This window comes from Halobacteriovorax sp. RT-2-3 (genome assembly GCF_047085075.1).
Taxonomy (GTDB): Bacteria; Bdellovibrionota; Bacteriovoracia; order Bacteriovoracales; family Bacteriovoracaceae; genus Halobacteriovorax_A.
The window spans coordinates 57672-102755 of record NZ_JBKIYF010000004.1; the positions used below are offsets into that span (position 1 = coordinate 57672).

The 45084-nt window shown below is 36.8% G+C and carries 39 protein-coding genes (1 of these 39 cut by a window edge); 20 read left to right on the forward strand and 19 right to left on the reverse strand.

Going from position 1 to position 45084, the window contains the following annotated elements; translation table 11 throughout:
• The 3 genes from ACMAYX_RS15360 to fbaA all read right to left on the reverse strand — a co-directional run.
• Positions 1-674 carry the 5' portion of a sulfite exporter TauE/SafE family protein gene (locus ACMAYX_RS15360; protein WP_103219048.1) on the reverse strand. The gene continues 97 nt to the left of window position 1, outside the view, so 674 of the gene's 771 nt are visible here — the first part of the coding sequence; it begins with the start codon at positions 672-674; its stop codon lies beyond the left edge, outside the window.
• A 49-nt stretch (positions 675-723) separates the two neighbouring features.
• Positions 724-1656, reverse strand: a complete 933-nt coding sequence (locus ACMAYX_RS15365) for a TIGR01777 family oxidoreductase (protein ID WP_103219047.1) — start codon at positions 1654-1656, stop codon at positions 724-726.
• Between the two features lie 94 nt (positions 1657-1750).
• Positions 1751-2776 carry a class II fructose-bisphosphate aldolase gene (gene fbaA / locus ACMAYX_RS15370; protein ID WP_103219046.1) on the reverse strand — a complete coding sequence of 342 codons (1026 nt, stop codon included), beginning with the start codon at positions 2774-2776 and terminating at the stop codon, positions 1751-1753.
• A 58-nt stretch (positions 2777-2834) separates the two neighbouring features.
• Between fbaA and adeD the strand changes: the two genes are divergently transcribed.
• The 4 genes from adeD to ACMAYX_RS15390 all read left to right on the forward strand — a co-directional run bounded on the left by adeD (position 2835) and on the right by ACMAYX_RS15390 (position 10581).
• Complete coding sequence (gene adeD / locus ACMAYX_RS15375) at positions 2835-4598, forward strand: adenine deaminase (protein WP_103219045.1); 1764 nt, start codon at positions 2835-2837, stop codon at positions 4596-4598.
• Entirely contained in the window at positions 4585-5091 is a 507-nt protein-coding gene (locus ACMAYX_RS15380) for a hypothetical protein (protein WP_103219044.1), read from the forward strand. Before adeD ends, ACMAYX_RS15380 begins: the two co-directional genes overlap by 14 nt.
• A gap of 97 nt (positions 5092-5188) precedes the next feature.
• Positions 5189-7240, forward strand: coding sequence for a thiamine pyrophosphate-dependent enzyme (locus tag ACMAYX_RS15385; RefSeq protein ID WP_103219043.1), 2052 nt, complete (start codon positions 5189-5191; stop codon positions 7238-7240).
• A gap of 179 nt (positions 7241-7419) precedes the next feature.
• On the forward strand, positions 7420-10581 hold the full coding sequence (locus tag ACMAYX_RS15390) for a coiled-coil domain-containing protein (protein WP_412472135.1): 3162 nt from the start codon (positions 7420-7422) through the stop codon (positions 10579-10581).
• A gap of 28 nt (positions 10582-10609) precedes the next feature.
• On the opposite strand, the gene ACMAYX_RS15395 is transcribed toward ACMAYX_RS15390, so the two are convergent.
• From ACMAYX_RS15395 to ACMAYX_RS15410, 4 genes are all read right to left on the reverse strand, one after another.
• A complete protein-coding gene (locus ACMAYX_RS15395; protein WP_412472136.1) occupies positions 10610-12883 on the reverse strand; it encodes a CHASE2 domain-containing protein in 2274 nt (757 codons plus the stop codon).
• A 22-nt stretch (positions 12884-12905) separates the two neighbouring features.
• Positions 12906-14486, reverse strand: a complete 1581-nt coding sequence (locus ACMAYX_RS15400) for a hypothetical protein (RefSeq protein WP_103219040.1) — start codon at positions 14484-14486, stop codon at positions 12906-12908.
• 135 nt (positions 14487-14621) lie between these two features.
• Positions 14622-15965: a FecR domain-containing protein gene (locus tag ACMAYX_RS15405; protein ID WP_412470053.1), complete on the reverse strand. Its 1344-nt coding sequence runs from the start codon at positions 15963-15965 to the stop codon at positions 14622-14624.
• 172 nt (positions 15966-16137) lie between these two features.
• Positions 16138-16497 (reverse strand): ArsC/Spx/MgsR family protein, encoded by a 360-nt coding sequence (locus ACMAYX_RS15410; RefSeq protein ID WP_103219038.1) that lies wholly within the window; start codon positions 16495-16497, stop codon positions 16138-16140.
• Positions 16498-16579: 82 nt separating this feature from the next.
• On the opposite strand from ACMAYX_RS15410, the gene hemF reads away from it, so the two are divergent.
• On the forward strand, positions 16580-17479 hold the full coding sequence (gene hemF, locus ACMAYX_RS15415) for an oxygen-dependent coproporphyrinogen oxidase (protein WP_103219037.1): 900 nt from the start codon (positions 16580-16582) through the stop codon (positions 17477-17479).
• A gap of 3 nt (positions 17480-17482) precedes the next feature.
• On the opposite strand, the gene ACMAYX_RS15420 is transcribed toward hemF, so the two are convergent.
• A complete protein-coding gene (locus tag ACMAYX_RS15420) occupies positions 17483-17632 on the reverse strand; it encodes a hypothetical protein (protein WP_158246941.1) in 150 nt (49 codons plus the stop codon).
• Between the two features lie 197 nt (positions 17633-17829).
• Here ACMAYX_RS15420 and ACMAYX_RS15425 point away from each other — a divergent pair, with 197 nt between their 5' ends.
• Both ACMAYX_RS15425 and trhA read left to right on the forward strand, forming a co-directional pair.
• Positions 17830-18063 (forward strand): hypothetical protein, encoded by a 234-nt coding sequence (locus ACMAYX_RS15425; protein WP_103219036.1) that lies wholly within the window; start codon positions 17830-17832, stop codon positions 18061-18063.
• A 96-nt stretch (positions 18064-18159) separates the two neighbouring features.
• Positions 18160-18798, forward strand: a complete 639-nt coding sequence (gene trhA / locus ACMAYX_RS15430) for a PAQR family membrane homeostasis protein TrhA (RefSeq protein WP_103219035.1) — start codon at positions 18160-18162, stop codon at positions 18796-18798.
• A gap of 199 nt (positions 18799-18997) precedes the next feature.
• Here trhA and ACMAYX_RS15435 read toward each other — a convergent pair whose 3' ends face one another.
• The 6 genes from ACMAYX_RS15435 to ACMAYX_RS15460 are packed head-to-tail and all read right to left on the reverse strand — an operon-like array spanning position 18998 to position 24712.
• Complete coding sequence (locus ACMAYX_RS15435; RefSeq protein ID WP_103219034.1) at positions 18998-19561, reverse strand: NifU family protein; 564 nt, start codon at positions 19559-19561, stop codon at positions 18998-19000.
• 27 nt (positions 19562-19588) lie between these two features.
• Complete coding sequence (locus tag ACMAYX_RS15440) at positions 19589-20809, reverse strand: aminotransferase class V-fold PLP-dependent enzyme (protein ID WP_103219033.1); 1221 nt, start codon at positions 20807-20809, stop codon at positions 19589-19591.
• Positions 20809-22050 carry a Fe-S cluster assembly protein SufD gene (gene sufD / locus ACMAYX_RS15445; RefSeq protein ID WP_103219032.1) on the reverse strand — a complete coding sequence of 414 codons (1242 nt, stop codon included), beginning with the start codon at positions 22048-22050 and terminating at the stop codon, positions 20809-20811. The genes ACMAYX_RS15440 and sufD overlap by 1 nt, the downstream gene beginning before the upstream one ends.
• A gap of 15 nt (positions 22051-22065) precedes the next feature.
• The gene (gene sufC / locus ACMAYX_RS15450) at positions 22066-22824 is read right to left on the reverse strand and encodes a Fe-S cluster assembly ATPase SufC (protein WP_412470051.1); all 759 of its coding nucleotides are present in this window, start codon (positions 22822-22824) and stop codon (positions 22066-22068) included.
• A 27-nt stretch (positions 22825-22851) separates the two neighbouring features.
• Entirely contained in the window at positions 22852-24285 is a 1434-nt protein-coding gene (gene sufB, locus ACMAYX_RS15455) for a Fe-S cluster assembly protein SufB (RefSeq protein ID WP_103219030.1), read from the reverse strand.
• Positions 24278-24712, reverse strand: a complete 435-nt coding sequence (locus ACMAYX_RS15460; RefSeq protein ID WP_103219029.1) for an RrF2 family transcriptional regulator — start codon at positions 24710-24712, stop codon at positions 24278-24280. The genes sufB and ACMAYX_RS15460 overlap by 8 nt, the downstream gene beginning before the upstream one ends.
• A gap of 208 nt (positions 24713-24920) precedes the next feature.
• Here ACMAYX_RS15460 and ACMAYX_RS15465 point away from each other — a divergent pair, with 208 nt between their 5' ends.
• Entirely contained in the window at positions 24921-25769 is an 849-nt protein-coding gene (locus ACMAYX_RS15465; protein ID WP_392992302.1) for a rhomboid family intramembrane serine protease, read from the forward strand.
• Here the strand turns inward: ACMAYX_RS15465 and ACMAYX_RS15470 are convergent.
• On the reverse strand, positions 25723-26988 hold the full coding sequence (locus tag ACMAYX_RS15470; protein ID WP_412463096.1) for a pseudouridine synthase: 1266 nt from the start codon (positions 26986-26988) through the stop codon (positions 25723-25725). The two genes, ACMAYX_RS15465 and ACMAYX_RS15470, sit on opposite strands and share 47 nt — an antisense overlap.
• Before the next feature lie 24 nt (positions 26989-27012).
• On the opposite strand from ACMAYX_RS15470, the gene ACMAYX_RS15475 reads away from it, so the two are divergent.
• Positions 27013-27615, forward strand: coding sequence for a DUF938 domain-containing protein (locus ACMAYX_RS15475; protein WP_158246940.1), 603 nt, complete (start codon positions 27013-27015; stop codon positions 27613-27615).
• Positions 27616-27620: 5 nt separating this feature from the next.
• Here the strand turns inward: ACMAYX_RS15475 and argS are convergent, their stop codons facing one another.
• Positions 27621-29387, reverse strand: coding sequence for an arginine--tRNA ligase (argS, locus tag ACMAYX_RS15480; RefSeq protein ID WP_103219025.1), 1767 nt, complete (start codon positions 29385-29387; stop codon positions 27621-27623).
• 101 nt (positions 29388-29488) lie between these two features.
• On the opposite strand from argS, the gene ACMAYX_RS15485 reads away from it, so the two are divergent.
• Positions 29489-29884, forward strand: a complete 396-nt coding sequence (locus tag ACMAYX_RS15485) for a hypothetical protein (protein WP_103219024.1) — start codon at positions 29489-29491, stop codon at positions 29882-29884.
• Here the strand turns inward: ACMAYX_RS15485 and ACMAYX_RS15490 are convergent.
• Positions 29881-30318, reverse strand: a complete 438-nt coding sequence (locus ACMAYX_RS15490; RefSeq protein WP_392992295.1) for a GNAT family N-acetyltransferase — start codon at positions 30316-30318, stop codon at positions 29881-29883. The two genes, ACMAYX_RS15485 and ACMAYX_RS15490, sit on opposite strands and share 4 nt — an antisense overlap.
• A 150-nt stretch (positions 30319-30468) precedes the next feature.
• Between ACMAYX_RS15490 and ACMAYX_RS15495 the strand changes: the two genes are divergently transcribed.
• The 3 genes from ACMAYX_RS15495 to ACMAYX_RS15505 are packed head-to-tail and all read left to right on the forward strand — an operon-like array spanning position 30469 to position 33572.
• The gene (locus ACMAYX_RS15495) at positions 30469-32334 is read left to right on the forward strand and encodes a hypothetical protein (RefSeq protein WP_412472137.1); all 1866 of its coding nucleotides are present in this window, start codon (positions 30469-30471) and stop codon (positions 32332-32334) included.
• Entirely contained in the window at positions 32327-33157 is an 831-nt protein-coding gene (locus ACMAYX_RS15500) for a mechanosensitive ion channel family protein (RefSeq protein WP_103219021.1), read from the forward strand. Before ACMAYX_RS15495 ends, ACMAYX_RS15500 begins: the two co-directional genes overlap by 8 nt.
• A gap of 34 nt (positions 33158-33191) precedes the next feature.
• Positions 33192-33572: an MAPEG family protein gene (locus ACMAYX_RS15505; protein ID WP_103219020.1), complete on the forward strand. Its 381-nt coding sequence runs from the start codon at positions 33192-33194 to the stop codon at positions 33570-33572.
• Here the strand turns inward: ACMAYX_RS15505 and ACMAYX_RS15510 are convergent.
• Both ACMAYX_RS15510 and ACMAYX_RS15515 read right to left on the reverse strand, forming a co-directional pair.
• Entirely contained in the window at positions 33556-34494 is a 939-nt protein-coding gene (locus ACMAYX_RS15510; RefSeq protein WP_412472138.1) for a CoA transferase, read from the reverse strand. The two genes, ACMAYX_RS15505 and ACMAYX_RS15510, sit on opposite strands and share 17 nt — an antisense overlap.
• A complete protein-coding gene (locus ACMAYX_RS15515; RefSeq protein ID WP_103219018.1) occupies positions 34487-36553 on the reverse strand; it encodes a thioredoxin domain-containing protein in 2067 nt (688 codons plus the stop codon). Before ACMAYX_RS15515 ends, ACMAYX_RS15510 begins: the two co-directional genes overlap by 8 nt.
• A gap of 171 nt (positions 36554-36724) precedes the next feature.
• Between ACMAYX_RS15515 and ACMAYX_RS15520 the strand changes: the two genes are divergently transcribed.
• The 7 genes from ACMAYX_RS15520 to pheT all read left to right on the forward strand — a co-directional run bounded on the left by ACMAYX_RS15520 (position 36725) and on the right by pheT (position 44642).
• Complete coding sequence (locus tag ACMAYX_RS15520; protein WP_158246939.1) at positions 36725-37654, forward strand: lytic transglycosylase domain-containing protein; 930 nt, start codon at positions 36725-36727, stop codon at positions 37652-37654.
• Between the two features lie 85 nt (positions 37655-37739).
• On the forward strand, positions 37740-38429 hold the full coding sequence (cmk, locus tag ACMAYX_RS15525) for a (d)CMP kinase (protein ID WP_103219016.1): 690 nt from the start codon (positions 37740-37742) through the stop codon (positions 38427-38429).
• Positions 38426-39493: a glycosyltransferase family 9 protein gene (locus ACMAYX_RS15530; RefSeq protein WP_103219015.1), complete on the forward strand. Its 1068-nt coding sequence runs from the start codon at positions 38426-38428 to the stop codon at positions 39491-39493. Before cmk ends, ACMAYX_RS15530 begins: the two co-directional genes overlap by 4 nt.
• 10 nt (positions 39494-39503) lie before the next feature.
• Positions 39504-40526, forward strand: a complete 1023-nt coding sequence (locus ACMAYX_RS15535; RefSeq protein WP_392992286.1) for a bifunctional heptose 7-phosphate kinase/heptose 1-phosphate adenyltransferase — start codon at positions 39504-39506, stop codon at positions 40524-40526.
• 1 nt (position 40527) lies between these two features.
• Positions 40528-41043: a DUF4416 family protein gene (locus tag ACMAYX_RS15540; RefSeq protein ID WP_103219013.1), complete on the forward strand. Its 516-nt coding sequence runs from the start codon at positions 40528-40530 to the stop codon at positions 41041-41043.
• A 90-nt stretch (positions 41044-41133) separates the two neighbouring features.
• Entirely contained in the window at positions 41134-42195 is a 1062-nt protein-coding gene (gene pheS / locus ACMAYX_RS15545) for a phenylalanine--tRNA ligase subunit alpha (protein WP_103219012.1), read from the forward strand.
• Between the two features lie 20 nt (positions 42196-42215).
• Positions 42216-44642 carry a phenylalanine--tRNA ligase subunit beta gene (gene pheT, locus ACMAYX_RS15550; protein WP_412472139.1) on the forward strand — a complete coding sequence of 809 codons (2427 nt, stop codon included), beginning with the start codon at positions 42216-42218 and terminating at the stop codon, positions 44640-44642.
• The last annotated feature ends 442 nt before the right edge of the window (positions 44643-45084 follow it).

Here is a 45084-nt window from a genome sequence, read left to right on the forward strand (position 1 = left end):
TGGCTTGAGCCGAGGTAATTCCCAAGAAGTCCTGCCGGCAGGGCGATTGCAACAATCTTCCACATAATAGCACCCTTGATTAAGAACGTAATAAAGGCCGCAATATTACTTACGTAGTTCATAAATGCCGCATGAGGTGAGGCATCAAGTATGTCGAAATGAAGAAAGAACATCATTGAGATGATAAGAAATGTTCCGGTTCCTGGGCCGAAGAAGCCATCATAACCACCAATGACTAGTCCAATAAGAACTGAGCGAAAAAGAACCTGCATCTTTTCAAGTGGAGAGTGATCCATTAATTCTCTTTTCTTCTTTAGATGGTTCATAAAGAAGATGATTGGAATGATTAAGATTAAAATATAGACCATGTGCTTTGACTCAAGGATAGTGCTAAGTTGGGCACCAATTAAAGAAGCACTAAAAGTTGCAATTGTTGGAGGTAGAATAAATTTAAAGTCAATCTTGCCACGCTTCACATAGCGAATGATTGAAAGTGATTTTGAAATACATGAAACACATTTATTCGTACCAAGCAGAAGGTGAGCAGGGACACCTGTTGCAATATAAGTAGGGATTGTTATTAGGCCACCACCTCCGGCCATGGAGTCGATAAATCCTGCGAAAGTAATGAGAGTAAAAATAATGAGAGCTTGAACTAATGTGAAATCTTCCATTCGGAGATTATCTCTCTTTTTGAAATAGAAAGATAGTAGAGGATGAAAATTATTCGCTATGATTCTTTAGGGTATCTCTTAGAGCAGCCTCAAGAAAATTAAATGAGTACTCAAAGCCACAGGCCTTATTCTCCTCACATGAAACTTTTTGACTTGCGAGCATAATCTGAGACATTTCACCAAAAATTGTTTTAGCTGCAAATTCTGGCAGCGGAATAAAAGTAGGACGGTGAAGAACTCTTCCCAGTGTTTGTGTGAAATCAATATTTTCAATTGGGTTAGGTGCTACTCCGTTTATGACTTGTTTTTCGGTGTCATGTTCGATTAAGAAGCAGTAAAGGTCACAAAGGTCTCTAATGTGAATCCAGCTCATGTACTGATGACCGTCGCCAATGCGTCCTGCAAGACCTAAGTTAAATGCGGGGAGCATTTTTGCAAGTGCACCTCCTTCACTTGAAAGAACAATTCCAACTCTGATAATTTTGACATCAATATCTAGGTTTTGAATTCTTAGTGCGCTGGACTCCCAGTGCTGACAGACTTCGGCCAAAAAATCACCGCTGATACTGCTGTCACTTGTGAGCTCTTCATCGGAGCGGTCGCCGTAAATACCAATTGCCGAAGTACTAACAAATTTTTTCGGCAGAGGGAGTCCTCTTGTTCCAAGCTGTTTTAATTTGTCGTGAAGTAAGTTTGTCGCGTTGATACGTGAGTTATAGATCTTGTCTTTCTTTTCTTCGCTCCAACGGGAGTCTGCGATATTTTCACCAGCAAGGTTAATGACGGCATCTACCCCCATAAGGGCCGCCATATCCATTTCGCCTTTTTCCACATCCCACTTGTAATACTTTACTTGCTCATTGCTTTGTTTATTTGAAATATCGCGTGTGAGTATGCGCACTTCCTCGTGGCCGTGTTCAAGCAAAGATTGTGTTAAATTTGTGCCAATAAAACCTGAACCACCACTAATTAATACTTTCATATTTTTAGTATATGGATGAATTGTGAAGAATTTATTAATGAAGTATGAGTGGGTACCACGAGTTTCGTAATACCCACTCTTTAGAATTTTTTAATTAAAGGTTGATCGACTTTCCATCTGACTTTAAGTCACGACAAGCTTGTGCAATACGTTCAGTCATTGCGTTTTCAGCTTTTTTCATCCAAGTTCTAGGATCGTATTGTTTCTTGTTTCCAACTTCACCTTCGATCTTTAGCATCTCATCGTAGTGCTTGAACATGTGATCAACTACTGGACGAGAGTATGCATATTGAGTGTCAGTGTCGATATTCATTTTTACAACACCATAGTTTAGTGTTTCGTGAATTTCAGATAGCTCACTTCCTGAACCACCGTGGAAAACTAGCCAGTTTTCTGCATCTGCTCCAAGCTCAGCCGTAACAGCAGCTTGTCCGTCTTTTAAAACTTGTGGACGAAGCTTTACGTTACCTGGCTTATAGACGCCGTGAACGTTACCAAAAGTGGCCGCATACATAAACTTACCAAGAGGGCGAAGTGCTTTTGTTACTTCAACCATCTCCTCTGGTGTTGTGTATAATTTATCTGCTGGTGCATCTTCATTATTAACACCATCTTCTTCACCACCAACAACACCTGTTTCAATTTCAAGAATAATTTCACTCTTAGCACATCTCTCTAAAAGCTTCTTACTCATTTCAATATTTTCAGCAGTAGGTAGAACTGAACCATCAAACATATGTGAGTGGAAAAGGTTTGGTTGACCTTGAGCTCTTCTTTTTTCTGTTTCTTCAATAAGAGGAATTAAAAAGCTATCAACTTTTTCTGGGTGACAGTGGTCAGTATGTAGAGCAATAAGTACATCGTACTTTGCAGCAACAAGGTGAACGTGTTGAGCTAGAGAGATTGCACCTAGGACTTCATCTTTCAGGGCCTGGCCTGAAGCAAATGAACCACCTCCAGTTGAAACTTGGATAATTCCATCTGATTTCATATCAGCGAAGGCCTTGATGGCAGCATTTGCTGTTGAAGTAGATGTTACGTTAATGGCCGGATATGCGTATCCGCCTTTTTTAGCGCTATCTAACATATCGCAGTATTGTTCATAAGTAGCTATTGGCATCCAGTGCTCCTTTTAGTTATAGTAGGATTAAGATTCCACAACATTATAGAGGTCAAAGATGTCACTTGCAAATAAGGAAACACAAAAATTATCACCACAAGAATTAAGAGAGGTTTTGAAGACTGCTCGCGGCGATGGTGAGATTGATTTACTTATTAAAAATGTAAAGATTTTAGATCTTGTTAATGGGGAAGTGGTTGAGAGCTCAATTGCCATCTCTGGAAAAACTATTGCAGGAATTGGTAAGGAATACGATGAGCAGCCTGCTAAGCGTATTTATGACGCTGGTGGAGCGACAGCGGTTCCTGGCTTTATTGACGGCCACCTTCATGTTGAATCTTCAATGATGCACCCATTTGAATTTGAAAGGCTAACTCTTCCTCTTGGAACAACTACTGCCATTTGTGATCCACATGAGATTACTAATGTTATGGGTGATCGTGGTTTTTCTTGGTTTCTAAGATGTAGTGAACTGATGGATCAAAACCTCTTTGTTCAGGTGAGTTCGTGTATTCCTGCTCTTCCTGGCTTTGAAACAAACGGTGGTCAATTTGATATCATTGATATGAAAAAATATAAGGAGCATCCTCGTGTTCTTGGCCTTGCTGAAATGATGAATTTTCCAGGTGTCATCAATGGTGTGGAAGGTGTACTTGAAAAAGTTGAAGAGTTTGCAGAGCTTAATCTTGACGGGCACTCGCCAATGCTTCGTGGGAAACAGCTTAATGCTTATATCGCAGCAGGAATTCAAAATTGTCACGAGACAATCTTTGCAGATGAAGCAAAAGAAAAACTTCAAAAAGGTATGGGACTTATTATTCGTGAGGGATCTGTTGCCAAGAACTTAAAAACTCTGGCCCCAGTTGTTAACGAGTTTAACTCTTGTCAGTGTCTACTATGTACTGATGATAGAAACCCATATGAAATTTTTAATGAAGGTCATATTAACTATATGATCAAGAAAATGATTAATGAGCTTGGAACACCTGCACACATTGCTTATAGGCTATCAAGCTTCTCGGCCGCCAAACACTTTGGTTTAAAGAAACTAGGTCTGATTGCTCCTGGTAAACAAGCTGATATCGTTCTTGTTGGAAAACTTGAAGACGTTGATGTGAAGGAAGTATTTAAAAAAGGTAAGCTTGTAAGTGAGCTTGATTTACCTGCAAAGGTTAATGAGAAATTAGAAAAGTCTCAGCCGCCAAAAGAAAATACGATTAAGAGAAATTTCTTAGCACCTACTGATTTTAATTATGACCTGACACCAGGAACATATAACGTGATGGAAATTGTAAAAGATGAAATCATCACAAATCACTTAAAAGTAAAATTTGATGGTGAAGAATTTGAGCAAGATGATATTTCATTTATAACAGTTATTGAAAGATACGGACAAAATCGCAAGCCTAGTTTGGGCCTTGTTAAAGGTATGGGGCTAACTCGTGGAGCGATTGCTTCAAGTGTTGCTCACGACTCTCACAATATTGTCGTTATTGGAAAGACGCCTCAAGATATTGCAACAGCTGCTAATGAAGTTATTGAAAATGCTGGTGGCTTCTGTGTTGTGGATAAGGGGAGAGTCACTGCATCTCTTGCGCTTCCAATTGCAGGTCTTCTTAGTTTAGAGTCTGCTGAAACAATCAATGAGGGGATCATAAGACTTAAGGTCGCATGTAAAGAAATTGAAGTTGCGGTAAGTGAGCCTTTTATTCAAATGGCCTTCTTAGCTCTGCCTGTTATTCCAACTCTTAAAATAACAGACATGGGATTAGTTGATGTGACAAAATTTGAATTCATTGATTTAAAATGTGAAGAAGCTTAGTCAGTTAATTGAAGCAATTCCTGGGTGGCTATTTCTTACAATCACTGTGGGGGTGATTGCCTTATTTCTTGATCCAATCATGGGGCTTTTACAAAAGAGGGTTACTCAAGTTGAACAAGATAAACTAAGAGGTGATGCTCATACGGTATGTTTCCGTGACGATTTTTCTCAAAGTCGTCAACTTCAGGCCTGTCTCGATGGTAGAAAACTGGCAAAGTTAGACAATAAAAAGCAGCTAGAGTTGAAATATATTGAACGACTTTGTGAGATTAATGATGCGTCATCTTGCTATGAGTTAAGCCAGATCAAGAAAAAATTATTGCCTAAAGATGATTACAAAAGCCTTTTAAATAAGGCCTGCCGGCAAGGTCGCGGTGGTAGTATGCTGGCCTGTGGAAAGCTTGGAGAATTGATAGAATCTGATTCTCCAGCACTTTCAAAAAAATACCAAGAATACGCTTGTGCAAGTGGTCATAAAAAGTATTGTCTTTAGTTACGACAGCGCCACTATTTCTTTCCAATTCCGTTAAATTATGGTTAAATTCCGTTTCACTTAAGATTTATAACTAGATGAAAATACGAGGTTGATAATGGCAACTGTTCTTAAGCCTAAGAAAAAGTACACTTGGAAAAACACAGATAAAGCAACACTTAAGCAGTGGTATGAGCTACTAAGTCTTGGACGTATGTTAGATGATCGTGCGCCAAACTATCTTAAGCAAGCGATTGGTTGGTCTTACCACGCTCCATATGCAGGACACGATGGAATCCAACTAGCAATTGGTCAAACTTTCGAATTAGGAAAAGACCACTTATTCCCATACTACCGTGACATGCTAACTGCATTCTCGGCAGGTTTAACTGCAGAAGAAATTCTTTTAAATGGTATTTCAAAAGCCACTGACCTTGCTTCTGGTGGACGTCACATGTCTAACCACTTTGCAAAGCCAGAGTGGAATATTCATAACGTATCTTCTTGTACAGGTAACCACACGCTACACGCTGTAGGTACTGCAAGAGCATTCAACCGTTATAAGCATGATGGTGTTGTTTACTCTTCACAAGGTGAGTCTTCAGTTTCTGAAGGTTACTGTTATGAAGCGATCAACGGTGCATCTCGCGAGAAGCTTCCAGTTGTATTTGTATTCCAAGATAATGGATACGGTATTTCTGTTCCAAAATGTGATCAAACAGCAAACGAGTACGTTGCTGATAACTTTACAGGTTTCCTAAACCTTCACATCATTCACTGTGATGGAAAAGATATCTTTGATTCAATGAACGCGATGGCAACTGCAAGAGAAATTGCAGCAACTCAACAAGAGCCTGTAATTGTTCACGCTCGTTGTGTACGTATTCACTCTCACTCTAACTCTGATAAGCACGAGCTTTATCGTTCAGAAGAAGAAAGAGCAGAAGCGGCAGCTCAAGATCCATTAGTAGCATTTAGAAAAGAACTTGTTGCTAACAAGATCTTCACTGAAGCAGAGCTAGATGAAATCGATGCAGCTGCAAAGGTTGAACTACTTGAAGCTCACAAGAAAGCAATGAAAGCTCCAAACCCAACTCCTGAGTCAATCTATGACTTCGTACTTCCAGAGCCACACGTTCCAACGAAGTATGTTGACGGTACTCACAATGAGTCTGGTGAAGAGGTGAAGTTCATCGATGCAATCAATGGTCAACTTAAGAAAGAATTTAGACATAACCCAGATACTTTCATTTGGGGACAAGATATGGCCAACAAAGATAAAGGTGGTATCTTTAACGTTTCAAAAGGTATGCAACAAGAATTTGGTAAGGACAGAGTATTTAACGGTCCAATCGCTGAAGACTATATCTTAGGAACTGCAAATGGTTTCTCACGTTTCAACAAAGACATCAGAGTTGTTGTTGAAGGTGCTGAATTCGCTGACTACTTCTGGCCAGCAATGGAGCAATACGTAGAGTGTTCTCACGATTACTGGAGATCAAACGGAGCATTTGCACCTAATATCCTAATCAGACTTGCTTCTGGTGGATATATCGGTGGTGGACTTTACCACTCTCAAAACCTTGAAGGTAACTTAGCAGGTATTCCTGGTGTACGTATCGTATGCCCAGCTTTCGCTGACGATGCTGCTGGTCTTCTAAGAACTGCAATGAGAAGTGAAGGGCCAACTCTATACCTAGAGCCAAAGTCTCTATATAACGCAAAACAAGCAATGACTGTTGTACCAGAAGACTTTGAAGTTCCATTTGGTAAGTGTCGTGTAAGACGTGAAGGAACTGATCTTTCAATTATTACTTACGGAAACACAGTACACCACTCACTTGAAGCAGCAGAGAAACTTGCAGCTCAAGGTTATAGCGTAGAAGTTGTTGACCTTAGATCAATTGCTCCTCTAGATGAAGAAGGTGTTCTTGCATCTGTTAAGAAAACAAATAGAGCGCTAGTTGTTCACGAAGATAAGGTATTTGGTGGATTTGGTGGTGAAGTTGCTGCCATGATCAACGACAAAGGGTTTGAGCTTCTAGATGCTCCAGTTCAACGTGTTGGTTCGACTTTCACTCCAGTTGGTTTCAACAGAATCCTTGAAAAAGCAGTTCTTCCAAACACAGACCGTGTTGTAGAAGCTGCTCTTAAAGTATTAAACTACTAAAATTCTATATACTTTTCGAAATATAAAAGCCGGATTAAAGTCCGGCTTTTATATAACCACTTAAAATCACGTTGTTTTATTTCACTTTATAAATGTAAATTTTTTAGTTGGGTAGAATTTGTTGGATGTACATCTCTTGGTGTTGTACATTTTCACAAATTAATTATTAAGGAGCATACGTGAGACCGATTTTTATCGTGGTTATACTACTATTCATTTCTTGTGGTGATAAAAATATTCAGCATATCACTAATAATATCGAAAACAGCGAAACTGGCGATGTTACTTCAGATCCTACTTCTTCCACTTCTCGTGGAGATGTACAGCTACAACCAATGATTCATGCGATTAATGCGGCTCCATTTATTAACAAAAGATTTGATGATCGAAATATCACTGATGAACGGTATTCAGATTTTTCTTATCAAAGAATAACTAGTGAAAATGAGCTAAACCACACTCAATTTAAGGAAGGTTTAAAATTTGCTCGCTTAAGCGGCATTAAATTAATTATCGATGATGGAAATAAGTTTGATGATTATTTAAGTAATCAATACGATTTGAAAGAGTTGATTATTGATGCAAAAGAAATTGTAATTAATTCTAAAATTTGGCTACCTTCGACTAATATAACAATCAATGCTGAGAAACTCATTATTGGTCCTACTGGACAAATTTCAACAACACCATCATTCATTTCTGATGGAGCTAAAGTCTATACAGATGGCAAGGCCGGAGCTAATGCCGGTAATATTCATCTAAATATTGCAAAGTTAGAGATTCAAGGACCAAAAAGAGCTGTCTTCAATCTTGTTGGGGGAAAAGGACAAGATGCTGGATTAGGTAAGGATGGTGATGATGGAGAAGATCATTCTAATATTGATCAAGGAGGAGGAGTTCTTTACAAGGAGATATATAAGTATGTTGTAATTGGGCCTAGGCCAGGTCAAAGAGGTGGACCTTCAACACTTGTAAAGAGTAATGGTTACTTTAAACTAGAAAAAGAGATAGGGCATAAAGTATGGCCTTCAGATGGTGAAGATGCAATTCCTGGTGGAAGTGCTGGTGTCGGTGGAAACGGTGGAAATTTTATAAGTACAGTATCGCTTGCTAAAGAATTAATTATAAATAATGGTGGAGCAACAGGTAAGGATGCTCCAGACTATATTGGTGGTTCTGCTGGAAAGCCAAACCCTGCTTATCATATTTGGTGGCATAATGATAAGGTTAACAAAACGACTAAGAAAGAGTTTATAGATGGTCAACCTGTTAAGTCACCTAAGGCAACAATTCATTTTGGAAATATCGGAAATGTTGAATTTATCGAAGATAGCATTAATAAATATGGTTGGATTACAAATAGTTATTTAGAAAGAGCAATCAAGTATGGAAAAGATCTGTACTTAGGTAACTATTTTGATGAAGCATATGAGTATTTTTCTGGACTTGCTATATACTGCCAAGAGATCGACGAAGACGATGTTGAGCGTACGAATCTATGTTTATCAATATTTACAAATCTACAAAAACTTAAAATTGGTCATAACTACTTTAATAAACAAATCAATACGGTACCAATTATTGGTCTTGAGGTTTCAACTGAAGTTTATAAACAGGAATTATTAAACTCTCTAGAAATCATTTACTATGCGACACTTGATAAGAATAAAAAAGTTAGCACTGAAGAAAGATTAAAACTTTTAAGTCAACTTCAAGATAGTATTTATAACGACTTGGAAAGTAGTAATAACCTTATTCCTGATCTTGTAAAACAAATACCTGCTTTGAATAAAGAGGTTTCACAGTTACGTGGATATGAAGAAACCTTTAAGAAGGAGATCGATCGTCTCCAAAATATGATCGAAGAGCGAGCGAGAAGAAATGTCGATGATAGAAGAAGTAAAATCAAATTTCTAAAGGCGGTTAAATCTGTTGCTGCTGTTGCTTCGGTTATTCCGATTGGGCAACCAGCTCTCGGTATTGCAACAGGTGCACTTGCTACATTTATTGATAAAGGAGTTAACGCAACATCAATTACAGAGTCTTTAAAAAATTCTTATAGTCTTTATAAATCTGTAAAAGAAGTAAATGAAGACATGGTTAAATCAAAGAATAACTGGAATGAGGGTTTTAAAAAGATTAAGTATAGTACACTTAAAGCTGAGTTAGATAAGGCTTCTAAAGTAGAAGGAAAAAGAGAAGAGCGTAAAAAAGTTCTAGCAAAATATCTTAAAGATGTTACTGATTTCGCTAAACCTATTGTCAAACAAACGATGGAAGAGATTGAAGATTATAAGAAAATTACTTTCCCGAAGGATGAAGTAGAGAAGGAGATTCAAAAGATTCAAAAAACTGACCCTATGTTTAATGAGGTTACTCGAATTGTAAGAGAGCTTATTGAAAAAAGAAAACTTGTTTCTGAAAAAGTTAGATTCATCAACTCTCAGATTTCAGATATCATTATTGGAATTAATGAAGGTTTTAATAAAATTTCGAAAATTTCAGATGAAAAGTATTTGTTACTAAATGAAAGTAAATATATTTTAAGCCAAGATTTCAAGAATATTATAGAGGATGCAAAATATAGACTCCTTTCTTATAATTATGACCTTTATAATTCTTATCAATACCGATTAATGAGTGGTGAAAAGATAGGCTTTTACGATTCTCTAGATACAATTATAAAGAAAATGGAAGATGATATTAAGGAAAGTGAGGTTGGTAGTAAAGCTGACTTAGAAGACTACTTTAGAATGAATCAAAGAATATTATCGCAGGTTTTTCGTAAATCTGTTGATTCTCTAGCTCAAGATGAAATTATAAATAGTAGCTTTCCATATTATTTGAAGGAAAAAGAAATTGAAGCTTTAAATGATGGAAAGGATATTTATATTAATTTCTTTGAGATAAAATCACTTTTTGCTGGTAAAGAGAACTTAAAATTTAGAAACCTTAAAATCGAAACAGAATATACTAGTTATGATAACGGTCAAAAAGTTCCTACTTTTGATTTAGTTGTTGAACATGGTGCTGATCACATTATCGAAAAGAATGGTGTTCTATATAAGCTCGCACAAGAGAAAGAGTATAGCTGGGGAGTAACAGTGAACACTAAATCTGGAGAGCATTTTCCTAAGGAGCCTTCAAAGCTTAATTTTAAATTCCTTGAAGCACTTCTAGGTAAAAACCTTACAAATGACGAGGTTGTACCGTTTTATGCCCGACCTTCTGTTTTAGGAGAGTATCGTGTTAGATTCATAAATACCTCGATTCCTAAAACTGATACAAAGATAGAATCGGTGAAATTTACTATTGATTATGATTATATGAAAGCAAATTAAGAAAAAGCCTGCATTATGCAGGCTTTTTTTATTTGCTTGTTAATGTATAAACACCATCCCATTCCGGTGGAGGTGGGATAACCTTATAATCTTCACAGCGTTTAATATAAATCTCAGATGGATTTGTTTTTACACCTTTCAGATCAGGAAAGCGCATATATTCTAGCTCTAGAGTGTGTTTAAATAAATCAATGGCCTCATCCCATTTTTGCGCCTTATAAAGTAAGATAGCTTTTGAAAATTTATCAGCAAGCTCTTTTAAATAGTCTGGAGCAGTTGCTTTAAGTCCAAGTAGGTCATAACTTGTTACCGGAATTGATTTACCAACAACGCGAATCGTATCAAGCTCTCGCCATAGAAATTCATCTCCTGCAAGCTCAACCGTCTCTTTTGCAACTTGTGTGAAAATACCATATTGCTTTGCTGACTCTTCAAGACGGGCAGCAAGGTTTACAGAGTCGCCCATCATTGTATAGTTCATACGAGAAGCAGAACCCATATTTCCTGTTACGATATCCCCTGAGTTAATTCCTATTCTCATTCTCATATCGTGAACAATCTTTGGCCACTTGTCTCCCTCTGAAACCCATTTTTTTCTTAGCTTTAGTAGTGCTTCTTGCATACGATGAGCAACCATACAGGCACGTTTAGCATGATCAGGAAGCTCCATTGGTGCACCGAAGAAAGCGATAATAGCATCTCCCTCATACTTATCAAGTGTGCCTTTTTCTTCGAGAAGTATATCGGTCATGGCCGTTAAGTATTCGTTTAAAAGCTCAACAAGCTGTGTTGCCGATAGCTTTTCTGAGAAGCTTGAGAAGCCTTGAATATCAGTGAAGTAGGCCGTACGAATTCCTGATGTACCACCAAGAGTTGGCGCTGAGCCTGCTTCATACATTTCATCAATAAGTTCAGGAGAGATATAACTTCCAAATGCATTCTTTAAGAACGCCTTGTCTTGGTTTGCCATATAGAAGTTAACAATTGTATTCCACGAATAGCATAAGACTAGGGCAAAGAAGCACCAAAATAGCTTTGTTTCATACCCTTGTGGAATAAAGTAGAAAGTATCAGAGTAGTAAAGACCTGAGATCAAGACCACGAGTGTAAATAGATCAAAGATAGGGTTTTCTTTAAATTGTACTAGGAGGAGTAGTAGTACAGATATGACAAGTAGGGCCCAAGATAGTTTGGCCGAGTCGATAAATTTTTTAAAGAAGTGGCCATCAATTAGCATCTGGACGAAGTTCATGTGGAACAGAACTCCTGGTAGCATTGAGTCGATTGGCGTATTTCTTAAGTCGTGTGCACCGTATGCAGTTGCACCTACAAAGACAAGAGAGCCTTCAAATAATTTTTTTAGTTCAGGATCATTAGGGTCTTTTTCGATGATTTGATAAATTGGAATTCTAGTATATGCATCGGCCCCTCCGATCCAGCGTACTTTAGTTTCACCTCTAAGGTTTAGCTCTACATCTCCCATTTTGGTTTTTAGAATCGGCACTCCACCTTGAGTACTGAGATCAAGTTCTGTTTTAAAAACATTCTTATTTTCACCTTCTTCGTTCTCATCAAATTCACCAATCCAATGCATATATGATGAAAGCCCATATGAAGGTACATGAATTTCTCTGTAAGGAAATGCAAGTGCTTTATAGTGTCTGATAACGCCATCATTATCTGCGCTGGCCTCAATGAAGCCTAGAGATGCTTCTGCATCGATGATTCCTTGTAGAGGGTATACGGAGTTTGAAATAATCGTTGGCTCCATATCATAATTTACTCCACCGGCCTTTGTGTTTAGGGCAAAAAGATATAGGTCTTCTGGTAAAGTAGGATAGTGGTCAGTCCCATATACTTCGAGGTTATAAGGCATAATGACTCGATTATTTGGAATTTCATGAAAGTATTCAATGGCCGAAATTAACTCATCATCTGGATTAACATCGTTGCATGTTTGAGATGCTTCTGAAAAGAAGACATCAAAGGCAATAACTTTTGCCCCGTAGCCGCGTAGTTTTCTTACCATTGTACCCCAATGAGAGCGAGTAATTGGCCAAGAACCGAGTCTTTTAATTGAATCATCATCAATATCGGCAAGAATTAGTTTTGGATTTGGTGTATTCTGATCCATCGTTTGCATCATTCTAAAATCGTAGAATCGATTTTCAAAAAATGATGCATATGAAGTGAGATTTCTAAAACCTATATCATATGTTCTAGAGTAAAGAGAGAAGAAGACACTGACGCACGAAAATAAAATGATAAAAAACAGTCCCGTGTATTTAATTATATTTTTCATAGCAATCCGTATTTCTTAATGCTTAGTAATAATAAGAGAAGTCAATACCCGTTTGATGGGCAGTATAATTACTTGTGTCTTCATCCGAGCTATTATTTGTGTAGATATACTCGAAACCAAATGCAAAATTTCTGTTAATAACACGTGTAAGTTTTGCATTTAATGAAGTCGTCATCTCAAGCCCTCGACTTGCATCAGTTGCAGCATCTTCATAACTAATGAAGTTTGTCGAAAGTCCGGCATTGAAACTAGTATTTGGAAAAAGGCCTGGCACAATATAATCAACACGAAATAGGTGAGAAGTCGTATTCAAGTTTGGAGAGTTTGTGTAATCACTACTATCAAATTGATATAATAAGACAAAGATTCCGTAGGTCTTTTTGATAATTTGATCAGCGGAAAGAATCATTGAGCTACGCTCTAGACTATCTACATAGTATGAATATGTTTGATACTTAAAAGTTAGAGTTGTATTACCCGTTTCGAAAAAAGGCATCTCACTACCAAGCTCTATTTGCTGAGAGCGATAGTTGAACTCTTTACTTTTTTGAGCATTAATATCTTTCGCTTGATAGTCATAAATGAGATTTGTAAAAAAACGAGCAGGCTTTTTATTGTAGCGATAAGCGAAATCAATATCAACTTCAGGAGTGATATTATAACTATCATTTGAATAAATTTCTGAATCAACGCGATCTGTATAGATTGTATTCTTAATCTCTAAAGAAGGTGTAATTGTATATCTTCTTTTAAAGTTAAAAGCCTTATCAATATTAAAACGAGTTTGAGAAATGAAAGAGTCTTTATTCGTGCCTGTTGAACTTGGAAGGTCATCTGATAGGGTCACATTATTATCATATGTAATTTTCTCTTCTACACTTAGGCTTAGTCTTTCACTTGGTAGAGGATCTCCGTTTACAAGCTTATCCTCTTCTAAGAAGAATTCTTTTTTTATTTCTTTTATACGATTATCAATATCATCAGCAGTGGAACTATTTGGGTCAAGATCGATGGCCTTGTAATAATCTGGCAGGATATACTTTTCGACTATTTCTCTGGTTCGACTTGTCTCTCTGGCGATTTCTAAATTCATATTTGCTATCTGAAAGTATGAAATCTGCTTCATCTCTTTAGAAGTTTTTTTGTCTTTTAAAAGTCGTCTAAAGTAGATTTTGGCATTCTTTGGTTCTTCTTTAAGCTGATAGATATAGGCGATATAGTAATTTGATTGTTCGACTTTATACTTGGCCTTCTCTGACTTTTTAAAGTTTTCAATGGCACTATCTAAATTGTTAATTGCAAAGTTGGCCTGTCCTAATTCATAGTAGAGCTCACTGGCCTTGTTTCCTTTTTTTAGCGCAGAATTAAATGCTTCAATCGCCTTGTTATATTCTTGAATACGAGAGTAAGAAATCCCCAGCAGGTAGTCACGTACACCAGGTGACTTCGCACTTTTAAAATTCTTATAATTTGGAGAGTTAAGTAACTCGATAACTTTCTCGTAATCTGAGTTTTCAAATGCACGGTAAACAGGAGTCATGCTCTGGGCAAGTCCCACTGATGTGATACTAGCTAAGGCCAGTGCGATAAAAATTTTTTTCAAAGTCAGTCCTTTAACTTTTTATTAAAATCTAGGTATTTATAAATAATTTTACTGATAAATAGGACAATTGAATAGAGGGAATTTGGCCACAGAGCTAATTAGCTGTGGCCATATCTGAATTTAGAACTCGGTTATTTATTGGCGATCAAGGATGACTTTAACACGTGCTCGATTTGTTGAAGTCGTATTTGTTTGATCAAGCATTTGGTCGCGATCATCCATTGTCGTTTCCATAATATCTGGGCCACCATCAAGTGGCTTTGTATCGTCTGAAGGAATAGGAGCGCCTATTGGATCGTCAAATTCATCAACTTCGTCTTGATCGAAGATATTGATTGGTCCAGTCGGTACGAGCTCTGGCGCAGTCCCATCAGAAGCAGGTATGCGGTTAACAGTGATTACTGGGTCTTTTGGAATCATATCTCCATTTTCATTTACCACATAGAAGTCATTCTTATACTCACCAGTGTCCTTATCGAAGCTTCCCATTTGAATAGGAACAATAACTTCATTAGTCATTGGGTCTACTGGAGCATTTTTTGGTGGTGGAATATAGAGAACATTATTCGTATCGACATAACCACCTTCGGTCATTGTTCCTTTTGTCTGCACTCTTGATGAAGCTATCGTTGTAGCAGCTTGTGCACTAGGTACTTTGATACTAGCGTCGGCCTTGGCCATTTGTCCCATGATCTCAGATCCACCTGCTCCACTAAATTTTGAGCTATCCATTCCTGGAGGAATGATATTTCGACTCATCTGTTTTTTCTCTGATTTCTTTTGATCGTCATTTGATGATGTTTTAGATCCATCATTTGCCTCAAGGGCCTTTAGCTGTTGTTTATTAATTTTTACCGGTGCCATTGGTTTTGAATCAACCTTTGGCATAACCCCAGAAAGCTGTCCTTGGCGAACCATAACTGAAGTAGGTGATGAAACAACCTTCTCAAGTCTGTCTTGTAGGAAGCGGCTCTTCTTAAAGTTAGTAAGTGAACCCATCGCAACGGCACCTTCAAATGTAATAAGTGTCGTATTATTATTGGTAGGGTTAAAGTTAACTTGGAAATCAGTACCACGTACACCCATGGCCGCAGTTTTAGTTTTAATGAAAAGCTTTGATTTCTTTTTATCGATCTCTAGGTAATTCTTAGATACTTTTGAACGAAGTTGACCATTAATAAGATTGATAATTCCTGCTTTCTTTTTTGGGAATTGCTCCACTTCAACTTCAGAATTCGCACCGAGAGTAAGATTTGATTTGTCGATAAAGAGTAGCTTTACAAAGCTTCGGGCCTTGGTCGTAATCTTAGCACCCTCTGGTACCCAATCTCCCTTCGCTAGTGGCTTTTTAGTTTGGGAGTAAAAGACATTTCCTCTTACTTTCATAACTTTGGCGACACCCTTTTCTGAATTTGCATTCAAGACAGAAATATTCGCTAAAATTGCTACAGATAAAATTACAAGTCTTAGTACCTTCATAATGAGTCCCCACAAAATCAATCTCATTTATACTTATCGTAGATCAAAGTAATTTCTTAAGCTGAAACTTGTGTAAATGGCTAAAAATAAAGGGAGTTTGGATTGGGCTAACTTTCTGATATGACAAGAACTTGTGGCAGAGTGAACTGCCACAATACGTAATTTAGAGTACTTAGATAATTGTATCGAAATTCTCTGTCGGTCTACCGATTACCGCTTTCTTGTTATCATTAACAAGGATTGGACGCTCAAGAAGCTTTGGGTTTTCGTGAACGATTTTGGCCCATTCAATATTCGATAACTCTTTACCTGCAAGACCTAGGTCCTTAAATAGCGCTTCTTTTGTACGAATTAGACCTTCTAGTGGAGCTAGACCTGTGTATTTCACTAAGTCGATAAACTCTTTTTCCTCAACCCCATCTTTCAGATATTCTTTAACCCTAAAGCCAACACCTTCTTGGATGCCTTTATGTTCTAAATATTCTAGACCTTGGCGACTCTTAGAGCATCTTGGATTGTGATAATAAAGCATTAATTCTACTCCTGATAATTATCATATCAGTTCTTTTCTGATATATTGGGTTTTTAAAAAATAACTAACTAGGATTTTAGCCATGTCTTACGATATTGAAAATATCAAATCAGAATTTGCCGAACATGTTAAAACTTTACAGAATCAGATTAGTGACGAACTTAAGAGAATCGATAGAAAAATTAACTTAAATGAAGATATTTGGGAGAGAAAAGACTACGCTGGAAATCCTGGCGGTGGTGGAATCACTCGCGCTTTTGAAGGAGAGATCTTTGAGAACGCTGGTGTAAATACATCTCTTGTTTCTGGTGAAGTTGATCCTAAATTTGCTGCTAATATTGGTGGTGATAATAATCAAATGTGGGCAACGGGAATTTCTCTCATCATTCACCCGACAAATCCAAAAGTTCCAACAACTCATGCAAATTTTCGTATGATTCAGGCCGGTTCAAAAATTTGGTTTGGTGGTGGAGCAGACCTAACTCCTTACTTTCCACACGAAGAAGACTTTGAGTACTTTCACAAGGTTTGGAAGGACGCCTGTGAACCATATGGATACTGGGATGATTGGAAGAATCGTTGTGATAAGTATTTTGTAAATAAGCACAGAGAAGACGAAATGCGTGGAGTCGGTGGATTCTTCTACGACCATTTCTTTTCAGGTGACCCTGTTAAAGACCTGGCCATGTTTAAAGAGATTTCTTCAAACTTTATCAAGTCTTACTTCCCACTTGTTGAGAAGAGAATGAATGAAGCCTTCGATGATGAAGATGTGGATTTCCAATTACATCGTCGTGGCCGCTACGTTGAGTTTAATCTTCTTCATGATAGAGGAACTCACTTTGGTCTTAAATCTAATGGCCGTACAGATTCAATTTTAATTTCACTACCAAAGAGAGTGAAGTTTACTTATCGTTACGAGCCAACAAAGCCAGAGCATAAGAAGATGATGGAGTATTACTATCCAAAGGACTGGGCCTAGCTTTTAGCTGGCCTGTGCCTTAATGAGGTCTTCTAAGATCTCATTGGCATCAATTTCAACTCCATGGGACTGGGCCACAGCTTGAATCTCTTCAAGTTTTTTCTCTAGTTTCGTGATTTCACAAAGTAGACGGTAGCAGTTGTTAATCATCATAAATTACCCCTTTGTTAGAGTTGTTAAATATAAGTTTGGCACATCAAACTATCGGTGTCTATAAGAAAATACTTAATGGTCATAGTTTTAATTGATTTGATCAATACAATTTATTTTAATTTTACACAGTTTAGGAATTTATGTAAGGTGCCTGAATCCTAATTCGGATGCATTGCAAGATTAGTAAGAGGTAGAAAATGTCTAAAAGACTACAAGAATTATTAGAAGAAATTAAAGAATACACGCCAAAGCAAATGAGAACGCTTAGAAATAATCTTAATAACAGATTGCAAAGTTTTAAAAATGATTTCAAAGAACCAAAAGAGCTACAAACTTCTCATAAATTATATGGCCTTGAAGAAGGCGAGTGTCGCGAGCTTCTTGGTGTTGTAAAAAAAGAATTAATCAAAATGAAATTTTCTGATTTATAGAACATGCTCTACAACAGCTGTTGTAACAATGTAATATAAATGTAAAAGCTTGGGCCTTGGCTTTAGTTGAACGCTTATCGAGGGTATGCTCCTTATATGCAAAAAGCCAAGCAAAAGCCCATTCTCAGAGGTTGGTCTCATCAGGCCATGTTCTTTATCTCCCTTGGAGCCTGTTCACTTCTCATAGCTAAAAGTGTAAATACCACTCAGTATATTTCGACTATCATCTATTCTCTAGGCCTTCTAATGATGCTTGGAGTGAGTGCCTTCTATCATCGAATTCATTGGGAGCCTAAAGCACGAGACCTTCTTGGCAGGCTAGATCATAGTGCTATTTACGTGATGATTGCAGGAACTTGTACGCCTATAACTCTTCTTGTTTTAAATGGAGAGTCCGGTTCGACTTTGCTTATTAGTATTTGGACTGTTGCTGCAATTGGTATCTTAAAATCAATCTTCTTTCCAAATTTACCTGAGAAGGTAAGTGCAATTATTTATCTGATACCTGGCTACATGGTTCTTCCATATTTATCTGAGCTTATCCCAAAATTAGGGATGACAAATATCTCGCTCTTAATTTCTGGTGGAGTTCTCTATACAATAGGTGCTATTTTTTACGGATTAAAGAAGCCTGGTAGGTATGCCAAGTGGTTTGGTTATCATGAATTATTTCATCTATTCGTTTGTGTGGCCGCGACGTTGCACTTTATGATTATCTATTCGATTGTTGGGTAGGTGATTTTTGAAATAGTTTGTGCCATTGGCGCCTGTGACGAACCGCTCGGGCGTTATGGTCACGATGACCTGTATGTCTGCGGGAGGCAGGAGCCGAAGCAGACTGAACCCTCGCTCTCGTATTTATTGGCAAGCTAAAGATTAGGGGCGCGCGCGCAGCGTCCCATTGACTGGCCTATGCCAGTCAATGACGCGGGCGCTACCAATCAGGGGCAATGTAAACATCAATCGCTGGATTATACTCTGCTCTTAGAGTTGACTTAATTGCCTCAAGAGTTCCAGTTGTCGATGATGGGCAAGTCCCACATGCACCTTGATAACGAACAAGTAGAATATTGTCTTCATAAGAAACAGTCTGAATATCTCCACCGTCAGCTTGTAGGTATTGTCTAACTGTACGATCAAGTACGGCCTCAATATCTTTTAGCTCTTGAGGTAGGTTTTCACGACGCTCTTTTTCTGGATCAAATTCTTCGTATTCTGGATTGTGATTTGGTAGATCGTGCTTGATTGTTTCAAGGATCTTTGGCTCAATATCATCCCAATCTTCATAATTGAATTTGGTCACTGTGATAACATTTTCAAAAAAGTGTAATTGGTCAATTCCACGAATTGTAAAAAGATTAACTCCTAGGTTAACCTCTCCACACTCCATTGGTGTTCTAAAAGTTGAAGAACCAGATGCTTTTACATTTTGATTTAAAATGAACTTAAGTGCATTTGGGTTTGGTGTTGGTTGAATGTCGATTGTTACTTCACTCATATACTTTACCTTTGTTACCTTAACTTCTTATAGGAAGTTGATGGCCTTATGTAGTGCTTTTATAAAATTATCAATTTCTTCTTTTGTATTATACAACGAGAACGAGGCCCTTGCAGTAGCACCGATTCCGAACCTTTTCATTAATGGTTGCGTACAGTGGTGACCAGTTCTAATTGCAACACCTTGGCGATCTAAAAGTGTTCCTAGATCGTGTGGGTGAGCGCCTTCAACGACAAATGATAGAACAGAGGCCTTCTCTTTTGCTGTCCCAATTAAGCGAACCTTTTCAACCTCAAGAATTTGTTTTGTTGCATAATCAAGAAGCTCTTTTTCATAACTCTTAATAACATCGAGGTCACAATTAACGATGAAATCAACTGCTGGTTTAAGCCCGATACCACCAGCAATATGAGGTGTACCAGCTTCAAATTTATGTGGAAGATCGTTATAAGTTGTTTTCTCAATTGTCACAACATCGATCATATCACCACCACCTTGGTAAGGAGGCATAGATTCAAGAAGTTTCTCTTTACCATATAGTGCGCCAATTCCAGTTGGTCCAAACATCTTGTGAGATGAGAAGGCGAGGAAGTCGCAATTTAAGTCTTGAACGTCAATCTTTTCATGCGCAATCGACTGAGCAGCATCAACGCAAAAGTAGGCACCATTATCATGTGCAAGCTTAATGTATTTTTTGATATTGTTAACTGTTCCAAGGCTATTTGAAATATGGGCCATTGAAACTAGTTTTACATTACCTTCAGAAAGAAGCTTCACATAAGCTTCTTCATTGATGTCTCCTTCATCAGTAATTGGAATCTCTCTAACTTTAGCCCCAATCTTTTCTGCTTGGATCTGCCAAGGTACAATATTTGAATGGTGCTCCATAGTTGAGATTAGAATGACATCATCTTTTTTCAAGTAGTAAGGAATAAAAGAGTTCGCAACTAAGTTTAAGCTATCAGTTGTTCCTTTCGTAAAAATAATTTCAACTCTTGAATTAGCATTGATCAGTGATTGAATCGCATCACGTGTTTCTTCATACTTAATAGTTCCAAACTCACTTAGGTAATGAACTCCTCTGTGAATATTGGCAACATTATGTGAGTAATGCTCATTAACAGTATTGATTACATTAATATGTTTAAGAGTAGATGCAGCATTATCTAAGTAGATAAGTGGCTTATCATGTACTTTTCTTTCTAGTTGTGGAAATTGTGCTCTAATAGCATTAATTTCGAAGGCCATTAAGATTCCTTTTCCATTTCATCAAATGTGTTTTTTTCAAATGATTCAAATAGAATTTCACTTAAGAAGTTTTCAATTTTCTCATCTTCAATTTTTGTAATTGCATCTGAACAGAATGCGTGGATAAGTAGTTTTTGCACGCGCTCTTTTGATAAACCACGAGACTGTAGATAGAAAGCTTCTTCATCACTCATTTGTCCTACTGTTGCACCGTGGGCACACTTAACATCGTCAGCATAAACTTCTAGTTGTGGACGAGTATCAACGTGAGCACCCTTAGATAAAAGTAGGTTCTTATTTAATTGTTCAGAATTTACAAGTTGAGCGTCTCGACAAACAAGAACTTTCCCAGTGAAAACTCCACGGGCCTTGTTATCAAGAACTCCTTTGAAAAGCTGAGAACTATCTGTTCTTTCTTTTATATGCGAAATTAGTGAGAAGTTGTCTGTATGTTGATCACCTCTAAGAGCGTATAGTCCATCAACACTTGCAGTTGCACCTGTCCCATTAAGACGCACTCTCATTTCGTTACGTGATTTCTTTGCACCAGTTGTAAAAGTAAATGATTTGAAGTGAGCATCTTTTGCAATGTCAGCATTAACACTACTTACGTGAAATGCATTTGCACCATCTGTTTGTACTTTTACGTGGCTTACATTTGCTCCATCTGCAATTTTGAAATTTGAGACAGCGTTTATATTATATGCCTTGTCACTTCCCGTGAAAATCTCTACAAAACTAACCTTTGAAAATTGCTCAACGTTAACGTGAATACGAGGAAGAGCAAATTCTCCATCAAAGTCTGAAATATGAACAATTGAGATAATATCATCAACACTTACATTTTTTGGTACATTGATTTCAATAATATTTTCGACAGCAGAAGCATTAAGCATGGCAAAGATATCTGTTTGGTCACAATTGGCCTCATTTGCTACGAGTGCCTTGTGCTCAACGGTGATTTCTTCTGGAAAGAATGAGTCTGCTTTAGAGTACTGACCATTTAAAAGAACAACTTGATACTTTCCTGCAACCTTAACATTTTTAAGCATCGCTTTCTCAGTTGTAACCGTAAACTTTTCAGGTAATACATCTGTAAGTTTCGTATAAATCCAGTCTTCCATCTTTGTGTGTGGAAGTCCACGGGCCTTAAAATTATTCAAGGCTTCCTTATTTGAATCTGATTTAGCATAAGTTGCTAGATCATTTAAGTATTGGTCTGTTAATTCTTGGATATTCATTATTAATCCTAGTCCTTATTTTGTTAACCAGTCGTAACCTTTCTCTTCAAGCTCAAGAGCTAGCTCTTTTCCACCTGACTTAATAATTTTACCGCCACTTAGTACGTGAACATAATCAGGAACGATATAGTCTAGAAGTCTTTGGTAGTGTGTTACTAGAACGATACCATTGTACTTAGACTTGATCGCATTAACACCTTTTGCAACGATCTTAAGAGCGTCGATATCAAGACCTGAGTCTGTTTCATCAAGTAGTGCAATCTTTGGGTTAAGAACGGCCATTTGAAGGATTTCATTTTTCTTCTTTTCACCACCAGAAAAACCAGTGTTAACTGGACGGTCTAAGAATTCTTCTCTCATCTCTAGTAGTTCTAATTTTGGTCTTAGGAATTCTCTGAATTCATCTTTCTTCATTTCTGCAGCACCTTGAGATTTAGATACTTCATTAAATGACTCAAGAAGGAAGTCAATATTTGATACACCTGGAACTTCAATAGGGTATTGGAAGCCTAGAAAGATTCCATTCTTTGCTCTTTCATCTGGCTCAAGTTCTAGTAGGTCTGTTTGCTTTCCATTGATATTGTAATCAATAGATCCACTTGTTACTTCAAATGAAGGGTGACCAGCGATAACTTTAGAAAGAGTACTCTTTCCTGAACCGTTTGGTCCCATAATTGCGTGAACTTCACCTGGTTTAACTTCAATAGAAATCCCTTTAAGAATTTCTTTTTCTTCTACTCTTGCGTGAACATCTTTAACTGTAAGTAAGCTCATTTTTTTCCCTTTATATAAATCTAAATTTTATCCAATTGAATTTTCTAATTTCATCTCAATTAACTTAACGGCTTCAACAGAGAACTCTAGTGGAAGTTCTTTAAATACTTCACTACAGAAACCATTTACGATCATTGAGATACATTTTTCCATATCCATCCCACGTTGCTGTAGGTAGAAAAGCTGATCTTCAGAAATCTTTGAAGTTGAGGCCTCGTGCTCTACAGTTGCCGTATTATTTTTCACGTCAATATATGGGAATGTGTTTGCTGAACACTTTGAACCAACAAGCATTGAGTCACATTGAGAATAGTTCTTTGCGCCAATTGCCGAAGGCATAACTTTTACAAGCCCTCGATAGTTATTTTCAGATTCCTCTGCTGAGATACCTTTTGAAATAATTGTCGACTTTGTGTTCTTACCGATGTGAACCATTTTTGTTCCAGTATCGGCCTGCATTTTATTATTTGTTAGTGCAACAGAGTAGAAAGCTCCTTGAGAGTTTTCACCAATTAAGTTACATGACGGGTACTTCCAAGTGATTGCAGAACCTGCTTCAACTTGAGTCCAAGAAATTTTTGAATTCTTTCCAAGGCAGTTCCCACGCTTTGTTACGAAGTTATAAATACCACCTTTTCCTTTTTCATCACCGGCATACCAGTTTTGAACAGTTGAGTACTTAATTTCTGCATCATCAAGAGCAATAAGTTCAACGATGGCCGCGTGAAGTTGGTTTTCATCTCTTTGTGGAGCTGTACAACCTTCAAGGTAATTTACGTAGCTTCCCTTATCTGCAACAACAAGTGTTCTCTCAAACTGTCCTGTCTCTTTTGCATTGATTCTAAAGTAAGTTGAAAGATCCATCGGGCAAGTTACACCCTCTGGGATGTAAACAAATGATCCATCCGAGAATACTGCTGCGTTTAGTGCTGCATAGAAGTTATCTGCTGGTGGCACAACTGTACCAAGATATTTTTTTACTAGCTCAGGATGCTCTTGTACTGCTTCCGAGATAGAGCAGAAAATAACACCAACTGCTTCAAGCTCTTCTTTATATGTTGTCCCAACTGAAACTGAGTCAAATACTGCATCAACTGCAACTCCTGAAATTCTTTTCTGTTCAGATAATGGAATTCCTAACTTCTCAAAAGTCGCTAAAAGTTCTGGGTCTAAATCATCAAGACTTTTTGGCGCACTTTCTGTTGATTTTGGTGCTGCATAGTAATACAGATCTTCAAAATCAATTTCTGGAATCTCAAGTTTTGCCCAATTTGGCATTGGCATTTGCTTCCAAAGACGGAACGCCTTTAGACGATATTCAAGTAACCATTCAGGCTCATTCTTTTTTGCTGAAATCATTCTTACGATGTCTTCATTTAAACCTTTAGGAAACTCTTGAGTTTCAATGTCTGTAAAGAAGCCGTACTTATATTCTGACTTTGTTAATTGTGTATCACTCATGTGTGAATCCTGCCTTATTCATTAATAACTCTTCAAGCGACAAGTTAATCAGCTGGTGATTAACGTGAGAGTTAAGCTTTTCTATTGGTGAAATTAATTCGCAATTTAAGTATTTAGTACATTTACCTTTAAGGGCATCACAGTCTGAATTTGAAATCTTTCCTTCGATTGAATTACTGACTTCAAAAAGATTAATTTCAGACAGGGGACGGCTTAGGAAGTAGCCACCTTTAATTCCCTTAATTGATGAGAGGACGCCGTATCCATTTAGCTTTTGCATAACTTTTGATACGGGGTCAAAAGGCATTTTGTAGATGTCACATATTTCTCTGGCCGAAGTTAAGTTTTCAGCACAAGTGTGTCCGTGCTCTTGCATATGCTTTAGAGCTTTTAGGGCATATTCTGTTTTTTTACTAACCTTAAACATGCGTTTCACACCTATATTGTGACGAGTTAAATACCTTAGGTATCGCCTTTTATTAATAATTTACGTTATGCCATTTAAATAACGTAAAATAAGTCAAAAAACAACTTATTTAAGTCCATCTTATCAAATATATAGGTGGAATCACACCTCTAATCCATAATATTTATGTAAGATCGACTTTTATCAAGCTTTGTAGGAAAATGATTTCATGAGTGAACATGATACTGAAATTAACTTAAAACGACTTAAATATATTGGCTCTTTACGTGATGAGTCGATCACATCTCTGATTGAAGCACAACTTCTGCGTGAGGGGATTCATATCACAAAAGAATACGAGAACGATTTCTATCACTTATTTGTTGTGGATATTAATCAATTGCAACAGGCCCGTGACGTTTATCGTGTCTACATTGGTGGGGCAAAGCCGTCTAAAGTCGACGAGAATTGGCAGTACGTTCAGTCTTTAAGTATGGGGCCTGCGACAATTATTATATTGGCCTTATGTGTAATTGTTTTTATTTTTGGTTGGATCTTTAAAAATGAAAACCTTTACTATCTCTTTCTCTTTTCAACTTCAAAGGTTGATGCTTTTGCAGATATCAATCGTGGAGAATATTGGCGTCTACTTTCTCCGGCCTTTATTCATTTTGGCTATATCCACATCTTCTTTAATATGCTTTGGTGGAAAGAGCTTGGTAAGCTTATCGAAGTAACTAAGGGAAGTGTCTTTCTTGTCTTACTATTACTATTTACCGCAATTACTTCAAATATTTTACAAGCAATAATGTCGCCGGGGATGTTCGGCGGGCTCTCTGGTGTAGTTTACGGCCTATTGGGATTTTTATGGCCTTACTCAAGACTGAATCCAAATTTCAAGTTTAAGCTTCCAACTTCAGATATTGTACTTATGGTAGGGTGGCTTTTCTTAGGCTTCTTTGATGTCTTTAATTTTAAGATGGCCAACTGGGCCCATGGTGGAGGACTGGTAAGTGGTGCAATTTTAGGTGTTATTTTTGCTTTGATGGATCGAAATAAGAGAATTCCCCAACCTTAAGTTTTCCAAGCTTTACGTCACCAATAGCAACTCGAATAAGTCTAAGCGTAGGAAAGTCTACGGCCGCACACATTCTGCGAATTTGTCGGTTACGTCCCTCTGAGATGCGTACTTCAATCCAAGATGTTGGAATCGACTTTCTTACTCGCACTGGAGGTACTCGCTCTTCAATTTTAAAATCCGCAAGTTTTTTTACTTTGGCAGGCTTTGTCTTGTAATTTCCTTTAATAACAACACCACGTTTAAGCTTTTCAATTGCCTCTGTCGTAATATCGCCATCGACTTGAACAATATAGGTTTTTTCAACCTTGCTATCAGCATTTGCCATTTGGTTCTTATACTTTCCATCATTTGTTAGAATAAGTAGACCTTCACTATCTTTATCAAGTCGTCCGACAGGATAGACTTCCTTAGGTAGTTTATAATCGATAAGGCTTAACTGATCTCGATGATCTTTTCCAAATTGGCAAAGAACATCGTAGGGCTTATTGAAGATGATATACTGGTTGTCTCCATTACTAGAAAGCTCTTTAAAATTCTCAAGTGAAAATGGAGCTTCTACTTTTAAGTTAATTTCTTCATTTGAAAATTTATCAAAAAATCGAAGCTTATAGGCACATAGTCTTTGTCCACTTTGGTCTTTTGAATTTGAATAAATTGGATCACCATAAATCGGATGGCCCATATGTTTTGCATGAGCGCGAATTTGGTGCTTTCGACCTGTTAGAATTGTAAATTCTAAAAGTGAATACTGCTTATTTGTATCGATTACCTTGTAGTCAGTAATGGCCTTTTTTCCACCTGAATTTACCACGGCCATCTTTTCAATATGTCCGACACGATTAGCTTTTAAGAAGTTCTCAATTCTTCCTTCTTGCTCAGAAAGTTCTCCGCTACATATTGCTAGGTAGCTCTTCGTTATCTTATTTGGATCGTGTGAACTAAAGAGTTCTTGTAGATACTTATTCGCTTCTTTATTCTTTGCAAATAAAAGAATTCCCGACGTTTCCACATCAAGTCTGTGGGCCAAAACGAGATACTGGTCTTTTCCATCTGCTCGATTCTTCAAAAAACTTGCTAATGCATCTGTACAATTGTCTCTAAAACGATCGAGAGTTTTATGCACAGGCCAGCCGGCCTTTTTAAATAAGGCAATATAATTACCATCCTCGAAGATGATATCATTGGCCGATAGACGAATTTTAATTCTTTTTTTCACTGAAAGTATTGTATCATGTTTAACATGAACGATTTACCAAATTCTGAAGCATGTGAAAGAAATAAAGGCCCCATTCTAGAGGTGATTAAACCTTATCTAGAGAGTTGTGAAAGTGGAGAATTCCTAGAAATTGGCTCTCTAACTTGTCAGCATAGCGCTCACTTTGCAAAGAGCTTTTCTCAAATTGATTTTATTACATCAGAAATTAGAGAAAACCAGAATGTCCTTAAAAAGTGCCTAGAGCATTACAGTAAGAACTTAAAGAATCTCAAAGGTCCTCTGACTTATGAAGCCGGTTTTAATAAACTTGAAGCAGGTAAGAAATTCTATTACACAGCAAATACTTTACATATTATGCCTTGGAAGGCCGCAAAGACCTTTATTAAGGATTTGGCCCAAGCAATGGATGAGAATAGTACTTTGTTTATTTACGGCCCATTTAAGTACCATGGAAATTTCACTAGTCCTTCAAATGAACAATTTGATACTTACTTAAAAGAGAGAGATTCTCAGAGTGGAATTAGAAATTTTGAAGATGTTTGCAATAACTTCTTAAAGAAAGGTGTCTTCCTAAAAGAAGATATTGCAATGCCAGCTAATAATCAGTTACTAGTTTTTACGAAGTAATAAGATTACATTCTCTCTGGTACTTGGATTCCTAGGATACCAAGGCCCGTTTTAATAATTTCACTTGTTGCATACGCCAGCTCAAGTCTTGCTTTTTTAAGAGACTCTTCGCTCGAAGCAATTGGGCAAGCTGCGTAGAAGCTATTAAATAACTTTCCAAGCTCAAATAGGTAAGTCGTAAGTAAACTTGTCTTATTCTGCTCATGTGCTTTTGTAGCAACATCATTAAATAGTGAAAGTTTTTGTAAAAGTTCAAATTCCTTCGTTTCAACAATTGAAGATGCATTTGAAAGTTCAAGCGCTTGTGCCTTTTCGAATCCTTGCTTTGATAGAAGTGAGTTAATTCGAGCATAAACGTATTGAAGATATGGGCCAGTATCACCATCAAGCTTTAACCACTCATTCATATCAAAAACGATTTTACGATTGTTATCAATTTTGATCATTCCGTACTTGATCGCACCGTTTGCAATCTTAGTCGCTGTTTCATCAATCTCTGATTGGCTCCATTCTCCAGCATACTTATTTAAGTAATCTTCTTTGATCTTAGCTTCCATATTGTTTATTAGATCAGTAAGGGCAACAATATTTCCTTTACGAGAACTCATGGCACCATCTGTTAGCTCCACCATTTCATATGGAAGGTGATAGCAGTCTTTTGCCTGTTCAAATCCTATATGCTCAAGAACTTTAAATACTTGTTTGAAGTGAAAGGCTTGGCGAGAGTCAACGATGTAGATATTATTTTTTACACCGTATTCTTCAAATTTCTTAATTGCAAGGGCCACGTCTTTTGTTGAATAAAGTCCTGTTCCATCAGACTTGATTAGAATACAAAAACCTAGCTTATCTTCACTTAGATCCATTCCAATAGCACCATCATCTTTTACGAATAGACCTTTCTCATAGTATTCGTTACAGATCTTTAGTGATGGAGCGTCCATTTCAGATTCAAAGAACCAGCGATCAAACTCAACATCTGCCCAAGCATATGTCTTCTTCATTAGATCAATCGACCACTGACGAGTCTCTTTCCAAAGATCGAAGAATTCACCTTCTTCAGCATGAAGTTGTTTTAGGATTTCTGTAAGCTTTGCGCGGTTATCGTCTTCTTTATCTGAGCCAAGCTCATCTTCTAGCTTTGTATTTGCTAGAGTGTAAATACGGCCAAGCCATTCTCCCTTATTCGTTTCAGGAATTGTGTCTTGGTTATGATATTTTAAGTACCATAGACATTTTGCAACGTGAGTTCCAGAGTCTCCAGGATAAGTCACTGGATGAACATCAACGCTACAATACTGTTTAATTCTTACAAGAGCATTTCCAAGACATAGATTTCTCATATGACCAACGTGAAGCTCTTTGTGAGTATTTGGCTGCGAGTACTCAATCATTGTTTTACCTTCGCCTTTAGTTAGCTCTTTTTTGAAGAACTCACCTGAGCGAATTTCACTGACTAGATTTGCAAAGTATGCATCAGCTGTAAGTGTAAAGTTTAGGTATGGGCCTTGTGCTTTAAGGTCTTTTATAATCGAAGCGTTTGCTTCAAGATCAATTTGTTCTAAGATTGCAGCAGCGATTTGTGGTGGCCCTTGCTTAAGAGCTTTGGCGAAACGAAATACTGGAAAAGCGTAGTGGGCCATCTCAATATTTGGCGCCTGTCCAATTGAGGCATAAATATCTGCTCTTTCAAACTGTGCATCTGGGTAAGCAGTCGAGAATGCATTTTCAAGGATATCAGTAAGCTTTGTTAAAATTGTATTCGTTTCCATTAATTAATCACCGTAATTTGCTGCGCTGCAGTTTAGTATAAGTATGTTATCATCATATTATAATAAATAATTTACTAATTGTTTAGGAAAAGTAATTTCATATGTTCATTTCTACTAGACTTCTAATGATTATATTTAGCTCAGTGTTAATCGTAGTAGCGCCAATTGGAGACACTATTGCCGACGATGGTATGACTCCAATTGAAGAATTTCAAAAAAAGCAGCTAAAAGAGCGAAAAGAAGCAGAAGACTTTCGTAAATACAATACGGAGTCCAGTATTGGTGATGGACTTTTTAAAGGTTCAAATCTTATCTATCTTTGTGGTAAGGATCGTAGGCACTACGCCTGTGTGAATGATCTTTCCATGCAAAATTGTGAGCGTCGTAAAGATATGAAATGTATGTTTATACAAAAGACTAAAGGCCAAAGGGAATGCTTCAAGATTCAGTCTGAGCTTATGCTTAAGTCGCGTATTGATTCTTATTGTAAAAATTAATTAATCTCACGATACATTAGGATATGTCGTCCGATTCCCTCAATTTCAAATTCGTCTTCAAAGCTTTCAAAACCTAGCTTTTCGTAGAAAGCTCTTGCTTCGATACGAGCATTGCACCAAATAAGGTTACAAAAGTTTTGCTTAATAATTGGGAAGGCGACATTAAGTAGCTCTCTTGAAAATCCTTGTTTTCGATAACTTTCAAGTGTTGCCATACCTTGTAATTGATATTGATTATCAATATTAAACTTTGGGTTTGGATTAAAATAAAAAGATGCCACAGATACGAGATTATTTTCGACGAAAGCACCTAAGTGAAAAGTATCGGACTCGTCATCAGCAACAAATTTATAACTAGATTCATTGCCATCTATACCTAGAACTGAGCGTCGAATTTTATATGTATCTTTCAAATGGATTCTTTTTACAATCATAGAGGGAATTTATACCAAATAAATGAAATTTTGTCACAATAAAGAAATATAAGCTTATTAATTGAGTATTAAACTTTAGAATTTAGTTTTTTTTACTATTGTGACAACAATAATTATGGGAAATAGTTACGTTATCTTTATAATAGATATATGAAGTTTAGTATAATAAAAATCCAAAAGGCCGTGGCCGATTTCTTCCATTTTCTAAATCAAGAGTTTTCTAAGCTTATTGCTCATATTGATGAGTTCATATTAGCGTGGCCAATGCGCTCTTTTTTTATCTTTCTAGCGATAATAATAATCGCTCGAGTTATGTTCTTTTTAGCAAGAACATATCTGTTAAAGAGAAGTGAGAATCAGATACAGGCCAGAAAGTTTGTCTTTCGTTTCTTTGACTTTAATCTTTACTATCTATTCGCCTTTAGCGCTCTTGATGTTTTTAATCTTTATCTTTTGAAGTTTCAACGAGAGGACTTTCAACTTTTTTTACACGTCTTCAGAAATATACTTGTTCTCTACGTACTCTATATTAATATCGGTTACTTTCACAGTTTCTTACGTTTTAATTTTCAAGTTTATTTTAAGAGAGTAAATAAGGATTTTGTTAAGGACAGCAAGAAACTTCGCTATATTATTACAATAACAACTTTCTTCTATATTCTCTTATATAATTTATTTTCCGGCTTTCTTGGTCACAATATTATCACGATTCTATTCTTTGTTATTTATACAGCGATCCTACTTCGCTATGAGAACTATGCGCAATTGATTCTACCTAAAATTGTACCGCCTTCAATGTTACTCACTCAAAAGCATATTTCTAATCTTGTCATTAGATATATCTTGCCAGTTTTCTTATACATCTACACACTTCTATATTCATTTTACTTAATGTTCTTCTTGGCAAATAACGACAAGGAGTGGTCAAAGAACTTACTTTCAGGCATTTTAGAACAGCATCTAGAAAGTCTAAGAGATGAGGTCTTCACAGAGTATGAAGTACCTGGCACCTATCTTGATATATTTAAAAGAGAAAGTGATACTGAAATTGTCAGAAAGCCAGATCCTGCTGTGATGGCCTATGAGCGTATTGATAGTTGGCTTAATGGAACAAGTAGTTCATATCATTTGGCATTTTCTGGAGAGTCGGGAAGTGGAAAGAATCATGTCTTGGATAAAATCTTAAAACGATATTCTTCAGTAACATCTTTCAAATTGGATATTAATGAAAAAATTGTTGAAGAATCTGTTCTTTTAAAAAGACTTGAAAACTTTGTTGGTAATGGTGATGAAGAAGAAAAAAAGTTCGTTATCATTAAAAATGCACATAATCTCTTTTTATCGAAATTTAATGGTTTTAAGGCATTTGACGCCTTTTTTAAAGTCATTAATAGTTCTTCTAAAAATGTCTTTTGGTTTACTGTGTGGAATAGTAATTCACTAAATTTAATTAAGCATATTTATAATAAGTATGAATTGTCTTCAGATACCATCCATATAAGGCCATGGAGTAAAGAAGAGCTTATGCAATTGATTTTAAAAAGACATGAACCAACAGGTCTTGAGATCAGATTTAACGAAGAGCTTTTTGAAATTATGTCGCACTTTGGAGCAGAAAGATCAATTGAAAATGCTCTGGATATTTACTTTAGAATCTTAGCAAAACAAACTGGTGGAAATCCTCAGGCAGCAGTTAACACGTGGCTTAAGTCGATTTCTCACGTAAATGACAAAACAATTGAGCTGCACCTCCCACAACGTCGTCCAATTCATGAAGTTGAAATCTTGACTGATGAATCACTATTTGTTTTTTCAAGCATCCTATCTCATGAGCACCTTAGCTTTTCTGAGATTGTGGCGACAACAGACCTTAGTGAAAAAGTTGTTACCTATGCTCTCAAAACAGGCTTTGGGAAGGGAATCCTAAGTAAGGATGGGGATTACTTTCACATTAGAAAAGATTGGTTAGTGGACATCAAAACAATCTTACGCAAGAGGAATTTTATCTATGAATGAAACAGTAACTGATACAATTGCTAAAACGCAAAAAATGGCCAGTATTTTTGATTCTGTTAATCCTGAAATGATTCTAAGTCTTGTCATGGGTTTTCTAACTCTTTTCATTATTGTAAGAATCGTCTCTTGGTCCCTACAGTATTTAGCAATTAAGATTCCGTTTTATCGCTTATCAATACTTCAATTAAATACAATCATCACTCACATGATTTATATCTTTGGTACTTTTTGGTTACTTTACGTAACCCTAAACCCAAGCCAAGAAATGATTTATGCATTTATTGGGTCAGGTGCAGTGGCTATTGGCTTTTCACTCAAAGACCTTATTTCTTCTATTATTGCCGGTATTATTTTAATTTTTGATAAGCCATTTCAGGTAGGGGATCGAATCCAATTTCGCGATAACTATGGTGATATCATCCAAATCGGACTACGTTCTGTACGTATTCAAACTCTTGATGATTCGACAGTAACAATTCCCAATAATTTATTTCTTAGTGAAAATGTCGCTTCAGCTAATTCGGGACAACGAGATATGCTGGTTTGTAGCTATTTTTATTTTAAAAATAATTGCGATATTTCACGTATGATATCACTACTGGAAGAAGTTACATCAACTTCTCGTTACGCTTATTTAAAGAAGCCTTTAAAAGTTATAGTGTCGACGGAAAAATTTGAGCACGGTATTGGAGTGAAGGCCACGGTTAAGGCCTACGTACTTGAAACAGTTTATGAGAAGGCTTTTGTTACAGATATTACAAAGAGATTTTATGAGGCATTAAGAGAAGAGGAGCTTGCCGATCAACTGCTTTCTGAGTCATAATTTAGACTAATTCTGCCAAAGATAAGGAGTTGATATGGAAATGGAAATCTTTTTTCGCTATTGTGGTGTTCTAGGATTGCTTTATGTCGGTGTTACACTAAATGTAATACGTAATCGCTGGAAACATCGTGTAGGTCTAGGACATGGAAAGGTGTCTGATATGAACAAGGCCATCAGAATTCATGGAAACTTCTCGGAGTATATTCCTTTTATTCTTTTATTAACTTATTTTGCTATCGAAAAACAGATGATCTCTATGACAGGAATTCATGTACTTCTTTCAGCACTTATTATCTCAAGAGTATCTCACTTTATTGGACTTACAAAAAGTGCTGGTACTTCATTTTATCGTTTTTTCGGTACCAGCGTTATTCTTATTGCTTTAATCGGTATCAGTATTATTTTATTACGTTAATACAAATATCAAGATCGCCTAGGGTGTTGCGAACATCCTGGGCAGTCATTGAATAGAAGAGATCTTTTAGCCTCTTATGGATTTCTCCACTTATTTCAAATCTTTCATCATCTGTTGAATCAAACTTAAATGCTTCTTTAAAAGATTGCCAAAATTTTTCTTCAACACATGCCATGACGACAAATTCACGGTCACTTGTTTGATAGATATTGTAACAAGGGTAAAGTCCGTTGTGTAAGAACTTATGATCAGTTTCTCGAATTGATTTTGGCCAGAAAGCATCAAAAACTTCTTGAGTTGATTCATATAGATAAGACTCAATGATTTGAACATCTTTAGTCTCTTGTGCCTTAAACATTGCTCCTAGTAGATCAAAGGCCATTTTCTGACCAAAATTAATACCTGCTAGTGGCAAGAATGGAGGGGCCACATCTTCAATTGAATTGATATTTCTTAGGTGTAGACTTAGAAGTCCCGTCATTGCTAGAGCATTTAAATCGTGCATATGATTCATATGCTCTTTTGATGCCTTTGGGATAACAATTCCATAAGAGTTCTTAACAGTATTTTCGATTGTTTTAATCGAAATTCCAAGCTTATCTTGAATCTTGCCAGGAATTCCCATAATAATTCCATCTGCTTCAAATACTAACTTTTGAATCTCTTTAATATCTTCTTCACTTTTAAAATCGAAGCGTTTGACTGTTTTACACTCATTTAATTCTTCGTACCATTTTGGAAATGAGTTATCCATTTCAGCGAATAGTCCATATATGAATGGGTCTTTAAACTTTGAATCTTCAATTTTAATGACATTTGCACCAAGGCCCGCAAGAAGTTTTCCTGCTAAAGGCCCTGGTAGTCGATGTGAAAAATCTATAATTGTTTTTCCGGCAAGTGGCTTTCCTTGAGTGTTACTCATTAACTTCGCCCTGTACGTGATTTGGTTTTAAAGTCTCAATGAAATTATCTAAACCTTCTCCAGTCATTTCGCATTCATTTGCACCACAGATTTCCCATCTTTGTCCCTTGTCTTCTTGGAAGTCAAAAACAAACCTTGGAAGGAAGTAGCAAATAAAGCCAGCGAACTCTTGGTTTTGAAGCCACTCTTTTGGGCACTTGATCACTTTGTAAGCATTTGCTGGATAGCTGAGTGCTCTTAGACCTTCACCAGATCCCGCAGGATTTTTTAGAACATCTTGAGTCGTGTTTTCCATTAGAGGCTTGATTTCTTCAAGCATATCAATGTCACCAAATAAAACACTTGCACGTCTTACTAATTTAATAAGAGTTGAAACAGGTGACTTGAATGACTGGTCAAAGCTTGTGTAGTTTTGATTTGGATAAAGTTCCGCATCGTTGTCTCTTAGAGCACGTGTTTTAAGACGGCCGTCCACTAAGAATTCTTTTAAGATAAAGCCTAACGTGTCTTTTAGGTTTGCTTTAAAGACAGGGTTTCCACTTAGCTCGTATATTCTAAGTTGTGCTTCTGCAAAAAGAACATAGTCTTCAAGAAGAGATGCACCAACTGGACGAGTTGTTGTGTGACGAAGACGCATTCCATTTGGAGTCGTCTCTAGAAACTTCTTATATGTTCCTTCGACAACACGGTTAAATAACATACTAGCTGCATTTCTAATTGCTGGAACCTGAGTGTATTGCATAACATCTGATAGGGCAGTGATCATGTGGAAATTCCAACTTGCTATCCCTTTATTATCAGTCATTGGTGGAATACGAAGCTTTCTTTCATTAAGAAGTGCTTTTTTAGCATTTCTAATGAGCTCCCAAGACTCAGTTGTGAAAATATCTTTCGCCTTATCATGATTAATCGTAAGAACATTAAGCCCAGAATCAAAATTACCTTTTTGTGTAACTCCAAACCATTCTTTTAGCTTGTCTAGATTCTTTGTTAATGACTCATCTTCAGTATCAAAGCGCCCTAGAGCATCTTCAAACTCTTGCTCAGTATATGTGAAGTATAGACCTTCAACACCTTCACTATCTGCATCTTGAGCAGAGAAGAAAAAGTTTTCTTCTTCATTAAGCATTTCTGTTTTTAGGTATTCAAGTGTATTAAAAATTCCATCAAATACTAAAGGTGATGGGTAGAGCATACTTGTCTTTGCAAGAAGCTTTAGGAGACCAGCTTGATCATAAAGCATTTTCTCAAAGTGTGGCACAGTCCACTTATTATCTGTACTGTAACGGTGTAGTCCACCACGTACTTGATCGTAAACACCACCCATTAACATTCTTTCAATTGACTTAATAATGTGTTCACCATGTTCTTTTTTTACAACACCTTCAAGCATTTGTTCGATGGCCCACTCATAGAAAGCTAATTGTGGAAACTTAGGTGCTTCACCAAAGCCACCGTTTTCCTGATCTTTGAATTTGTCTAGAACATCAAGAACTGAGTTTGGATGTGGAAAGTGTCCCTGGAAGTCAACATTTTCTGGTGAGATAAAGCCTTTCTCAATTGCATCAAATGCTTTGTTCGCATTTTCAGTAACGGTAGCATTATCTTCTTTATATGCTCTCACTAGTTCAGTTAAAACTTCCATAAATGGAGTTGCTTTAGCTTTGGCCTCTTTTGGAAAATACGTTCCAACAAAAAATGGCCTTAGGTTTGGAAGTAGGAAGGCACTAAGAGGCCAGCCTCCACCATTAGTGAATAATTGGCAGGCTTGCTGATAGTAATTATCAATATCTGGGTGCTCCTCTCTATCAACTTTGATATTGATAAAGTTTTCATTGAGATACTTTGCAGTTTCTTCATCACAAAATGATTCTTCGGCCATTACGTGACACCAGTGACAAGAGCTGTATCCAATTGATAGAAAGATCGGTTTATTTTCTTCAGTTGCACGTGCAAGAGCCTCCGGACCCCATGGGAACCAGTGAACTGGATTGTCTTTGTGTTGTTTTAGGTATGTTGATGATTCATCTTTTAATCGGTTAAATCCAATATCTGTCATTCTTACTCCTCAAATTTATATATCTATTATGCGTGAAATATTTAAAAATTAAAGGATAACCTCCCAAAATCCTGTAATTAAATGAATGTTTTTGAAATTATTTCTTGCGCTTCGCATTATAATTTTATTTTAACTAGACGAGTAGGTTCAATAGCGGTAAAAGACCTTCATATGAAAGCACCGAGTGAGCGATATAGCTCGCATCTTGAACATTTTAGTACTTTTTGTACGAATACAAAATCATGGTTCACGCTAGGACTTTGTGCCTTTGCAGTCGTGCTTTCTTTCGACTTTTTATGGACACCGACAAGCACAAACTTCCGCGATCTTGGGATCCTTTCATCAATTAATTCAAAAAATCAAAATTTCACTCCTTATAATAGTTATAACTTTAAAGAAACGAATCCATTCTTTAAAAGCTTGCATCTAGGCTTTCTTTCATCAATTGATAAAAAGACGCTTGAGGATACTTTGATTGCTCATATGGAGCATCCAATAAACGTAAGAGCAGAGAAGTATATTTCTTCACTTCTACATTTTGCTGAACAAAGACAACTTGATCCATTATGGGTTATCTCTATTGCTTGGACTGAAAGTCATTTCAATCCAACTGCACAAAGTTATGTGAAGGCCCAAGGCCTAATGCAGATCATGCCTAAAACAGGGGTTTTTTTGCATAAGCTTTTAAAGAGATCCCTCAATCAAGAAGATATTATTGAGATTCTTCGTGTTCCTCACGTAAATATGGAATTAGGTGTCTATTATCTTAGTCGTCTTTATAAGAGATTTGGTCTTTATCGCTATGCGACGGTTGCCTATAATATGGGGCCAGGCTTTGTGAGGCAGCGTCTGCGTTTTAATCGTCCAGTTGGAACAAAGAATGTTTATTATGACAAGGTGAAGAAGAATTATAAAAAACTTCTGGCCGCTGTTGAGACTTTAAATAAACGTTCACGTTCACTTGGCGTTGAGTCAATTCTTCATAAGAATAACCACCAATTCGATCTTGATTACTACCTAGGGATGGATCTTGTTCCTAGTTCTGATGAAAAAATTGCTAAGAAAGAAATTTCTAAATCACGCTTAGCGAAAAACTCGTAATTCATTGAGTCATCTTTTCAACTTCAAATAGCTATTAAAAATTGCTATATTCGTTCCTTATAAATTACATGAATAAGGAAGTTGTATGACATATTCATCAGTTATTGCAATTGATGGCCCAAGTGGGAGCGGAAAATCAACAGTAGCTAAGTTGTTGGCCAAGGAGTTAGGTATTCTATATATCGACACTGGAGCTATGTTTCGCGCTTTAGCCTTTGCTGCAAATGAGAAGGGAGTCGATCTTCATAATCATGGTGCGGTAGAATCATTCTTAAAAGATATTAAACTTGAATACGGACAAGCTGATGCACTTGTAAAAGTGGATGGTGTTGATTTATCTCAAAAAATTAGAGAGCACCATGTTTCAAAACTTGCTTCAATCATTTCTCAAATTCCTGTTGTAAGGACAATGCTTTTAGATTTTCAACGCTATATTGCAGATGAAAAAGTATGTGTTATGGAAGGGCGTGATATTGGATCAGTTGTTTTTCCAAATGCATTCATTAAGTTCTTTGTTACTGCTTCAATCGATATTCGTGCTCAAAGAAGATTTGACCAATTAATTGAGAAAGGTCAGCACGATATTGATCTTGAACAACTAAAGCGTGATGTGAAAAAGCGTGATGATAAAGACATGGGTAGAGAAGTTGCTCCACTTGTAAAAGCGGATGATGCTACTCTTGTTGATACTAGTGAGATGGCCATTGATAAGGTTATTTCGACTCTAAAAGAAAACGTACAAATTCGCGCTAAAGAGGTTGGTATAGCGTTGTGAAATATTTAATCAGTCGCACAGATGCCATTGGTCAAAATATCTTAACGATGCCAATGGCCCAGGCCATAAAAGAAATGGATCCGAATGCGACTGTTGCTATAATCACATCTCCAACTTCTGTCATTCTCTATAAAGACCACCCTTATATCGACAAAGTTTACGTTCTTGATAAGAAGAGGTCATACCCATTTAAAGTAAAAAAAGCACTTCAGGTTTTTAATGAGTTTAAGCCAGATGTCTATCTCTATGCAGGTGGATCACAAACACCAAACTTTGTGGCCTGGCTAAAGAAAGTTCCTTTCCGTGGCGGACACCTTGCCAAGTGGCAGGCCAATTTCACTTTAAATCGTGGAGTTCGACAAATTCGCTCTGAAGTGGAAGGGCATGAAACTTTCTATAATATAGAGCTACTTCGTGATCTTGATAATTTTACTAATATAGAACATCGAGAATTCATCCCTGAGTTCAACTTTACTGTTAATGAGAATGATTTTAATTCATTTAAAGAGTTAATTAAGGGAGAAGGTCTTGATCCAGAAAAAGAAATGGTCTTTGTTCATCCTGGAGTTTCTAATGATAATTTGTCATGGCCGGCCAAGAATATTGCTACTTTCATAAAGCGTATAAATGGTATTTATCCTAATCGTTTTAATTTTATCATTTCTCATATTCCTTCAGATCTACGCTACGTAAATCCTGTTAGGGAAGAGCTTAGAGATTATGATGATCAGAATATCTATTACTTTAATGGCAAAAGACGTGGCATTGTTAACTTTCTAAATATTCTAAAACACGCTACACTTTTTATAGGACCTAACTCTGGGGCCACACATATGGCCGCTGTTCTTGGTGTTGATTTAGTTGGAATTTTTTCACCTATTAAAAGCCAATCGTCACTTAGGTGGAAACCTAAAGGGGATGCGCAGATCAAGACGGTCACTCCAAACGTAGTTTGTGGGGAGTCTGACAAGTGTGCCGGAATGGATTGTCCATACTATGACTGTATGGCAAAGATCGAAGAAGACAGAGTAATTGAAATTGCAAAATCAATTTTAAATAAATAACGGAAATATTATGACAAAATTAATTTCATCTGAACGCTTTAATGCAATCATTACAAATCTTAACACGATTAAACCAATTCTCGTTGTGGGAGACGTGGGAATCGATAAATACACATCTGGTGTCGTCAATCGTATCTCACCTGAAGCACCTGTTCCACTTCTTGAAGTTCAAAAAGAATGGCAAAAACTAGGGCTTTCAGCAAACGTTTCGGAGAATTTAAAAACTCTTGGTGTTAACTCAACTTTATGTGGTGTTATGGGTGATGATGCTAATGCAAATGTTTTAGAAGATCTTCTTGAAGAAGCGGGGCTTTCAACTTGGGGAGTTGTTCGTTGTGATGAAAGACCAACTGTTTTCAAGGAAAGAATTGTAACAGATCATCAACAAATTTGTCGTATTGATTATGAGTCAAAGAAGCCTATTAATGCTGATGTTGAAAAAAGGTTAGTAAGTCGTATTAACGAACTCAAAGAAAATCATGGTGCTTTAATACTTGAAGATTATTCTAAAGGAGTGCTTACTGAATCTTTAATTTCACGTTTAGTTAGTGAGTTTAAAGAGTCAAAGAGCTTAATTGCTGTTGACCCTAGTCGCACAACTCCGCCGCTATATTATAAGGGTGTCTCACTTCTTAAACCAAACCATCTTGAAGCAAAGCTTATGGCAAATCTACTAGGATATGCAGGGGAGCTTCAGGTTGAAGATATTGCTGAAATTCTAGTTGATAAACTGGAGTTAGAAAAAATTATTATTACTCTTGGTGCTCGTGGAATGGCCATGCTGGACACTCTTGGTGATGGTAAATTGCACATGATCCCAACTGTTGCCAACGAAGTCTATGATGTTTCTGGAGCAGGGGATACAACAATTTCTCTTCTTGTTGCCTGCCTTGAAGCAGGAGCAAGTCTTGAGGAAGCCGCTTGGATTGCTAACTGTGGAGCGGGTGTGGTTGTCGGAAAAGTTGGTACAGCTACAGTTAATCTTGAAGAGTTAAGCAATTACTACAATGTTTTAAAAGAGAAAATGAAGTAGAGTGAGCGATTTAAAACCGGCCACTCGTGCCCTCGCTTTCTTCAGTGTTCTTTATCAAGAGGACAAGATTGGTCCAAGTGAAATCATTAATTTACTTGGGCCACAGTACTCTGATCCAATACTATTCACACACGATTTTTTTCCAATGAAAGACTATTACAGCAAAGAAATGGGGCAGAATCTCAAAAGATGCTTTTTCTTCTATCCTGAGCTTATTGAGAGAACTAAATTAGTTGAACTCAAAAAATATTGTGATGCACTTGAAAAGCAATATCTCTTGGATAGCGCTAGGACTTTTAATATTGATCCAGGGCTCATCTGCTTGGATCAGGTCCTACTTTCGAGTGGCAAGCCTTACTCTCATCGTATCTATTTAGGAGAAGGAGTTTTTGCTGAATTGACCTATCAATTTCAAGGTAAAACTTACCAAAGTCTTTCTTGGACATACCCCGACTATCAGCACCAAGAGATCATTTCAAAGTTCAATTGGTTTCGCTCATTTTTATTGGTACTTTAAACACCCCACGTCTTGCTTTTTCGCACACCGCATGAAAAACTCCCAAGGTTATTATTGAACGTATACAAATCGTCGAAAATAGGTGGGATTATGATTGATAAGCTAAATGAAGCTTATGGGAAGTTTCAAACAGAACTTGAAACACTAAGTGCACAGCCAGATGTACTTTCACTTAAGTCTAGTTACTTAGGGAAGAAGGGCGCTGTATCTGAAATTTTAAAGTCGCTTAAGGATGCTACTCCTGAGCAGAGAAAAGAAATTGGGCCAGTTGCCAATGAGATTAAGCAAAATATTGAAGGGCTTGTTGCAAAGAAGCTATCTGAGATTGAGCTTGCTGAAATTAATGAAAAGCTAAGTAAGAATAAAATCGATATTACTTTTACTGACGCAGTTAAGTCTAAGAATAATAATCACGGCGGACTTCACCCAAGAACTCTTGTGCAACAAGAGGTTGAAGATATTTTCTTATCAATGGGATTTGAGGTTTTAGATGGCCCACATGTTGAAACAGAGTTTTATAATTTTGAGGCCCTAAATATTCCTGGTGATCACCCAGCTCGTGATATGCAAGATACTTTCTGGTTTAGAGATGAGAAATCTCCGGAAGGCAATAAACATCTTTTACGTACACACACTTCAACTATTCAAGTACGTGGGATGATGTCTCGTAAGCCACCATTCCGCTTCATTGCTCCTGGAACAGTATTTCGTTGTGAAAGAACTGATGCTTCTCACGAGATGGTATTTCAACAATTAGAAGGGATGATGGTTGGAAAAGATATTTCTGTATCAAACCTAATTTACTTCATGAAAGAAATTCTAACTGAGATCTTTAAGAAAGATGTCGAAGTAAGGCTTCGTCCTGGTTACTTCCCATTCGTTGAGCCAGGTTTTGAACTAGATATCAAATGCCAAGTTTGTAGCGGAAAAGGGTGTTCTGTTTGTAAACAAGTTGGTTGGGTAGAGCTTCTTCCATGTGGGATGGTTCATCCAAATGTTCTTAGAGCAGGTGGAATTGATCCTGAAGAATATAATGGTTTTGCATTTGGGCTTGGTTTAGATCGTCTTGTTATGATGAAGTACGGAATCGATGATATCCGCCACCTTCAGTCAGGTGATCTACGTTTTAACTCACAATTTAAAGAATATTAGAAAAGTTTTAAGGATAATATATGTTAATTAGTATCGATTGGATTAAAGACTTCGTAAAAGTTCCAGACTTAGATGCAAATGAAATTGGATCAAAATTTACTCTAGCAACTGCTGAAGTAGAAGACGTTCTTTCTGTTGGTGATCACCTCGAAGCAATCACTGTTGTTGAAGTTCTAGAAAAAGAAAAGCACCCTGAAGCTGATAAGTTAAATCTTGTTACTTTCACAAACGGAAAGGATAAGTTTCAAGTTGTTTGTGGTGCTGCAAACGTTAGAATCGGAATGCGCACAGCTTATGCTCCACTTGGAATCACTCTACCAAATGGCCTAACACTTGAGCCTAAAAAAATTCGTGGTGTTCTCTCTGAAGGAATGCTTTGTTCTGAAGAAGAGCTTGGTTTCGCTGAAGATTCTGCCGGAATTATTGAGCTCGATAAAATGTTTGATAACCCAGAGCTTGGCACAAATATGCTAACTCTTTTCAATCAAACAAAAGATATCTTATTAGACGTTGATAATAAGTCTCTTACTCATAGACCAGATCTTTGGGGTCACTATGGAATTGCTCGCGAGTTTGCGACAATTTTTGATAATGAATTACAAAAACCATTCTCTGTCGATTGGGCAGCTAATTTAAAAGCAAAGTTTTCAACTGATGCAGCTCCTATCAAAATTAAAGTAGAAGAAGGCACAAGTTGTCTTGGTTACTTTGGCCTTAGCGTAGACAATGTTAAAGTAGGAGAGTCTCCTGCGTGGATGAAAAGACGACTGCAAGCAGTAGGTCTTCGTCCAATTAATAATATCGTTGATATTTCAAATTACGTAATGCTTGAACTTGGTATTCCTCTGCATATCTTTGATCGCGAAAAGATCAAAGGTGACACTGTTGTGATTAGTGCTCTTAAGTCAGATTCAGAGTTCACAACTCTTGATGAAGAAAACAGAAAATTAGTTACAGGCGATACTGTAATTGGTGACTCTGAAAAGCCTCTTGTTCTTGCGGGGATTATGGGTGGTTTAAATAGTGGTGTTGATGAAAACACAACGAAAATTTTCATTGAAGTTGCAAACTGGAAGGCCGCAGAGGTTAGAAAAACTTCAACTCGCCTAGGTTTAAGAACTGACTCTTCTTCTCGATATGAAAAAACTCTTGATTCTCTAATGCTTGAGAGAACTCTATTAAGAACTCTTGAGTATGTATTAAAAGAGAACCCTGAAGCCAAAGTCGTAGGTGATATGCAATACGATGGGCCAAATCTTTTAGAGATTAAGCCAGTTTCGATTCCATCAAGTGCTGCTAAAATTAATAAGGCCCTTGGTAAAGAAGTTTCTTTTGATGAAATGAAGAGAATCTTCAATAGTCTTGATTTTAATATTGAGGGAACAGCTGAAAGTTTTGTTGCTCATATTCCAAGTTATCGTGCAACTAAAGATATTGAAACAGGATCTTGTCTTGTTGAAGAAATTGGACGTGTTATTGGTTTCGATAATATTGCTCCTGTTTCACCAAAGCTTGATATTGCTCCAGTTAAGTTAAGTCCTGCTCAGAAGCTACACCGCCGTATGAAAAACTTTATGGTGAATCATGCTAATGCATTTGAAGTAATGACATACCCTATGATTGGGCCATCTCTTCTTAAGAAGTCTCTATACGAACACAAGGGTGGATTAGAGTTAATTAACGCTCTTTCAAAAGATGCGTCTCTTATGCGCGAATCATTAGCACCTTCTTTTCTTGAGGCCGCTTCTCAAAACGCAAAGAATTCATCTGCATTTAAATTCTTTGAACTAGGTCGTACATATCACGCAAATGATAAAGACTTTGTAAAAGAGGAGAGTGTATTTGGTGCGCTTTACTTTGATAAAGAAGCAACTCCATTCATGGATCTTTTAAACGATACTACTCGCTTACTTGATTGTTGTAATGTTAACTATCAGTTAAATGAACGTAATCCTAAGTTTAAGAGTAATGCTATTGATGAAGAGTGGGCAGGTATTCATCCATTTGAATTTTATAACTTTAGAATTCAAGGAAAGATGGATGGTGTAATCTTCTCTGTTCATCCTCTAGTTCTTAAGCAATTTAAGATTAAAGGCAATGTTTCAATTGCACTTATTAATATGAGCGCGTTTGAATCACGTGAGCAGAAAGACAAAACTAAGTATCAACCATTAGCGAAGTTTCCTGGTTCAACATTCGATTGTACTGTAGAAGTAGATACTAACGTTGCAGTAGGTGCTATTTTAAATAGTCTTTCAAAACTTAAGATTAAAGAACTTGTTTCTACTTCTATTGCAGATATCTTTGTTCAAGATAATAAGAAGTCTGTAACAGTAAGAAGTGAATTCTTAGATCCTAATACTACTTTATCTGGAGAGTTCATTACTGAAGCTTCTAATAAAGTAATAGAGACGTTAGAAAAAAACGGATTTCCTCTAAAAAAATAGGTTAAATTTTTTACATAGTAACCGATGATAGAAGGCCACTCAGAGAGTGGCCTTTTTTATTTTTATTAACTTTCGAGATTTCAGGTGTTTACGTTTTTAGTAGAAGTTTAACCTACTGCTAAAATTAAGTATGATTAATAATCTATAAGTATTTAATATTGTTATTAAAATTTATGAAAAAAAAGTTAATAAAAAGTAAAAAAAGTATTGACGAAGTTATTCGGGTTTCATAATATGCCCCTCGTTCCAAACAACAAACGAAACAAAAACAACGTTGCAAATAACGACATTGAATTTTTTTCTTTAATTGTTAAAAAAGACTTTACATGTTGAACATGAACATATAGTCTCGGACAGCTCTTTAGACATTCAAATAAAGTAATAAAGATTTGCTGCTTAGGTAGCAAACAAGATGAGAAGAAATCCAAAATAAGTTTTAAAC

Excerpts from the sequence above, each read along its gene's own strand:
- ACMAYX_RS15365 (WP_103219047.1), bottom strand. The coding sequence starts at position 1,656 with ATGAAAGTATTAATTAGTGGTGGTTCAGGTTTTATTGGCACAAATTTA.
- fbaA (WP_103219046.1), bottom strand. The coding sequence starts at position 2,776 with ATGCCAATAGCTACTTATGAACAATACTGCGATATGTTAGATAGCGCT.
- adeD (WP_103219045.1), top strand. The coding sequence starts at position 2,835 with ATGTCACTTGCAAATAAGGAAACACAAAAATTATCACCACAAGAATTA.
- ACMAYX_RS15385 (WP_103219043.1), top strand. The coding sequence starts at position 5,189 with ATGGCAACTGTTCTTAAGCCTAAGAAAAAGTACACTTGGAAAAACACA.
- ACMAYX_RS15395 (WP_412472136.1), bottom strand. The coding sequence starts at position 12,883 with ATGAAAAATATAATTAAATACACGGGACTGTTTTTTATCATTTTATTT.
- ACMAYX_RS15405 (WP_412470053.1), bottom strand. The coding sequence starts at position 15,965 with ATGAAGGTACTAAGACTTGTAATTTTATCTGTAGCAATTTTAGCGAAT.
- ACMAYX_RS15410 (WP_103219038.1), bottom strand. The coding sequence starts at position 16,497 with ATGCTTTATTATCACAATCCAAGATGCTCTAAGAGTCGCCAAGGTCTA.
- hemF (WP_103219037.1), top strand. The coding sequence starts at position 16,580 with ATGTCTTACGATATTGAAAATATCAAATCAGAATTTGCCGAACATGTT.
- ACMAYX_RS15420 (WP_158246941.1), bottom strand. The coding sequence starts at position 17,632 with ATGATGATTAACAACTGCTACCGTCTACTTTGTGAAATCACGAAACTA.
- ACMAYX_RS15425 (WP_103219036.1), top strand. The coding sequence starts at position 17,830 with ATGTCTAAAAGACTACAAGAATTATTAGAAGAAATTAAAGAATACACG.
- trhA (WP_103219035.1), top strand. The coding sequence starts at position 18,160 with ATGCAAAAAGCCAAGCAAAAGCCCATTCTCAGAGGTTGGTCTCATCAG.
- ACMAYX_RS15435 (WP_103219034.1), bottom strand. The coding sequence starts at position 19,561 with ATGAGTGAAGTAACAATCGACATTCAACCAACACCAAACCCAAATGCA.
- ACMAYX_RS15440 (WP_103219033.1), bottom strand. The coding sequence starts at position 20,809 with ATGGCCTTCGAAATTAATGCTATTAGAGCACAATTTCCACAACTAGAA.
- sufD (WP_103219032.1), bottom strand. The coding sequence starts at position 22,050 with ATGAATATCCAAGAATTAACAGACCAATACTTAAATGATCTAGCAACT.
- sufC (WP_412470051.1), bottom strand. The coding sequence starts at position 22,824 with ATGAGCTTACTTACAGTTAAAGATGTTCACGCAAGAGTAGAAGAAAAA.
- sufB (WP_103219030.1), bottom strand. The coding sequence starts at position 24,285 with ATGAGTGATACACAATTAACAAAGTCAGAATATAAGTACGGCTTCTTT.
- ACMAYX_RS15460 (WP_103219029.1), bottom strand. The coding sequence starts at position 24,712 with ATGTTTAAGGTTAGTAAAAAAACAGAATATGCCCTAAAAGCTCTAAAG.
- ACMAYX_RS15465 (WP_392992302.1), top strand. The coding sequence starts at position 24,921 with ATGAGTGAACATGATACTGAAATTAACTTAAAACGACTTAAATATATT.
- ACMAYX_RS15475 (WP_158246940.1), top strand. The coding sequence starts at position 27,013 with ATGAACGATTTACCAAATTCTGAAGCATGTGAAAGAAATAAAGGCCCC.
- argS (WP_103219025.1), bottom strand. The coding sequence starts at position 29,387 with ATGGAAACGAATACAATTTTAACAAAGCTTACTGATATCCTTGAAAAT.
- ACMAYX_RS15485 (WP_103219024.1), top strand. The coding sequence starts at position 29,489 with ATGTTCATTTCTACTAGACTTCTAATGATTATATTTAGCTCAGTGTTA.
- ACMAYX_RS15490 (WP_392992295.1), bottom strand. The coding sequence starts at position 30,318 with ATGATTGTAAAAAGAATCCATTTGAAAGATACATATAAAATTCGACGC.
- ACMAYX_RS15495 (WP_412472137.1), top strand. The coding sequence starts at position 30,469 with ATGAAGTTTAGTATAATAAAAATCCAAAAGGCCGTGGCCGATTTCTTC.
- ACMAYX_RS15500 (WP_103219021.1), top strand. The coding sequence starts at position 32,327 with ATGAATGAAACAGTAACTGATACAATTGCTAAAACGCAAAAAATGGCC.
- ACMAYX_RS15505 (WP_103219020.1), top strand. The coding sequence starts at position 33,192 with ATGGAAATGGAAATCTTTTTTCGCTATTGTGGTGTTCTAGGATTGCTT.
- ACMAYX_RS15510 (WP_412472138.1), bottom strand. The coding sequence starts at position 34,494 with ATGAGTAACACTCAAGGAAAGCCACTTGCCGGAAAAACAATTATAGAT.
- ACMAYX_RS15515 (WP_103219018.1), bottom strand. The coding sequence starts at position 36,553 with ATGACAGATATTGGATTTAACCGATTAAAAGATGAATCATCAACATAC.
- ACMAYX_RS15520 (WP_158246939.1), top strand. The coding sequence starts at position 36,725 with ATGAAAGCACCGAGTGAGCGATATAGCTCGCATCTTGAACATTTTAGT.
- cmk (WP_103219016.1), top strand. The coding sequence starts at position 37,740 with ATGACATATTCATCAGTTATTGCAATTGATGGCCCAAGTGGGAGCGGA.
- ACMAYX_RS15535 (WP_392992286.1), top strand. The coding sequence starts at position 39,504 with ATGACAAAATTAATTTCATCTGAACGCTTTAATGCAATCATTACAAAT.
- pheS (WP_103219012.1), top strand. The coding sequence starts at position 41,134 with ATGATTGATAAGCTAAATGAAGCTTATGGGAAGTTTCAAACAGAACTT.
- pheT (WP_412472139.1), top strand. The coding sequence starts at position 42,216 with ATGTTAATTAGTATCGATTGGATTAAAGACTTCGTAAAAGTTCCAGAC.